General features: G+C 43.8%; 42 protein-coding genes and 1 tRNA gene (2 of these 43 cut by a window edge). 41 read left to right on the plus strand and 2 right to left on the minus strand.

Translation table 11 applies throughout. From position 1 onward, the window contains the following. The 29 genes from WMO28_RS10215 to WMO28_RS10355 all read left to right on the plus strand — a co-directional run. On the plus strand, positions 1-52 hold the final stretch of the coding sequence (locus tag WMO28_RS10215) for a stage II sporulation protein P (RefSeq protein WP_349056912.1). It extends 1,220 nt beyond the left edge of the window; 52 of the gene's 1,272 nt are visible here — the last part of the coding sequence; its start codon lies beyond the left edge, outside the window; its stop codon occupies positions 50-52. Positions 53-131: 79 nt separating this feature from the next. Next, complete coding sequence (lepA, locus tag WMO28_RS10220; protein WP_178645387.1) at positions 132-1,940, plus strand: translation elongation factor 4; 1,809 nt, start codon at positions 132-134, stop codon at positions 1,938-1,940. Positions 1,941-1,951: 11 nt separating this feature from the next. Then, positions 1,952-2,332: a hypothetical protein gene (locus WMO28_RS10225; protein WP_349056913.1), complete on the plus strand. Its 381-nt coding sequence runs from the start codon at positions 1,952-1,954 to the stop codon at positions 2,330-2,332. Further along, positions 2,322-3,458 (plus strand): radical SAM family heme chaperone HemW, encoded by a 1,137-nt coding sequence (hemW, locus tag WMO28_RS10230; RefSeq protein ID WP_349056914.1) that lies wholly within the window; start codon positions 2,322-2,324, stop codon positions 3,456-3,458. Before WMO28_RS10225 ends, hemW begins: the two co-directional genes overlap by 11 nt. 143 nt (positions 3,459-3,601) lie before the next feature. Further along, a complete protein-coding gene (gene uvrA / locus WMO28_RS10235; RefSeq protein ID WP_349056915.1) occupies positions 3,602-6,478 on the plus strand; it encodes an excinuclease ABC subunit UvrA in 2,877 nt (958 codons plus the stop codon). A gap of 243 nt (positions 6,479-6,721) precedes the next feature. Continuing rightward, positions 6,722-7,705, plus strand: coding sequence for a rod shape-determining protein MreB (locus WMO28_RS10240; RefSeq protein ID WP_178645394.1), 984 nt, complete (start codon positions 6,722-6,724; stop codon positions 7,703-7,705). Between the two features lie 119 nt (positions 7,706-7,824). Beyond that, positions 7,825-10,065 (plus strand): SF1B family DNA helicase RecD2, encoded by a 2,241-nt coding sequence (gene recD2, locus WMO28_RS10245; RefSeq protein ID WP_349056917.1) that lies wholly within the window; start codon positions 7,825-7,827, stop codon positions 10,063-10,065. Between the two features lie 32 nt (positions 10,066-10,097). Next, a complete protein-coding gene (locus WMO28_RS10250) occupies positions 10,098-10,805 on the plus strand; it encodes a double zinc ribbon domain-containing protein (protein WP_349056918.1) in 708 nt (235 codons plus the stop codon). 145 nt (positions 10,806-10,950) lie between these two features. Continuing rightward, positions 10,951-11,385: a hypothetical protein gene (locus WMO28_RS10255; RefSeq protein WP_178645391.1), complete on the plus strand. Its 435-nt coding sequence runs from the start codon at positions 10,951-10,953 to the stop codon at positions 11,383-11,385. Beyond that, positions 11,382-12,506 carry a hypothetical protein gene (locus WMO28_RS10260; protein ID WP_349056919.1) on the plus strand — a complete coding sequence of 375 codons (1,125 nt, stop codon included), beginning with the start codon at positions 11,382-11,384 and terminating at the stop codon, positions 12,504-12,506. Before WMO28_RS10255 ends, WMO28_RS10260 begins: the two co-directional genes overlap by 4 nt. 52 nt (positions 12,507-12,558) lie before the next feature. Beyond that, positions 12,559-13,443 carry a diadenylate cyclase CdaA gene (gene cdaA, locus WMO28_RS10265; RefSeq protein WP_178643437.1) on the plus strand — a complete coding sequence of 295 codons (885 nt, stop codon included), beginning with the start codon at positions 12,559-12,561 and terminating at the stop codon, positions 13,441-13,443. After that, the gene (locus WMO28_RS10270) at positions 13,424-14,728 is read left to right on the plus strand and encodes a CdaR family protein (RefSeq protein WP_178643439.1); all 1,305 of its coding nucleotides are present in this window, start codon (positions 13,424-13,426) and stop codon (positions 14,726-14,728) included. Before cdaA ends, WMO28_RS10270 begins: the two co-directional genes overlap by 20 nt. A gap of 32 nt (positions 14,729-14,760) precedes the next feature. Next, entirely contained in the window at positions 14,761-15,024 is a 264-nt protein-coding gene (locus tag WMO28_RS10275; protein WP_178643441.1) for an HPr family phosphocarrier protein, read from the plus strand. Between the two features lie 57 nt (positions 15,025-15,081). After that, on the plus strand, positions 15,082-17,910 hold the full coding sequence (locus WMO28_RS10280) for a L,D-transpeptidase family protein (RefSeq protein WP_349056920.1): 2,829 nt from the start codon (positions 15,082-15,084) through the stop codon (positions 17,908-17,910). A 162-nt stretch (positions 17,911-18,072) separates the two neighbouring features. Further along, complete coding sequence (locus tag WMO28_RS10285; RefSeq protein ID WP_178643445.1) at positions 18,073-19,608, plus strand: GH25 family lysozyme; 1,536 nt, start codon at positions 18,073-18,075, stop codon at positions 19,606-19,608. Next, the gene (locus WMO28_RS10290; RefSeq protein ID WP_349056921.1) at positions 19,605-21,713 is read left to right on the plus strand and encodes a pyridoxal-phosphate dependent enzyme; all 2,109 of its coding nucleotides are present in this window, start codon (positions 19,605-19,607) and stop codon (positions 21,711-21,713) included. Before WMO28_RS10285 ends, WMO28_RS10290 begins: the two co-directional genes overlap by 4 nt. Further along, positions 21,710-22,897: an ATP-grasp domain-containing protein gene (locus WMO28_RS10295; protein ID WP_349056923.1), complete on the plus strand. Its 1,188-nt coding sequence runs from the start codon at positions 21,710-21,712 to the stop codon at positions 22,895-22,897. The genes WMO28_RS10290 and WMO28_RS10295 overlap by 4 nt, the downstream gene beginning before the upstream one ends. 15 nt (positions 22,898-22,912) lie before the next feature. Beyond that, the gene (locus WMO28_RS10300; protein ID WP_178643451.1) at positions 22,913-23,299 is read left to right on the plus strand and encodes a DMT family transporter; all 387 of its coding nucleotides are present in this window, start codon (positions 22,913-22,915) and stop codon (positions 23,297-23,299) included. Beyond that, positions 23,296-23,640 (plus strand): SMR family transporter, encoded by a 345-nt coding sequence (locus WMO28_RS10305; protein ID WP_178643452.1) that lies wholly within the window; start codon positions 23,296-23,298, stop codon positions 23,638-23,640. The genes WMO28_RS10300 and WMO28_RS10305 overlap by 4 nt, the downstream gene beginning before the upstream one ends. Positions 23,641-23,671: 31 nt before the next feature. Beyond that, on the plus strand, positions 23,672-24,622 hold the full coding sequence (locus WMO28_RS10310; protein WP_349056924.1) for a glycosyltransferase family 2 protein: 951 nt from the start codon (positions 23,672-23,674) through the stop codon (positions 24,620-24,622). Next, the gene (rffA, locus tag WMO28_RS10315) at positions 24,615-25,745 is read left to right on the plus strand and encodes a dTDP-4-amino-4,6-dideoxygalactose transaminase (protein WP_178643456.1); all 1,131 of its coding nucleotides are present in this window, start codon (positions 24,615-24,617) and stop codon (positions 25,743-25,745) included. The genes WMO28_RS10310 and rffA overlap by 8 nt, the downstream gene beginning before the upstream one ends. Positions 25,746-25,771: 26 nt before the next feature. After that, complete coding sequence (locus tag WMO28_RS10320) at positions 25,772-27,076, plus strand: D-alanyl-D-alanine carboxypeptidase family protein (protein ID WP_349056925.1); 1,305 nt, start codon at positions 25,772-25,774, stop codon at positions 27,074-27,076. Between the two features lie 43 nt (positions 27,077-27,119). Further along, positions 27,120-27,674: a dTDP-4-dehydrorhamnose 3,5-epimerase gene (gene rfbC / locus WMO28_RS10325; protein WP_178643460.1), complete on the plus strand. Its 555-nt coding sequence runs from the start codon at positions 27,120-27,122 to the stop codon at positions 27,672-27,674. A 17-nt stretch (positions 27,675-27,691) separates the two neighbouring features. Next, positions 27,692-28,504 (plus strand): ABC transporter permease, encoded by an 813-nt coding sequence (locus WMO28_RS10330; protein ID WP_178643462.1) that lies wholly within the window; start codon positions 27,692-27,694, stop codon positions 28,502-28,504. Positions 28,505-28,527: 23 nt separating this feature from the next. Beyond that, complete coding sequence (locus tag WMO28_RS10335) at positions 28,528-29,793, plus strand: ABC transporter ATP-binding protein (RefSeq protein WP_349056926.1); 1,266 nt, start codon at positions 28,528-28,530, stop codon at positions 29,791-29,793. 2 nt (positions 29,794-29,795) lie between these two features. Continuing rightward, the gene (locus WMO28_RS10340) at positions 29,796-31,985 is read left to right on the plus strand and encodes a class I SAM-dependent methyltransferase (RefSeq protein WP_349056927.1); all 2,190 of its coding nucleotides are present in this window, start codon (positions 29,796-29,798) and stop codon (positions 31,983-31,985) included. A 26-nt stretch (positions 31,986-32,011) separates the two neighbouring features. Further along, positions 32,012-34,519, plus strand: a complete 2,508-nt coding sequence (locus WMO28_RS10345; RefSeq protein WP_349056928.1) for a glycosyltransferase family 2 protein — start codon at positions 32,012-32,014, stop codon at positions 34,517-34,519. 1 nt (position 34,520) lies between these two features. Further along, the gene (locus WMO28_RS10350) at positions 34,521-36,956 is read left to right on the plus strand and encodes a glycosyltransferase family 2 protein (protein ID WP_349056929.1); all 2,436 of its coding nucleotides are present in this window, start codon (positions 34,521-34,523) and stop codon (positions 36,954-36,956) included. Between the two features lies 1 nt (position 36,957). Continuing rightward, a complete protein-coding gene (locus WMO28_RS10355) occupies positions 36,958-39,438 on the plus strand; it encodes a YfhO family protein (protein ID WP_349056930.1) in 2,481 nt (826 codons plus the stop codon). Between the two features lie 97 nt (positions 39,439-39,535). Here WMO28_RS10355 and WMO28_RS10360 read toward each other — a convergent pair whose 3' ends face one another. Then, positions 39,536-40,780: a D-alanyl-D-alanine carboxypeptidase family protein gene (locus WMO28_RS10360; RefSeq protein WP_349056931.1), complete on the minus strand. Its 1,245-nt coding sequence runs from the start codon at positions 40,778-40,780 to the stop codon at positions 39,536-39,538. A gap of 161 nt (positions 40,781-40,941) precedes the next feature. Between WMO28_RS10360 and WMO28_RS10365 the strand changes: the two genes are divergently transcribed. The 9 genes from WMO28_RS10365 (at position 40,942) to WMO28_RS10405 (ending at position 52,311) form a co-directional block, all read left to right on the plus strand. Next, a complete protein-coding gene (locus WMO28_RS10365; RefSeq protein WP_349056932.1) occupies positions 40,942-42,801 on the plus strand; it encodes a glycosyltransferase in 1,860 nt (619 codons plus the stop codon). 4 nt (positions 42,802-42,805) lie between these two features. Further along, entirely contained in the window at positions 42,806-43,762 is a 957-nt protein-coding gene (locus WMO28_RS10370) for a glycosyltransferase family 2 protein (protein WP_349056933.1), read from the plus strand. A 108-nt stretch (positions 43,763-43,870) separates the two neighbouring features. Then, positions 43,871-45,274 (plus strand): undecaprenyl-phosphate glucose phosphotransferase, encoded by a 1,404-nt coding sequence (locus WMO28_RS10375; protein ID WP_349056934.1) that lies wholly within the window; start codon positions 43,871-43,873, stop codon positions 45,272-45,274. A gap of 18 nt (positions 45,275-45,292) precedes the next feature. Further along, positions 45,293-46,636: an LCP family protein gene (locus WMO28_RS10380; protein ID WP_349056935.1), complete on the plus strand. Its 1,344-nt coding sequence runs from the start codon at positions 45,293-45,295 to the stop codon at positions 46,634-46,636. 66 nt (positions 46,637-46,702) lie between these two features. Beyond that, positions 46,703-47,632: a glycosyltransferase family 2 protein gene (locus WMO28_RS10385; protein ID WP_349056936.1), complete on the plus strand. Its 930-nt coding sequence runs from the start codon at positions 46,703-46,705 to the stop codon at positions 47,630-47,632. A 126-nt stretch (positions 47,633-47,758) separates the two neighbouring features. Beyond that, complete coding sequence (locus WMO28_RS10390; protein ID WP_349056937.1) at positions 47,759-49,480, plus strand: S1C family serine protease; 1,722 nt, start codon at positions 47,759-47,761, stop codon at positions 49,478-49,480. Positions 49,481-49,671: 191 nt separating this feature from the next. After that, on the plus strand, positions 49,672-51,063 hold the full coding sequence (clpX, locus tag WMO28_RS10395; RefSeq protein ID WP_349056938.1) for an ATP-dependent Clp protease ATP-binding subunit ClpX: 1,392 nt from the start codon (positions 49,672-49,674) through the stop codon (positions 51,061-51,063). A 67-nt stretch (positions 51,064-51,130) separates the two neighbouring features. After that, positions 51,131-51,766, plus strand: a complete 636-nt coding sequence (locus tag WMO28_RS10400; RefSeq protein ID WP_349056939.1) for a zinc ribbon domain-containing protein — start codon at positions 51,131-51,133, stop codon at positions 51,764-51,766. A gap of 77 nt (positions 51,767-51,843) precedes the next feature. Then, on the plus strand, positions 51,844-52,311 hold the full coding sequence (locus WMO28_RS10405) for a signal peptidase II (protein WP_349056940.1): 468 nt from the start codon (positions 51,844-51,846) through the stop codon (positions 52,309-52,311). A 65-nt stretch (positions 52,312-52,376) separates the two neighbouring features. Here WMO28_RS10405 and WMO28_RS10410 read toward each other — a convergent pair. After that, positions 52,377-52,460: transfer RNA gene (locus WMO28_RS10410), tRNA-Leu, on the minus strand. A 238-nt stretch (positions 52,461-52,698) separates the two neighbouring features. On the opposite strand from WMO28_RS10410, the gene WMO28_RS10415 reads away from it, so the two are divergent. The 3 genes from WMO28_RS10415 to WMO28_RS10425 form a co-directional block, all read left to right on the plus strand. Further along, positions 52,699-53,775, plus strand: a complete 1,077-nt coding sequence (locus WMO28_RS10415) for a carbamoyl phosphate synthase small subunit (protein WP_118062010.1) — start codon at positions 52,699-52,701, stop codon at positions 53,773-53,775. Then, positions 53,775-56,990, plus strand: a complete 3,216-nt coding sequence (gene carB, locus WMO28_RS10420; RefSeq protein WP_349056941.1) for a carbamoyl-phosphate synthase large subunit — start codon at positions 53,775-53,777, stop codon at positions 56,988-56,990. Before WMO28_RS10415 ends, carB begins: the two co-directional genes overlap by 1 nt. Before the next feature lie 181 nt (positions 56,991-57,171). Beyond that, positions 57,172-57,671: the 5' portion of an undecaprenyl-diphosphate phosphatase gene (locus tag WMO28_RS10425; protein ID WP_349056942.1), read on the plus strand. 403 nt of this gene lie beyond the right edge of the window; only the first 500 of its 903 coding nucleotides appear in the window; its start codon is at positions 57,172-57,174; its stop codon lies beyond the right edge, outside the window.

Here is a 57,671-nt window from a genome sequence, read left to right on the forward strand (position 1 = left end):
TTTTGCAGATATCTTAAACAGAGTGCTGAAAGGCAGTGACAAAAACGGATAAAATATGATATGATAAAAAGAAGTATGGCAAAATATGCTTTTTTGCCTGCAACAAGAGAAACTTAAGGAGGATTTCCTGAATGATAGACCAGAGTAAAATTCGAAATTTTTGTATCATTGCACATATTGACCACGGAAAATCGACTCTTGCAGACCGTATCATCGAGATGACCGGGCTTCTCACAGAGAGGGAGATGCAGGCACAGGTTCTTGATAATATGGAGCTTGAGAGAGAGCGTGGAATTACCATCAAATCCCAGGCGGTTCGTATTGTATACAAGGCCAAGGATGGAAATGAGTATATTTTTAACCTGATCGATACTCCCGGACATGTAGATTTTAACTATGAGGTTTCCCGAAGTCTGGCAGCCTGTGACGGCGCGATCCTTGTTGTGGATGCTGCACAGGGTATAGAGGCACAGACCCTTGCCAATGTATATATGGCACTGGATCATGACCTGGATGTGGTTCCGGTCATTAACAAGATCGACCTTCCCAGTGCGGATCCGGAGCGTGTTATCAATGAGATCGAGGATGTGATCGGAATTGAGGCACAGGATGCACCGCAGATCTCTGCAAAGACCGGCTTAAATGTAGATCAGGTTCTGGAGCAGATCGTAAATAAGGTTCCGGCACCACAGGGCGATGTGGATGCACCGCTGAAAGCACTGATCTTTGACTCGGTTTATGATCCGTATAAGGGGGTTATCGTATTCTGCCGAATCAAGGACGGCCGTGTGAAAAAAGGTACAAAGATCCACATGATGGCGACCGGCTTTACCACCGAGGTCGTTGAGGTGGGATATTTTGGCGCAGGCCAGTTTATTCCATGTGATGAGCTGACAGCAGGTATGGTTGGATATATCACAGCCAGTATCAAAAATGTCCGTGATACCCGTGTAGGTGATACGGTAACAGATGCAGAGAATCCGTGTGCAGAGGCACTTCCCGGATATAAGAAGGTTAATCCAATGGTTTACTGCGGTCTTTATCCGGCAGATGGTGCCAAGTACGGTGATCTTCGTGATGCCCTGGAGAAGCTTCAGTTGAATGATGCGTCCCTTTACTATGAGCCGGAGACATCGGTTGCACTGGGCTTTGGTTTCCGCTGCGGTTTTCTAGGACTTCTTCATCTGGAGATCATCCAGGAGCGTCTGGAAAGAGAGTACAACCTTGATCTGGTAACGACTGCACCAAGTGTTATCTATAAAGTATACAAGACAAACGGCGAAGTGATCGAGCTGACGAACCCGACCAACCTTCCGGATCCGTCTGAGATCGAATATATGGAAGAGCCGATGGTTAAGGCTGAGATCATGGTGACAACAGAATTTATCGGTGCGATCATGGATCTCTGCCAGGAGAGACGTGGCCAGTACGAGGGCATGGAATATATGGAAGAAACACGTGCACTTCTGAAATACAGACTTCCGCTGAATGAGATCATCTACGATTTTTTTGACGCGCTGAAATCCCGTTCCAGAGGATATGCTTCCCTGGATTATGAGCTGGATGGCTATGAGAGAAGTGAGCTTGTGAAGCTGGATATTCTGGTAAATAAGGAAGAGGTGGATGCACTTTCCTTTATTGTACATGCAGATACAGCCTATGAGCGTGGCAGAAAAATGTGCGAGAAGCTGAAGGATGAAATTCCGAGACAGCTTTTTGAAATCCCGATCCAGGCAGCCATCGGAAGCAAGGTTATTGCAAGAGAGACGGTACGGGCTATGCGTAAGGATGTGCTTGCCAAGTGCTATGGTGGTGATATTTCCCGTAAGAAAAAGCTTCTTGAGAAACAGAAAGAGGGTAAGAAGCGTATGCGCCAGGTAGGTAACGTTGAGATCCCGCAGAAAGCTTTCATGAGTGTTCTGAAGCTGGATGACAAATAGGAGATGACTTTTTGGAAAAAAATATAAAAAGACTGTTTCTGGCAGCAGGACTTCTGGCTATATCAGGAGCTCTGCTCACCGGATGCGGTTCAAAGAAAAAAACAGATGCAGCGGACAGTGTGATCAAGATCAGCACGGCACCGGAGCCCACCGTTACACCAGATCCGAAGACGGTAGATCCGGACGCGGTGACAACGAATGGAAATCTGACCATGGTAAACGAGTATCTGGCTGAAAATGGCGGAAAGTCACTGGGCGCGGATGCCGTGACACCAACACCTGCAGGGGCATCGGATACTGCCGAGGCAGATTCCGGAAGTGATAATAGCGGTTCTGACGATACTGGGGCAGACAACAGCGATACAGGAGAGGGAGATACGGATGGAGAATAGGGCAAAAAAGCCTCTGGAGCTTTATATCCATATTCCTTTTTGCGTGAAAAAATGCGATTACTGTGATTTTCTCTCGGGTCCTGCGGGAAAAGAGCGGCAGATGGAATATTTTCGAGCACTGCAGCGTGAGATCTCTGCAGTGTCCGATTTTTCGGACAGAGAGATCACTACAGTTTTTATTGGCGGAGGAACTCCTTCCGTGCCGGATCCTGCTCTTGTGGGAGCAGTTCTGGATCAGATCAGAAATAAGTTTTTTATGGCCCCGGATGCTGAGATCACGATCGAAGCGAATCCGGGGACTTTATATAAAGAAAAGCTTCAGGAATACCTGGCACATGGGATCAACCGTCTGAGTCTGGGATTGCAGTCGCCGCAGAACCGGGAGTTGAAGCTTCTGGGACGTATTCATACGTGGGAGGATTTTCTGGAGAGTTTTTCTCTGGCAAGGGAAGCGGGATTTTCCAATATTAATATCGATCTGATGAGCGCGATCCCGGAACAGACTTATGAGGGCTGGATCCACAATCTCCGCACAGTGGCAGAGCTTTCGCCGGAGCATATCTCCGCTTACAGCCTGATTGTGGAAGAGGGAACTCCTTTCTGGGAAAAAGATCTGAAACTGCCGGACGAGGATACAGAGTACCGGATGTATGAGGATACGGCTGCTGTTCTGGGAGAATTCGGATTTCATCAGTATGAGATCTCTAACTATGCAAAAAAAGATCTGGAGTGCCGGCACAATAAGGGTTACTGGCAGAGAACTGATTATCTGGGGCTGGGACTTGGAGCTTCTTCACTTCTGGATCATGTGCGGTTTTCCAATACGGATCGCATGGAGGATTATATCAGAAACAGTGCTTTTCCGGAGAAGATTCGCTGCAATTTGGAGACACTTGGCGAGGCGGATGAGATGGCGGAATTTATGTTTCTGGGGCTTCGTATGGCGGAGGGCGTATCTTTTCAGGCGTTTGAGGAATATTTCGGGAAAAATATGGAAAGCATTTACGGGGATGTGCTGAAAAAACATCTTTCAATCGGCATGCTTGAGAAAAAAGACGGCAAAGTATTTCTGACGCGTAAGGGAATTCACGTGAGTAACGGAGTGATGGCGGATTTCCTGCTGTAAAAAATATGTCGAATTTTTCAACTTGACGAACGGATGTTCTGATTGTATACTGTAAAAAAGATAAGATATCTACGAAGTATGAGATAGAGAAGCATTATAATATACGCCTGAAATAGGGCAGATCACAGCGGGACATGTAGCATATGACCCGGATAGAGCAGGAGGCAGAAGTGTCAGCAGAGATTAAAGATAAGAAGCGTTTTATCAGAATACGTGGAGCGAATGAGAATAACCTTAAGAATCTCAGTGTGGATATTCCCAGAGATCAGTTTGTAGTCCTTACTGGGCTCAGTGGTTCCGGTAAGTCGTCCCTGGCTTTTGATACCATTTATGCAGAGGGACAGAGACGATATATGGAATCACTTTCTTCCTATGCGAGGCAGTTCCTGGGACAGATGGAGAAGCCGGATGTGGAGAGTATCGAGGGACTTCCGCCTGCCATCTCCATTGATCAGAAGTCGACCAACCGGAATCCACGTTCTACTGTGGGTACTGTAACAGAAATCTATGATTATTTCCGTCTGCTGTATGCACGGGTGGGCATACCACACTGTCCGAAGTGCGGGCGTGAGATCAGTAAGCAAACAGTAGACCAGATGGTAGACCAGATCATGACACTTCCGGAGCGTCAGAAGATTCAGCTTCTGGCACCGGTAGTCCGTGGCCGTAAGGGAACGCATGCCAAGCTTCTGGATCAGGCCAGAAGAAGTGGTTATGTGCGTGTGCAGATCGACGGGAACCTTTATGAGCTTTCTGAGGAGATCAAGCTGGATAAGAATATCAAGCATAATATTGAGATCGTGGTGGACCGTCTGATCGTGAAGCCGGGAATCGAGAAACGCCTTTCGGATTCGATCGAGACGGTTCTGGAGCTGGCGGACGGACTTCTTGTGGTGGATACCATGGACGGGAAGCTTCTGAACTTCAGCCAGAGCTTTTCCTGCCCGGACTGTGGTATCAGTATTGATGAGATCGAGCCGAGAAGTTTTTCATTTAATAATCCTTTTGGTGCCTGCCCGCAGTGCCTTGGTCTGGGATATAAGATGGAATTTGATGTAGATCTGATGATCCCGGATAAGAAATTGAGTATCAATGAAGGTGCGATCGCAGTTCTGGGATGGCAGTCCTGCACCACGCAGGGAAGCTTTTCCAGAGCGATCCTGGATGCACTGGCACGGGAATATGATTTTTCACTGGATACTCCTTTCTGCGAATATCCGAAGAAGATCCAGGATATTCTGCTCCATGGAACTGGCGGTCATTCAGTGAAGGTGTATTATAAGGGGCAGCGTGGAGAAGGTGTCTATGATGTGGCATTTCCGGGCCTGATCCGGAATGTGGAGCAGAGATACCGTGAAACTGGCTCTGAGACCATGAAGCAGGAGTATGAGAGCTTTATGCGGATCACGCCGTGTACCGCATGTAAGGGACAGCGACTGAAGAAGGAATCACTTGCTGTAACAGTGGCAGATAAGAATATTTATGAAGTAACGAACATGTCTGTGGAGAAGCTGCTTGCATTTCTGAAGGATATGAAGCTTTCTGCTCAGCAGGAGCTGATCGGTAAACAGATCCTCAAGGAGATCCGGGCGAGAGTCGGATTTCTGTCAGAAGTAGGGCTGGAATATCTTTCTCTTGGAAGAGCCACAGGAACGCTTTCCGGAGGAGAGGCACAGAGAATCCGTCTTGCCACACAGATCGGTTCCGGACTTGTGGGCGTTGCTTATATTCTGGATGAGCCGAGTATCGGACTTCATCAGAGAGATAATGACAAGCTTCTGGGAGCACTTATGCGGCTTCGTGATCTTGGAAACAGCCTGATCGTGGTAGAACATGATGAGGATACCATGTGTGCGGCAGACTGTGTGATCGATATCGGCCCGGGTGCAGGTGAGCATGGAGGTCAGCTGGTTGCCATGGGAACAGCTGAGGATCTGATGAAGAATGAGAATTCTGTTACAGGTGCTTATTTAAGCGGCAGACTTAAGATTCCGGTGCCTGAGGTACGTAAGGAGCCGACTGGATTTCTTCATATTAAAGGAGCTGCTGAGAATAACCTGAAGCATATAGATGTGGATATTCCGCTGGGCGTGATGACCTGTATCACCGGTGTCTCCGGCTCAGGCAAGAGTTCCCTGGTCAATGAGATCTTGTATAAGAGACTGGCAAGAGATCTGAACAGAGCCAGAGTGATCCCCGGAAAGCATGATGACATTCTGGGAATTGACCAGCTGGATAAGGTGATCAATATTGACCAGTCTCCGATCGGAAGAACTCCCCGTTCCAACCCGGCTACGTATACAGGGGTTTTTGACCAGATCCGTGATCTGTTTGCTGCCACAGCAGATGCCAAGGCTAAAGGCTATAAGAAAGGCCGTTTCAGTTTTAATGTGAAGGGCGGAAGATGTGAGGCCTGCAGCGGCGACGGAATCATCAAGATCGAGATGCATTTCCTGCCAGATGTGTATGTACCGTGTGAGGTATGTAAGGGTAAACGTTACAACAGAGAAACACTTGAGGTTAAATATAAGGACAAGAGCATTTATGATGTGCTGAATATGACTGTGGAGGAGGCACTGACTTTCTTTGAGAATGTTCCATCTATCCGAAGGAAGATCGAGACTCTGTACGATGTAGGACTTTCCTATATCCGTCTGGGACAGCCTTCCACAACGCTCTCCGGAGGAGAGGCACAGCGTATCAAGCTGGCCACAGAGCTCAGCAAGCGCAGCACAGGTAAGACGATCTATATCCTGGATGAGCCGACGACAGGACTGCATTTCGCAGATGTTCATAAGCTGATCGAGATTCTGCGGCGTCTGTCAGAAGGCGGCAATACAGTAGTAGTTATTGAACATAATCTGGATGTGATCAAGACTGCGGATTATATCATTGATATCGGTCCGGAAGGCGGTGACAGAGGCGGAACCGTGATCGCCAAGGGAACTCCGGAAGAAGTTGCAGACAGCCCTGTTTCCTACACCGGAAAATATGTCAAAAAATATCTCGAACAGAAATAACCCGCAAAAGTTCTTTTCAATTTCCGATGTTTTGTATATAATAGTTGAAGTATACAGAAAAGAATGTTGTTGTGAACGGAGTGAACCGTAACAACACAATAAGTTATAATATGCGCTGTGCAGTCTGTAACACTTCAGATATTATTTACCAGATATTTGCCGGAGCTTCTTATCACAAGGGCTGTGGTAGATTGTCTGGATTCATGGAGTGTATCAGAATCGCAGACGCAGGCAGGAGGATTTATGCCGGCAAAGGATATCGGAATTGATCTGGGAACCAGAAACAGTCTGGTTTTTTCCACAGGAAAGGGAATCGTTTTAAGGGAACCATCTGTGGTTGTTTATGATAAAGATACAGAGAAGATCAGAGCGATCGGAGAGGAGGCCAGACAGATGGCCAGCCATCTTACATCCAATATGGAAGTGATATGGCCAATCCGAAGAGGCGTGATCGTTGATTATAATGTAATGGAGAAGATGCTGAAGTATTTTATCGCGCAGGCGATGGGACGGCGGGCGTTCCGTAAGCCACGTGTCAGTATCAGTGTTCCAAGCGGAATTACAGAGATTGAGCGTAAAGCCATGGAAGAAGCGGCGTATCAGTCCGGAGCGAAGGAGGTTTTCCTTGTGGAAGAGCCGATCGCTGCTGCGATCGGTGCAGGTGTGGATATCACCAAGCCTTTTGGTAATCTTATTGTGGATATCGGTGCAGGAACTACAGATGTAGCTGTAATATCGGTAGGTGGTGTGGTCGTTTCAACTTCTGTGAAGGTGGCAGGCGATAATTTCAATCACGCAATCATGAATTATGTGAGAGAGAAACACAGTCTTTTTATAGGAGAGGATACTGCTGAGAATATTAAGATCAAGATCGGAACTGCCAGTGAGGAAGCAGATCTTCGGACAATGGAGGTCAAGGGAAGAAATATCATCACCGGACTTCCAAAGGTAGCAACGCTGACTTCTGAGGAGATTCGCACTGCGCTTCGTGAGACAACAGGACAGATCGTGGAGGCAGTACATGGAGTTCTTGAGAAGACTCCGCCTGAACTGGCGGCAGATATCATGGACAGAGGAATCGTTCTTACAGGTGGCGGTGCAATGCTTCACGGAATGGATACTTTGATCGAACAGAAGACAGGTGTAAGCACATTGACGGTTCAGGATGCGATGCTGGTAGTTGCTGCCGGAACTGGAAGATATGCGGAGATCATGTCAAGAATGTAAATTTCTACAAAGTCATAAGGTCTTTTTGGAGACTGCTTTTGGTAGCGGCAGAGCAGACCGGATGGACGATCAGATAAGGCGCTGCAGCAGGCAGTGCCTTTTATATTATGGAGAATAAGATGAGTGAAACAGTTACAGGATATATAGATCATGTGATCTTCCGAAATGAAGACAATGGTTATACAGTCATGGTCATCAAGGGCACAGAGGATGACAAGGAGCTGACCTGCGTGGGAACGTTTCCGGCACTTACCCAGGGGGCATCCATTGAAGCCACCGGAAACTATACAACACATCCGGTATATGGCAGGCAGTTTCAGATTTCTGCCTATACGGAAAAAATGCCGGAGGATGCGCTGGCTATGGAACGTTATCTTGGTTCCGGTGCAATCAAAGGAATCGGTGCAGCACTGGCTGCCAGGATCGTGCGGAGATTCGGGGATGATACCATGCGGATCGTTGAGGAAGAACCGGAACGTCTTGCAGAGATCAAGGGCATTAGTGAGAAGAAGGCATTGGAGATCGCAGAACAGATGACAGAAAAGGCGGACATGCGCCGTGCCATGATCTTTTTGCAGAAATATGGGATCTCGCTGAATCTGGGAGCGAAGATCTATCAGAAGTACGGACAGTCGGTATATGGGGTACTCCAAGAGAATCCCTACCGCCTGGCTGAGGATATCAGCGGAGTTGGTTTTAAGATCGCAGACGAGATTGCTTCCAGGATCGGAATCCATACAGATTCAGATTACAGAATAAGAAGTGGCATGTTGTATACTCTCTTACAGGCTTCCGGGGAGGGACATACTTATCTTCCCAAGGAGGAACTTTTTTCCCGGGCATCACAGCTTCTGGGAGTAGATCCTTCCTATATGGAGAAGCATCTTATGGATATGGTAGTAGACCGTAAGCTGGTCGCAAAAGAGACAGAAGCGGGAACTGTCGTTTATCCGACACGGTATTATTATCTGGAGCTGAACACAGCGAGAATGTTGTGTGAACTGAATATCCTCTGCCCGGAGGATGAGCAGATGATGAAGAAACGGATTGCCAGGATCGAGAAGGAAACAGGAACAGAGCTGGATGAGATGCAGCGTCAGGCTGTTGCGGCAGCTGCACAGCATGGACTCTTTGTTCTTACCGGAGGTCCCGGAACCGGAAAAACTACCACGATCAATGCAATTATCCGCTATTTTGAGGAAGAAGGAGCTGAACTTCGGCTGGCTGCGCCTACCGGGCGTGCAGCCAAACGAATGACAGAAGCCACAGGCTATGAAGCACAGACGATTCATCGGCTTCTGGAGCTGAACGGAATGCCGGAAGGTGAGCAGGAAGGAAGAGCAGTACATTTTGACCGCAATTCTGAGAATCCGCTGGAAGCAGATGTGATCATTATTGATGAAATGTCCATGGTAGATATCGCACTGATGCATTCCCTTCTTCTGGCAGTGACAGCAGGAACCAGACTGATCCTTGTGGGTGATGAGAATCAGCTTCCAAGTGTGGGACCGGGAAATGTGCTGCATGATATCATTCGAAGTGGTGCTTTTCCTGTGGTAGAGCTTACGAAGATCTTCCGTCAGGCATCGGAGAGTGACATTGTAGTAAACGCCCATAAGATCAACCGGGGAGAGCAGGTGACGATCAACAATAAAAGCCGGGATTTCTTTTTTCTGAAGCGCTATGATGCGGATATTATTATCCGTGTGGTGATCGCGCTGATCCAGGAGAAGCTGCCACGCTATGTAGACGCAAAGCCCTATGAGATCCAGGTACTTACTCCTATGCGAAAAGGTCTTCTCGGAGTAGAAAGGCTGAATCAGATTCTGCAGAGATATCTGAATCCGCCGGATGAGAAGAAGAAAGAAAAAGAAATTGGGCAGCGTCTTTTCCGCGAGGGCGATAAGGTGATGCAGGTGAAGAATAACTATCAGCTGGAGTGGGAGATCCTTGGCAGATACAAGATTCCTGTGGATAAGGGAGTTGGCGTATTTAACGGGGATACCGGTATTATGGTGGAGATCAATGAATTTGCCGAGACAGCTACAGTGGAATTCGAGGATGGCCGCCGTGCGGAATATTCGTTCAAGCAACTGGAGGAGCTGGAACTGGCCTATGCGGTGACCATACATAAGTCGCAGGGATCGGAATATCCGGCAGTTATTTTGCCGCTGCTGTCAGGACCGCGAATGCTGATGAACAGGAATCTCCTGTATACAGCGGTAACCAGGGCAAGGAAATGTGTCACAGTAGTGGGAAGTGAGAATACTTTTGCAGAGATGATCCGCAATGAAAAACAACAGAAGCGTTACAGTTCACTGGATCTGAGAATCCGGGAAATGGAGGAAGCAGAGGATTAAAAGGAGAGCGTTATCGGGGAGAAAGGATCTTTTTGAGAAAAACTGCTGATTTTTTGCTGGATATGCTTTATCCGAAGAAATGTCCCATGTGTCATGAAGTACTGAAAGATAAAAAACTTCTTATCTGTGAACGGTGTGCGGGCAGAATCCGTCCGATTTCCGGTGCCTTGTGCATGAAATGCGGAAAGCCGGTGAAAATGGAAGAAGAATATTGCCCAGTTTGCCGGAATGGTAACCGTTATTTTTCAGAGGGGAGAAGTATTTTTCCATATGGGGAATTATGGCGTCAGTCGTTAGTGAGATTCAAGTATTATGGCTGTCGTGAGTATGGTGATTTCTATGCAAAAGCCATGAGCGTTTACGGGCGGAAGTATCTGGAACGTTGGAAACCACAGCTGCTCGTGCCGGTACCGCTCCATCCTTCCAAGAAAAGAATGAGAGGTTTTAATCAGTCTGCATACCTGGCAGAGAAGCTGAGTGTATTTACCGGAACCCCCTGGGATGACAGTCTGGTGATTAAGATCCGCCGGACGCGCTCTCAGAAGAAACTAGATGCAGTTCAGCGTCGGAACAATCTGAGAAAGGCGTATCGCGTTAGCAGGAAGCTTTCAGATGTAACGGTCCTAGTGGTAGATGATGTATACACGACAGGGAGCACGATGGAAGCGATGGCTATGTGTCTTCTTGAGGCTGGAGCACGGGATGTTTACTTCCTTACAGTATGTGCAGGAAGGCTTTGAAAGCCCAAAAAATACTTTTCATAGGTAGTGATCTATGCTACAATAAATTTGATTGCAGTTAAATAGTATTGCTGCATGGAGAAGCGAAATGCGAATTATATATATCAGGATTTTTTCTGATAAGAAAGCTTATGAGGAGTAATTTATGGTAAATGAAGAAAAGGTGAAGGTTATGAACCGCCTGGCCATGTATGAGCATGGCGAAGGCAGGAAATATCTTCCGGTGAGCAGATTTTACCGGAGCGATTACATTGGTCTTGCGCTGATCAAGAATTTTTTTCTGGTGACGATCGGCTATATGCTGGGACTTGCCGGAGTGGCGGCATATTTCAGCGAATATCTGATGGATAATGTGAATAAGATCAATCTGGTTACTGTGGCAATCTACATCGTAGTCGGATATCTGATCATACTGATTGCCTATTCAATACTGACCTACATCCAGTATTCTGTAAAATACTCCCGTGCTAAGAAGAGCGTGCGGGAATATTATCAGGATCTTACCAGACTGGAAAAAATCTACGGACGGGAAGATAAGAGAATTCCGGTCCGGAGAAATGCAGGAGGAAATAAAAAATGACAGCTTTACTTGAAATCAAACAGAATATCAAAAAATTCTACGGACAATATGAAGTATATATACTGCCGGTTCTGAAATTTATTCTGGCATTTGTTTATTTTCTCTGGATCAACAGTAATATGGGATATATGAAGCAGCTGGATAATATTTTTGTTATCCTGATCCTGGCACTGGTATGTTCGATTCTTCCCACATCTGTGATGCTGTTTATCGGATTTGTGCTTATGATCGGACATTGTTATGCTGTAAGCATGGAAGTAGCCGGATTTATGTTGGTTCTGGTCCTGTTTATGATGATCCTGTTTCTGAGATTCAGCGGATCACAGAATCTTGCGATGATTCTGACACCGCTTTCTTTTGGATACAGTGTTCCGGCGCTTCTTCCAATCGGATCCGGTCTTTTAGGCAGTGCACTTTCTTCACTTCCGGCAGGATGTGGTGTAGTGATTTATTATTTTATCCGTTTTGTGCATACACAGTCTGCTGCATTAAGTGATCCGGATACAGAGATTGCGGCCAAAATTAAGCTGCTTTCTGACGGACTTGTACAGAACTGGGCAATGTGGATTACAGTGGTTGCGTTTGTTGCAGTTGTTCTTCTGGTGAACCTTCTGAGAACACGTTCTTTTGACTATGCATGGAGGATTGCAATTATCGCAGGTGGTGTGACTTATATTCTGGTCATCCTTGCCGGAGATTTCTGCTTTGATGTGACAGTGTCCATGGTTCCGATGATTATTTCTACAGTGATTTCAGTTCTCATTGGGTTTGTGATGGAATTTCTGGTATTTGGAGGAGACTACAGCAGAACAGAACGTCTGGAATATGAGGATGATGAGTATTATTACTATGTAAAGGCGGTACCGAAGGCTGTTGTTGCAACTTCTGAGAGAAGCATCAAGAAGATCAATGCAGAGCCTGTACGCGAAGAAAAAAAGAAAGAAGAATCTGTTCTTTCATACAACAGGAAGGACAAAAAGGAAAAACTTTCAGAACGGAAAGAACAAAAAACAGTACAGAAACCGGGGAAATTTTCAGAAAGCACAGTGATTGAAACACCGAAGGAGGTTGATGAGATCGACTTCGAGAAACAGCTTGAAGAGTCACTGAAAGATCTTTAAGTCATTGGTAAGATAGTTTCTTTTAAATGGATCGGGAAGAAAGGAGGAAGTTATGCAGAATATTCTTGCAATTCTTGGCGAATATATCGGAAAGATTACCTTGCCGGGAATTGGAGTGATAGATATTATTGAGATTGGACTGATTTCCTTTTTTGTATATCAGTTTATGGCTTGGATCAAATTTACTAGGGCGTACACACTGCTGAAAGGTATTCTGGTAGTGCTTGCTTTTATCCTGATCGCATATATATTTAAGATGAATACGATTCTGTGGATATTCCGGAATCTGGCCAATGTCCTGGTAATTGGTGTGATTGTAATCTTTCAGCCGGAGCTTCGACGGGCTCTGGAACAGCTCGGACAGAAGAAAATTGTTTCAACTATTATTCCGTTTGATACAGGCAGGGAAGTAAAAGAACGATTTAACGATAAGACAATCAATGAACTGGTCAAAGCCTGCTTTGATATGGGAGAGGTTAAGACGGGTGCACTGATCGTTATTGAAAAGGAGATACGTCTGGATGAGTATATCCGTACAGGTATCAATATTGATGGTATTCTTACCAGTCAGCTTCTGATTAATATTTTTGAGCATAATACACCCCTTCATGACGGTGCGGTAATCGTCAGAGGAAATCGGGTAGTAGCTGCAACTTGTTATCTGCCGCTTTCAGATAATATGGAACTGAGCAAGCAGTTGGGAACAAGGCACAGAGCAGGAGTAGGCATCAGTGAGACTACGGATTCCCTTACGATCATTGTTTCCGAGGAGACAGGGCAGGTTTCTGTTGCACAGGAAGGAACTCTTTCCAGGGGTCTCAACAGTAAGCAGTTAAGAGAAGTACTTGTTTCTGCCCAGAATAAGAAGGTGGTTGATAATAACAAACTGAGAAGTCTGCTGAAAGGGAGAGTGAAACATGAAGAAAAATCTGACTAAGAATATCCCTTTGAAGATTATGTCTGTTATAGTTGGTATTCTGGTCTGGCTGATCGTGGTAAATGTGGATAATCCTATTGTTACAAAAGGCTTCGTGATCACAGATGTGCAGATTATCAATGAAGCCTATGTTGACCAGCTTGGTCAGATGGTCATGCAGGATGACAGAGAAAATTCAGTACGTGTTTATATTACAGGTGAGCGAAAAACAGTCAATCGTCTCACCTCAAGTGATATTAAGGCAGTTGCGGATCTGCAGCAGGCGGAATCCATAGATACAGATCCTGTGATGATTCCGATTGTAGCTACGTGTCAGGGAATACTTCCGGAGAACATAAAAGTATCTCCACAGAATCTGAGTGTTCATCTGGAAAAAAAGGTCACTAAGGAATTTGCAATCAATGTAAGCAGCGGTGACAGCAAAGCTGCACAGGGAATGGAAATTGCTTCTCTTACAGCCAATCCGGAAAAAGTCCGGGTTACAGGACCGGAATCACTTGTTGGTAAAATAGACGGTGTGAGTGTAGATGTGAGTTCAAAGGTGGATGGAATTGCACAGGATACTACGATCACAGATGCTGAGATGACTATTACAGATAAGAATCAGGACACACTTTCATCTAATTCCATGAGTTATCTTAAATTTGATAATAACGGAAAGGTCAATGTTACAGCGAAACTCTGGAAGGTACGATCTGATATAAGAATCAGTGCCGGATATACAGGTGAGCCGGCGGAGGGTTACACAGTAGACAGTGTTACTACTGTTCCGGAGACTTTCAGTGTGGCCGGCAGTGAGGAAGCTCTCAATAATCTGAAACTTCAGGGAAATACAATTTATCTTGACAATGAAAACGTAGATATTTCCGGAAAGAGCAATGATGTTGAGAAGAAGATAAATTTGGCGGAGTTGCTTCCGGAAGGTCTGAAGCTGACATCAGGTTCAAGTGAGGATCTGTGGATAACAGTTAATATTTTGCCTGAGGGCAGCAAGATATACAGTTTCCCTACAGAAGATATTAAAGTAAAAAATCTGCCGGATGATCTGCAGATGGCTTTTGAAGTAGCGGATGTGGAATTGAAAGTGCAGGCTGAAGATGGTGATCTTTCAAAATTTAACCTGAAATCAGTGAGTGCATCACTTTCTATGGACGATTGGGAAGAAGGAAGCTATGAAGTACCGATTAAGGTTAATCTGCCGGACGGCTATAAGCTTCTGGAAAAAGCGACTGCTGAGATCAAAGTTTCAAAGGTTTCCAATGCGGATGCCGAAAACAGTCAATAGTAGATGAAGAACAGGTATAGGAGACAGCAGAAATGTTAAGTTGTAAAGTAACGGTCAGAAACCCGTCAGGGCTTCATCTCCGCCCCGCCGGACTTTTATGTGGTGAGGCGATTAAATATAAGTCTTCTGTAACATTTCAGTATGATGGAGGCACGGCAAATGCCAAGAGTGTACTAAGTGTTCTGGGAGCTTGTGTGAAAAGAGGGGATGATATCACTCTGATCTGTGACGGTGAGGATGAGCAGGAGGCCATAAATGCGCTTGCGGCTCTTATCGAGAGCGGATTGGGCGAATGATGCCGTGACTGATATATTAATAAACCACTATGGTGAGGAGAAGCAGGAGGGATTATTGTGAAGAGAAGAGTTGTGGCAATGCTACTCAGCCTTACATTATGTATGGGTGGCACACTGGAGGCAGGAGCGACAGCTTTAAGCACTCCGGATGTACAGGTAGCAGCTGAATCAGATCTGGGAGCAGATAGTTTCAGCGATGAAACGACAGAAAATGAACAGCAGTCTCAGATGGATGGGAACGATGTGGCTGAAGATGACACTGAGGTGACAGTTACACCGGAAATAACAGAAGCGCCAGAGGAACCAGAGCAACCGGAAATTACGGAGGCCCCGGAAGTAACAGAGACCCCTGAGAACACAGAGACACCGGAGATTACAGTTACCCCGGAAGTAACAGAAGCTCCGGAAGTACCGGAGGAACCGGAGACCACAGTTACCCCGGAAGTAACAGAGACCCCTGAGAACACAGAGACACCGGAAACAACGAAAATACCTGAAGCGACAAAAGCGCCACAGGTTACGGTAACACCGGCTGCTGATGCTGAGAAACTGAAGATTGCGTCTGATAAAAAGACAGTAGATAAAGGAAATGCAGATATTGCATCTGCGACAGGCGCATCTGTCGTAAATGGTGTTGTTGAAGCAAAGACCAGTGACTGGGTAAATGAGGGTGATGGTCTTTACAGACTTCGCAAAAAGAAAGTATCTGATGATATGGTACCGGAAGGAAAGACATCTGGAAATACTGCAGAATCAGAAGATGTGGATACTTTGTCAGAAGATACAGAACAGCAGGCTGTTGTAACAGAAGATTCCGAAAATACAACAGAAGAAGCAGGGGAAACTACGGATGATGTAGAAGAAATGACCCTGGATAACGGAGATGCAGTACCGGCAGAAGAGAGCGCTCCGGCTGAAGCAGCTGCAACAGCTGCAACTGTTGAAGACAGTTACTTTACGGCACAGGATGGACTCCTTAAGATTAAAACCAATGGACATACCGGATATTATCTTTTTAATGAAGACGGCTACCTGGTAACAGGAAGAATGAGCCGTGAGCCGGGAACAGCCGGATATACCGGAACACAGAAAGTAGAATGGTATTTCGTTGAGAAAAGTAAGGCAACTTTATATTCAGACAGTCAGGGAAAAGCGATTACACCGTGGACATCCAACCTGGGACAGCAGAAGAAGAAGTACTGGCTGTGGACAGGAACTATGTTCCGTTATTATAATGCAAATGGAAACTTTACCTCTGTGGCAGCACTGAAGATTTCCGGTAAGCTTCAGAAGATTGGCAGTGATTATTATACACTGGATGGAAATGGCAAACCGTATACCGGAATTAAGAAACTTAAAGCAGGTTCTGAAACATTTGAGTACTATTTCCAGCCAGCCCAGAGTAAGGAAGATATTCCAGGAAAACTCTTCTACAGTGGCTGGATGTATTACAAAAACAGTAAAGGACAGAAACGTTTTATTTACTGCAGCCCCAAGTCATCTACAATTGGCCAGGTTATGAAGCACGGGGTTTATGTATCCAAGGTAATGTCAAAAACCAATACATTTATGCTTAATGCGAATGGTTATGTGCTTAAGAATACTATGGCCAAGGCACAGAATAATGCTTATTATATTACAGATTCCAAGGGACATATTATTAAAGAAAAACTTGTGAAATATAAAGGATACAGGTATTATTTCGGAAGTGCAGGAAGAAGAGCCACATGGAAGAATCTCTGGCACAGCTGCCCGGGAGCATCCGGACACTACTACTATTTCGGAAGTGTAGCGGGAAGAGTTGTTGAGAAAAAAGGCTGGCAGAGGGTTGTAAACGGCAAGGGACAGTTTTACGGATGGTTTTATTTTAACAATAGCGGTAATAACTATAAAAATCAGATGATTACCGTTGGCAGCTCAAAGAAGAGCTATTATTTCACAAAAACAGGTAAACTGGCCAGCGGCATTACAAAGATCAATAATAAATATTACTTTTTTGCAACATCCAATTCCAATAGTCACAGAGGATGGCTGTACAAAAATACACTGATTCGTTATAAAAACAATTGGTACTATGCAAACAAGGCAGGTATTCTGAGAAAAAATGGCTGGCAGAAAGTCGGAAAATACTGGTATTATCTGAGTAACTATAAAGTTGTGACCAACAAGTCCATAAAGCATGGCAAAGTCAGCGGACGTCTGGACAGCCAGGGACGTTTCTCAACAGGATGGGTAGTTGTCAGTGACTATAATAATAAAGTAAGATATATTGATCCGGACAGTGGTGATAAATATCTGACAAGTACAAGTCGATGGATTGATGGTAAGCTGTATTATTTTGACAGAAATGGATATCGTCGCAATGATGTAAGTTCTATTTATGGCGGACCATATTATCTTGAAGTTGACAAGACGAATGGTGTTATGACAGTATACACAGACTACAGCAAAAAAATTCCGGTTAAGACAATTCGTGTTTCCGTCGGACTTTCCGGTACACCTACATGGGATGGTACATACGGACTTAGTCGTAGCCTGAGATGGCAGCCTTTAATGGGACCATCCTGGGGACAGTATGGAACTCATGTTGATGGCTGTGGACAGGGAGGAATTTTTATCCATTCTGTAGCAGGTGGAACACGGAGCGTTTATAACCTTCCGGCCGGGGAATATATGAAGCTTGGAAATCCGGCATCTCATGGATGTATTCGTGTTTGTGTTGCAGATGCAAAATGGGTATATGAAAGATGCGATGGTTCAACAATTCATATCTACAGCAGCGGCAAATACAGCAATAATGAAGCCTTTAAGGGTCCATTAGGCCGTAAGCCAATTACACCATTGCGTGGATCACAGAATTTTGACCCAACAGATCCGGCAGTATAATATTTTTGGGCAGTAGCATAAAGTAAAAGGCAGACCGGTGTCCGGCTATATGATAGCTGGCACCGGCCTTTTTCTGTATATATGGCTTTACTTTCTATTTGCCGGTCTGTATAATGAAAAATATGAAAAAATAGACAAAAATTTACAGGGAAGGAATACGAAATGAGAGATTGGAAGAAGTGGCTTGCTGCTGGTTGCATGGCAGTATTGCTGGGGATTGGAACAATAGGGACTACAGCGATGGCGATGGGAGGCGGCGGAGTAGACCGAAGTGAGGCTGTTGCACAGGAAGAAAAAGTTCCTCTTGGAAAGGCAACACAGAGTTCCAGCTCCAGAGCGTGGAAAAAGATCAATGGGATTTGCTATAACGGAAGCGGACAGAAGCTGGAAGGAGCTATCACACGTGGAATTGATGTTTCGGAATGGCAGGATACCATTAACTGGGCTAAAGTGAAAAAGTCAAATATAGATTTTGCTTTTATACGTATTTCATATGGCCTGAACAGGATCGATGAAAAATATGATTATAATATGAAACAGGCAGAAAAAGCAGGAGTACCGGCCGGAACATATGTGTATAGTCTTGCAACGACGACACAGCAGGCTCTGAAAGAGGCGCAGCTTGCAATCAGAAAAATGGATGGCTATAAGGTTTCCTATCCGGTTGTTTATGATATTGAATATAGCAGAATGCGCAGTTTATCTTCTTCACAGATTGCGAATCTGGCCAAGGCTTTTTGTAATGAAGTTAAAAAGGCCGGATACTATCCAATGATTTATTGTAATACAGACTGGTATGATAATAAGATTGACTGGAGCAAGCTTACAGGCTATGATGTATGGCTTGCACGCTATGGCGACAGAATTATGGCACCGTCTATGAAAAACTATAAATATACAATATGGCAGTCTACAGATGGAGATGGCGGCGGATATCTGAATTCTACCAAGGGGCTTGTTGCGGGAATTCCAAGCTATTCTACTGTAGATGTTGATTTCGGATATGTGGATTATACAAAGATTATTACACCAAGATGGTCAGCGGTTAGTACTTATAAGGCATCGACAAAACCGGATACTGCTAATAGAAGAATTGGATGGTTTACAGAAAACGGAAAAAAATTCTATTATCTTAATGGTTCAAAGAAGACAGGCTGGGTGGAAGTAAACGGAAAAAAATATTATGTTCATAAAACTCAGGGCATGTATAAAAATAAGCTGATTACAGACTCAAAAAAAATAGTTCGATATGTGGATAAAAACGGAGTTCTTGTCAAGAATAAATGGATTACCGTAAATGGTAAAAAATATTATTTTGACAAAAATGGACATGCATTAAAAGGCATGAAAAAAGTTGGTGGCAATTATTACTACTTCCACACTGAAAAAGCCTACATGATGAAAAATACCAAATACAAAAACAGCAATGGTGATGTGTATTATTTTGAAAATAATGGAACCATGGCTAAAAGCGTATTCTATACATGGAAGGAAAACGGTAAAAGTAATACATATTATTTCACGGGAAATGGAAAAATGCACAGATCCTGGCTGACAAGAAATGGAAAAACATGTTGTTTTGACAAGACTACAGGAATTATGTATAAAAATTGTACAGTTAAAATGAATGGAAGAACTTATACTTTTGATAAAGACGGAAGATATGTGCGACCAACACAGAAAAAGGATGAAAAATGAAAAAAATCGTAATCATCGGTGCGAATGATTTTCAGAGGCCGTTGATCCGCAAAGCAAAAAACATGGGTTATGAAACCCATGTTTTTGCCTGGCGGGAAGGTGCAACAGGTGCCGCGGATGCAGACAGATTTTATGAAATCAGCATCACGGAAAAAGAGAAAATCTTAAGTATCTGTCAGAAAATTCAGCCAGATGCAGTGACAACGATCGGATCAGATCTTGCTAATATCACAGTACAATACCTGGCAGAAAGACTGGGACTTCCGGGAAACAGTCATGAATGTATCATTAATTCGACCAATAAGTTTGCCATGCGAAATGCATTTCAGAAAGCGGGACTTCAAGTTCCGTTTTTTACAGCTGTGGGAAAAGATGAGAAGGTGATACCGCCTTCCTATCCGGTGATTGTAAAGCCAACAGACCGTTCCGGAAGCCGTGCAATCACAAAAGTGGAATCATCGGAAGAACTGGAAACAGCTATTCAGCAGGCAATCGCTCAGTCTTTTGAAAAAAAGGCCATTGTGGAAGAATATATAAGTGGGGCAGAGTACAGTGTGGAAACCATCAGCTATCAGGGAGAGCACACACTTCTTGCTATCACAAAAAAATATACCACAGGAGAGCCGCATTATATAGAAGTGGGACACCTGGAACCTGCCCCCCTTTCCGGCGAGCTTCAGGATAAGGTAAAAGAAACCGTATTTGCGGCACTGACTGCTTTAAAGGTTGAGAATGGAGCCGGACACAGCGAGCTTAGGATCGATGAAAACGGAAATGTCCGGATCATTGAGATCGGTTCCCGTATGGGAGGCGACTGTATCGGGTCGGATCTGGTGCCGCTTTCAACAGAGCAGGATTTTGTGGGAATGGTAGTGGATGTGGCAACTGGAAATCCGCCCCAAATAAAGCAGAACGCAGAGCAGCATGTGTCAGCGGTGCATTTTATTATGAACCGACAGGATCTTGAAAAATTTCACTGGATAGAGGCCAATTATCCGGAGACTGTCCGTAAGACGGTTCTGGAAGGCGATGTAGAACATTGTCAGATCACAGACAGCGGAAGCAGACCGGGATTTTATATCCTTCAGACAGAAACAATGGAGGAGATGAATCATATCCTGCACAGAGGACCACTGGAAAATCCGATCCAGCTGTTTGAGACACCGGTGCAGAAGCTGCGTATCCATGATGGGCGAAATACTTTTTATATGAAGAGAGATGACCTGTTGCCATTCTCTTTTGGTGGAAACAAGGTGCGTTTTGCCCGCAAGTATGTGGAAAACATGCAGGCGGAAGGCTATGACAGCATGGTGATCTATGGGAATTATCATTCCAATTTATGTCGGATCCTGGCAAGTCTCTGCAACGAGCTTTCCATTCCGTGCTACATGGTCCACAATACAGAGGATGTTAAAGAGACGAAGGAAACCGGAAACAGCCGGATTATCCGCAGAATGAATGTTCACGAAATTCCCTGTGAAAAGAAGAATATTGCAGCAGCCGTACGAAAAGCAATGGCAGAGCTTACGGAAAAAGGCTTCCGCCCGTATTATATTTATGGAAATGAGTACGGACAGGGAAATGAATGGCCGCCGATGAAGGCCTATGAGGAAGCCTACGAGGAGATCTTATCCTGGGAAAAAGCTTCCGGTACAAACCTGGACTACATTTTTCTGGCGTCAAGCACCAATGCAACGCAGTCAGGACTGATGGCAGGAAAGCTCCAGAACAAAGAGGACTGTAAGATCGTGGGAATTTCCGTTTCCAGAAATGCGAGCCGCGGAAAAGAAGTAATAGAGAACAACCTGCGTGAGTATGCAGAACGTTTTTCCATGGATTTTCCGGAGGACTGGGAAAAGGAGATCGAATTTACGGATTCCTATATGGAAGGCGGATACGGAGCCTGGTCAGAGCCTGTAGCTACGATGATCAGGAAAGTTTATGAGACCGATGGTGTGTATCTGGACATGACCTACACGGGAAAGGCTTTTTATGGCATGATGAAATATCTTCAGGAAAAAAATATCCAGGGAAAAAATATTCTTTTTCTGCACACAGGTGGTCTGCCGTTATTTTTTGATTTTCTGGAGGATGAACGGGCATGAAAAAACTGATGATCCTGGGGGCAAGTTATTCACAGCTTCCACTTTATAAAATGGCGAAAAAACTTGGAGTTTCAACCGTTGCTGTGAGCACACCGGGAGACTGGCCGTGTTTTGCGATCGCAGATGAATACTCTTACACGGATATTTCCGATCCGGAAGCTGTACTGAAAGCAGCCCGGGAGCATAACATTGACGGAATCACAACCTGCTGTCTGGACGCAGGGATACGCTCCATAGGATATGTATGTGAGCATATGGGACTTAAGGGCTTATCCGAACAGGCCGGTTTTCTCTGCAGTGACAAGTATTATATGAAGGAAGCCTTTGTAAAAGGCGGTGTGCGGTGTGCGAAGCATATCCGTATCCAGAGCCGGGAAGAACTTGAGAGCGCATTGGACCAGCTGGAATTTCCGGTGATCTTAAAGGCTGTGGATCTGATGGGAAGCAGAGGGCTTTTCCGCTGCGAGAACCGCGAGGAGGCACTTTCTCACTATCAGGATACCATGGATGCCACGGGAAAAGATTACTGTTTGGTTGAGAAATTTATCCAGGGGCAGATGCTGGGCTGTGAAGCCATGATCTCGAACGGTAAGCTTCTGTTTTGCCTGCCGAACAATATCGAGAATTATCAGAGCCATGTTCCCACACCAATCGGCCATTCCGTGCCGTACCGGAAGCAGGATACGCTGGGAGCAGAAGTGGAACATCAGCTGAAGCTTGCGATTCAGGCACTTGGAATGGACAACTGCCCGATCAACTGTGACCTGATGGAGAAAGATGGAAAAATCTATGTGATCGAGATCACCGGACGCGCAGGAGGAACCTGTCTGCCTGAGACAACGGGTATTTACTATGGAATCGACTATTATGAAGCAATCGTGCGGCTGGCCCTAGATATGGAAGCTGAGGCTCTTTTTGAAAAAAGCTCTCCACGCACAGCCAATCTTTCCCATATCCTGACCTCAGACAGGACAGGAATCCTGAAACAGATCCATAATGACAACGAAATAACAGAAAATATCGTGGATCTTTCGTTTAATGTGGAGCCAGGAGAGGAGATCCGGAAGTACGAAAACGGTCGTGACCGTATCGGCCAGGTGATCCTTAAGGGGAAAAATCTGGATGATTGCCAGCAGAATCTGGCAAAGGTTTTGTCGAAAATAAACATTGAATTTATATCATGATTGTGAGAGAATAACATGAGTAACCATGGAAATATAAAAAAAGGTCTTTTTCTGCTGCTGCACATCAGTCTTCTGTGCAGCTCACTGAGCGGTGTCTGCTCAAAAATGGCATCCAGATATACGGACAATATTTTTTCATTACAGTTCATCTTCTGGTTCGGACTGGTATTTGTGATTATGTTCGGCTATGCCATTATCTGGCAGCAGATCTTAAAGAGGATGCCTCTGACTGTGGCCTATGCCAACAAGCCGGTCACACTGATCTGGGGAATCATCTGGGGAAAGCTGATCTTTGATGAGCGGATCACCTGGAACATGCTTCTGGGAGCCTGCATTATTTTTGCGGGGATCTATCTGGTAACAGGCAGTGACGGAGAAGAAAACGGAGGGGAGCGCGTATGAGTACACTGACAGGAGCCATATGTCTGCTTCTTGTTTCTGTGTTTATTTCTTCGGTATCCCAGATACTTTTGAAGAAAGCAGCAGACAGAACATATGAGAATCATCTCAGGGAATACTTAAATCCACTGGTCATTTTTTCATACGGAATGTTTTTCTGTTCTGTGATACTGACCATGCTGGCTCTGAAGAAGGTTCCGCTTTCCATGCAGCCGATCCTGGAATCAACAGGATATATTTTTGTGGCTGTGATGGGATATATTTTTCTGAAGGAAAGACTGAACAGAAGAAAAATGGCAGGAATCGCACTGATCCTTGTGGGAATCATTATTTTTTCCCTGTAGGCGGAGCGCCCTGTTTTAAGGAGAAAGAGAAATGCTGGTATCAATCGTTATACCATGTTACAATTCTGAGCATACCATTGGCGAGGTAGTAGAGCTTGCCATTGAGGAATTTAAGAAACTTGATAACTATGAATGTGAATTTGTGCTGGTCAATGATTATTCCAGGGATGGAACCTGGAAGGCCATAGAAGCACTTGCTGATAAACATTCCAATGTAAAAGGTATTAATCTCGCCAAGAATTTCGGTCAGCATAACGCGATCATGGCGGCAATGTCCCAGGCAGAGGGTGAACTGATCGTGGGTATGGATGACGACATGCAGAATCATCCGTCACAGATCCCGCAGTTTCTGGCTAAGATGGAAGAGGGATACGATATCGTATTCGGAGTATTTAAAGAGCGAAAATTTTCTGTGATGAAGAATATTACGGGAGCCATAAGCCGGTATCTTCTGTGGCATCTTCTGGACCGTCCGAAGGATATCCAGATGAGCAGCTTCTGGTGCTGCCGCAAATATGTGCGCGATGAGGTTGTGAAATACGACGGCTATAATATTTTTCTGCAGGTATTGTTTTTCCGTACTACGCACAATATCGCCAATATCGAGGTGGAGCATTTTGCAAGAGAGGTGGGAACTTCCAATTATAATTTCAGGAAAGGGCTGAAGCTTTTTATGTCCTGCCTGAATTTTACTGTGATTCCACTACGGGCAGCTACTATTTTTGGAACGGTATTTTCCGCTGCGGGCTTTATCGGAGCGATCATTGTTCTGATCCGGAAACTGCTTGACCCGGCAATTGCGATTGGATGGTCATCTCTGATGTGCGCTATGCTGGTATTTTTTGGCATCTGTTTTCTGATGCTGGGAATCATCGGAGAATATATCGGTAAGCTGATCCTGAATATCAACCGGACACCGCAGTATGTTGTACGGGATACCAGAAATATCGAAACGAAAGATAAAGAGGTAACATATGATTGATTTTAACAGACCCGCATTTGTGGGGAAGGAGCTTTCGTATATAGAGGATGCCATACACAGAGGAATGCTCTGTGGAGATGGCGAATATACAAAAAAGTGTTCTCGCTGGATGGAGGAACGTTTTCATGTCGGACATGTAATGCTTACAACTTCGTGTACCCATGCGTTGGAGATGGCTGCGTTTCTGACGGACATTCAGCCGGGCGACGAAGTGATTATGCCATCCTATACATTTGTATCCACTGCGGATGCCTTTGTACTGCGAGGAGCAAAGATCGTATTTGTGGATATCCGTCCGGATACCATGAATATCGATGAGAAACTGATCGAACAGGCAATCACAGACAGGACAAAGGTGATCGTGCCGGTTCATTATGCAGGTGTTGCCTGTGAGATGGACACGATCATGGATATTGCCAGAAAGCATAATCTGAAGGTAGTGGAGGACGCTGCCCAGGGGGTGGATGCTTATTATAAGGGACGTGCCCTTGGAACCATCGGGGATTTCGGATGCTACAGCTTTCACGAGACGAAGAATTATACCATGGGAGAAGGCGGTGCGGTACTTTTTAACGACGATGCCTATCAGGAAAAAGCAGAGATCCTCCGGGAAAAAGGCACAGACCGCAGCAAGTTTTTCCGGGGACAGGTGGATAAATACCGCTGGATGGACTATGGTTCATCCTATCTTCCAAGTGAGCTGAACGCAGCGTATCTCTATGCACAGCTGGAGGAGCACCAGAAAATAAGTGACAAGCGGATGGAGATCTATAATTTCTATAACCGTAACCTTGCGTTCCTGGCAGAGGAAGGTAAGATCGAGCAGCCTTATGTTCCGGAAGAATGTGAACATAATGCACATATGTACTATATAAAGGTACATGATATGGATGTAAGGACAAGACTGATCAGGTATCTTCGCCAGAAAGAGATTGGCTGTGTATTTCATTATGTACCGCTTCACTCTGCACCGGCCGGTAAAAAATTCGGAAGATTTTCCGGAGAGGATGTTTATACCACAAAAGAAAGCGAGCGGCTGATGCGTCTTCCTATGTTTTACAATCTGGATATGGAGGATGCAAAAAAAGTTGTGGATGCGATCGTTTCCTTTGATGACTTCTGATAAAGGGAGAAGGGGAAGAGAGTATTATGAAAAGAATACAGAAAATATTTACATTTTTTACAGCTTTGACAATAACGCTGCTGTTGCCGGTACAGGCTTTTGCGGCTGTAGATCTTAATGCAAAGTATGAGGTCAGTACCAATAAGATCGCAGGATGGCCACAGGCAGCAGATATTGCCAGTGACACAGGCGTCCTCATGGATGCAGACACAGGAACTGTGCTTTTTGACAAGGGTGCAGATCAGCAGCGATATCCTGCCAGTATTACAAAAATCATGACACTTCTGGTAGCAGTGGAAAATTCTTCTATGGACGATCAGGTGACTTTTACTGAGACAGGTGTGCGTAATGTAACCGCGGATTCCAGCAACATTAATTCGAAGGTAGGAGAAGTGATGACCATGCAGGACTGCCTGCATGCACTGATTATAAAATCTGCCAATGATGTGGCGGCACAGATTGCTGAACATGTTGGTGGAACGGAGCAGAATTTTATTGATATGATGAATCAGCGTGCTGCCGAGATCGGCTGCACGAATACGCATTTTGTCAATTCCAGCGGACTTCCGGATGAGAATCATTATTCTTCTGCAAGGGATATGGCTCTGATCTTCAGAGAGGGGTTGAAAAACCAGGATTTCCGTACAGTGATCGGTGATATAGATTATACGATTGCGCCTACGAATATGACAGCTGAAAAACGTACGATGCATACGCATCATCCAATGCTTGCGCCGGAGAGTAATATCTATTATCAGGGAAGTATCGGTGGCAAAACCGGATTTACCAATCTGGCAGCGCATACACTGATTACAGCTGTCACGCAGAATGATACAACATATATCGCAGTTGTTATGCATGGAATGGAGCTTTCCACCTGTTGTATGGATTCAAAAGCACTTTTTGATTATGGATTTCAGAATTTCACGAAAACTGCAGTAAATGGTGGAAATGTGATCCTGCCCAAAGGAATGGACATAAATTCACTTACTACGAAGTCCGAGAATGTTAATGGAGAAACGGAAATCGCATATTATGTAGGTGATCATCAGGTAGGAAGCGGGATAGAACCACAGGCGACAGCTACGCCCACACCGGAACCGACAGAGGATGCACAGGTGGCAGAAGAGACAGACACTCCGGAAACATCAGAAGCTTCTTCTGATTCGGACAACGGGAGCACACAGAACAGCAAGGAAGAAAACAGCTCCCCAAAAGGGATTCCGACTATGCGAAAAATTCTTCTTATGATCATGGCAGGAATGATCCTTGTGTTGATTGGTCTTTTGACGGCTCTTGGAAGAAAAGAGAGAAAACACAGAAGAAAATAATATATTATTACCTCACAGTTTATAAGAAAAGGAGAATAAAAAAATGGGAAAAATCAAAGTTACACAGTGTGGAGATATTGAGGGACTTAAGGTTGTAGAGCCAACTGTATTTGGTGATGCAAGAGGATATTTTATGGAAACCTATAATTACAATGATTTCAGGGAAGCGGGAATTGATGTGGAGTTTGTACAGGATAATCAGTCCAGCTCTCACAAAGGTGTTCTTCGTGGCCTTCATTTCCAGATCAACTTTCCACAGGACAAGCTTGTACGTGTGGTAAGCGGAGAAGTATTTGATGTTGCAGTTGATCTTCGCGAAGGCTCCAAAACTTATGGAAAATGGTTTGGCGTTGTTCTGTCTGCTGAGAATAAAAAACAGTTCTTTATCCCGAAGGGATTCGCACATGGTTTCCTGGTACTTTCCGAGCATGCAGAGTTTGTTTACAAATGCTCTGATTTCTATCATCCAAATGATGAGGGTGGTCTGATCTGGAATGACCCGGACATCGGAGTAGAGTGGCCGATTCCGGAGGGAATGGAATTAAGCTTTTCTGACAAAGATACAAAATGGGGAAGCTTTAAGGAGTACCGTAAATAATTAGGAGAGAAAGAGATTTGAAAACGATTTTTTCTTTGCCAACAGACATTTATAAAAACAGAAGGCTGATCTTTAAGCTGGCTAAAAATGATTTCAAAACGAGATATGCGGGTTCCTATCTGGGCATCATCTGGGCTTTTATTCAGCCGGTAGTTACGATTCTTGTGTATTGGTTTGTTTTTTCAGTGGGATTTCGTTCCGGTACCGGAAATCTTGGAGTGCCCTTTGTTCTGTATCTGGTAGCAGGTATTGTGCCGTGGTTTTTCTTTCAGGATGCACTGAATGGAGGAACTAATTCCATGCTGGAATATAATTATCTGGTAAAAAAAGTGGTATTTAATATCAGTGTGCTTCCTGTAGTGAAGATTATTTCCGCATTTTTTGTGCATGCATTTTTTGTGCTGTTTACGATTGTTCTGTATGCGGCTTACGGGAAGTTTCCGGATGTGTATTATTTTCAGCTGATTTATTACAGCTTCTGTGTGTTTGTTCTTGTCCTGGGTTTAAGCTATGCAACAAGTGCTGTTGTTGTGTTTTTCAGGGATCTGACACAGATTATTAATATTGCACTGCAGGTTGGAATCTGGCTTACACCGATCATGTGGATCGCAGAAGAGTCTCTTCAGGGGCATGAGATACTTCAGAAGGTTCTGAAACTGAATCCTTTATATTATGTGGTTTCCGGATACAGAGATACCTTTATTATGAAATCCTGGTTTTTTGAGCATACAGGATGGACTGCATATTTCTGGGGATTTACGATTGTGTGCTTCCTGTTTGGCGGCTGGGTATTTAAGCGTCTGCGCATTCATTTTGCAGATGTACTGTAGAGAATGTGGAGGAAAGAAAAAACGTGGAAAATAAAAATGCAATTCAGGTGAATCATCTCACCAAGATGTACAAGCTCTATGACAAGCCTTCTGACAGGTTGAAGGATGCGCTTGGACTTACGAAAAAAAAACTCTATCGTGAGCATTATGCACTTCATGATGTTAATTTTGACATTCATGAGGGAGAATGTGTGGGAATTATCGGAACCAATGGTTCTGGTAAATCCACGATTTTGAAGATCATTACCGGCGTGCTGACTCCTACAGAGGGAGAAGTGAAGGTCAACGGACGTATCTCTGCTCTGCTGGAGTTGGGGGCCGGATTTAATATGGAATACTCCGGTCTTGAAAATGTGTATCTTAATGGAACCATGATCGGATTTTCAAAGGAAGAAATTGATGCCAGACTTGATGATATCCTGGAATTTGCAGATATTGGAGATTTTATTCACCAGCCTGTAAAAACATATTCCAGTGGTATGTTCGTGCGTCTGGCTTTTGCAGTTGCGATCAATATTGATCCGGAGATTCTTGTAGTTGATGAAGCACTGTCTGTAGGAGACGTATTTTTTCAGTCAAAATGCTATCACAAATTTGAGGAATTTAAGAAACAGGGCAAAACAATTCTGTTTGTAAGCCATGATCTGAGCAGTGTTTCCAAATACTGTGACCGTGTTATTCTGCTAAATAAAGGAAGAAAGCTGGATGAGGGTTCTCCGAAGCAGATGGTGGATCTTTATAAACAGCTTCTTGTAGGGCAGAATCCGGTGAAGCAGCAGGAAGAAAATGCAGAAAAATCCTCTGATGACAGAAAAAAGGGGAATTTTCAGTCCAATCCCAATATGCTGGAATACGGAAACCGAATGGCTGAGATCACAGATTTTGATGTGCTTGACGATAAAGGGATGCGCTCCAATACCATTGAGAAGGGCAGCAGTTTTAAAATCCGTATGAAAGTACGCTTCAATGAAACAATTCAGGAACCTATTATGGCCTACACCTTTAAGAATATCAAGGGAACTGAAATTACAGGAACCAATACTATGTTTGAAAAGATACATGTTGAAAGGTCCGATAAGAATGACGTATGTACAGTAACCTTTACACAGGAGATGAATCTTCAGGGAGGAGAATATCTGCTTTCCTTTGGATGCACGGGCTATAAAGACGGAGACTTTACTGTGTTTCACAGACTGTATGATGCATGTAATATTACAGTAGTTTCCGCAAAAAACACCGTGGGCTTTTTTGATATGAATTCCAGAGTAGAAATACAGTGCGAGGATTAAATATGGGAGAAAAAATTGGAAAGGTATTTCTGGATACCACTTATTATCCGGGAGAGGATTTATACAGCGATGGGGCTATTGAGGATGAAATGCTCTCTATTGCCCAGAACTATATGCCAGAAGAGTTTAATCGTGTGATTGCCGAAAGGGAAAGCTGGCCGATTCTGTATCATTTTTCTCATATCCGGGAGAACATTTTAAGCTGGGTTCCGTTTAAAGGTGATGAGAAGGTTCTGGAAGTTGGTGCAGGTTGTGGTGCAGTTACCGGTGCACTCTGCCGGAAAGCAGGTGAAGTAACAAGTATCGATCTTTCCATGAAAAGAAGCCGTATCAACGCATACAGACACAGAGACCAGGAAAATCTTAAGATTCTTGTGGGAAATTTCCAGGAAATAGAGAAAAATCTTACAGAGAAATACGATTACATTACGCTGATCGGTGTATTTGAGTATGGAGAAGCCTACATTCAGAGTGATGATCCTTATGTGGATTTTCTGAAAATTATTTCCAGACATCTGAAACCGGACGGAAAGATCATTCTTGCCATTGAGAACCGTCTGGGGCTGAAGTACTGGGCAGGCTGTACAGAGGATCACTTTGGTACATTGTTTGAGGGGCTGGAAGGATATCCCAGAACAAAGGGGGTCAAAACCTTTACCAGAAAGGAATTTGAGCAGATACTGAAAGAAGCTGGCAATCTTAAGGCGTCCTGGTATTATCCGTTTCCGGACTATAAATTTCCAATGACTGTATATTCCGAGGAATATCTTCCAAAAAAAGGAGAACTGAACCGGACAGAATATAATTTCGACCGTTTCCGTCTGCAGCTGTTCCAGGAATCGCCGGTTTATGATACACTTCTTGATAATGATCTGTATCCGGAATTTGCCAATTCTTTTCTTCTTATGATCGGCAGAGAGAAGCCGGATGTGGAGACGATATTTACCAAGTTTTCCAATGAAAGAGACAGGGATTTTGCCATCCGGACAGAAATCGTTTCCGGAAATAATGAGCGTATTGTAAAAAAAGTTCCGGAGACAAAGGAAGCTGGGAAACATGTATGCAATCTGGATAGAATCTATCAGGAGCTGGGAAGACTTTATGAACAGGCCGGGATCTGTGTAAACCGTTGTCAGGTAAAGAAGGACACAGCAGAGTTTGAATATCTTACAGGAATCACGCTGGAAGAAAAACTGGATACACTTCTTAAAAACGGAAAAGAAGATGAGGCAGAAGAATTACTTTTTTCTTATATTGAGAAAATCAGAGAGATTCATGAAAAGGAAATATTTCATAAGACGGCAGAGTTTGTGGAGGTGTTTGGAGATGCAAAACTGCCGGAAAATCTGAAAAGTGCGCCGTTTTCCAATATTGATTTTGTTCCGTCTAATGTAATCCTGGATAGAGAGGAAACCACGGTGATTGATTATGAATGGACGTTCTTTTTCCCGATTCCTTCGAATTTTCTGGTGTATCGCATGATTCATTATTATCTGGAAAGTGATGGAAAAAGAGAAGGTCTGAAGGGGCGTGAGTTTTACCGGAAAGCAGGACTTACAGAAAATGAATGCCGCATTTATCAAAATATGGAAAAGAATTTCCAGAAATACATGCTGGGAAATCATAATTCGATGCTGAGCCTCTACCCAAAAATTTCTCCGGGTAAGGCAGATGCAGTACAGTTCTATGAGGAAAAAAAGTTCGAAGAAGCTCAGATGTTGCAGGTTTTCTGGGATACAGGCAGCGATTTTACAGAAGAAAATTCCAAAAAATATCCTGTAAAAAACAAAAGAATCAGTGCAGGGATATCTTTTCCGGAACATACGCGGAGATTACGCCTCGATCCGGGCGAACTGAGAACGGGCATTCATATAAACAGGATGAACTGGGAAGATGGTACTCCCGCAAAATTTTATACAAATGGCAGCAGCATTGGCGGAGAGGTATATTATTTCGGCGGAGGGGATCCTCAGTTTGTTATTGCTGAAATTCCTGCAGGCTCCGGGAAACTGGAGATTCAGTTGGAATTTGTAAGTGAAAGAGAAGCAGGTCAGAAATTCTGGGAAAAATATAAAAAGAGAGAGCAAAAGCTTTTTCAGTCAGCAGAAGAGATGGAGAAAAGAGAGAAAAAAGAAGAGCTTATGAGAAAAAGTATATTATGGCGGGCATACTGTAAACTCAAAAAAATATAAAGCTGAATCACAAGAGGGCTGTGACCATGACAAAAATATTCAGAAAATTGGAAAATCAGAAATATGACAGTATGAATTCTCATACCCTGATCCTGACAGGATGGGTTGGCGATACCCAAAAAGGAAGAGGGACTTTTGTTTTAACAGGAGATGGAAAAGAACTTTTTCAACTGGAACCGGAATATGTTTCCAGACCAGATGTATCAAAAAATCTGAGCAGATTCGGTGAAATAAAAGCAGCAGGATTTATTCTGAAAATACCGGAAATTCTGAATCTGGCAAAACAGTATAAAAAGATCGGACTGTTTCTGAAAATGGGAGACAGTAAGGTTGTTCTTTGGAATGCAGATGCTGATAAATTAAAAAATTTCTGCATGGAAAGTCTTCTGGAATATTGCATTGACCGGGCACAGATCATGGAAAATAATGAACTTCTGGTTGAAGGCTGGGTTCTGGATGAGACGAATAATGCAGAAGTTGCAGTTGAGGATCAGGCCGGACGACCTCTGAAATGTACAGTCACAAGAGGTCGGAGACCTGACGTGGAAGATAATAAGGGAATCCGGATACAGGGAGACTCTGAAATAGGCTTTACTGTCAGAGCAGATCTGAATAAATTATCAGTCAGGAATATTTTTATCTGTTTCAGTGGCAGAACAGTGTTAAAAAAATATAAGGTCAATATTTCTGATCTGAGAAAAAAAGATTCCGTTATATATCAGAGAATGAAGCTTCTGAGACTGCGTAACGGAAGAAAAAATCTGTCTTACATCAGGAAAAACGGACTGAAAAACTTTATCCGTTATATTGGGACATATCAGCCGGAAAGACTTTCTCAGAACTATGAAATATGGCTGAAGACTCATTCAGCTGACAAAAAAGAACTGAAAAAACAGAGAGAAACAGTATTTTCCGAAATGCCTCTGATCAGTATTGTGATTCCCATGTATAATACCCCACAGGAATATCTGAAAGAACTGCTGGATTCCGTTAGTGTCCAGTCATATGAAAACTGGCAGCTCTGTCTTGCTGACGGAAGCGAAGATGATGCAATCAAAGATTTTCTTGAGAAAAAATACAGAGAAGAAAAACGGATCGTATACAGAAAACTCAAAGAAAACAAAGGAATTTCAGAGAATACAAATGCGGCAATAGAAATGGCTTCCGGTGAATATATTATGCTTTGTGATCATGATGATATACTTGCTCCGGATGCGCTGTTTCATATCGCGAAAGCTTTCACCGAAAAAAATGCAGATGTCGTTTATACGGACGAAGATAAAATCAGTATGGATGGAAAACATTATTTTGAGCCAAATTTCAAGCCGGATTTCAATCTGTTCCGTCTTCGGGAAAATAACTATATCTGCCATATTTTTGCTTTTAAAAAGAGCTTACTGGAACAGGTTGGAGCTTTTCGAAAAGAATATGACGGGGCGCAGGATTTTGATCTGATTCTCAGATGCTGTGAGCAGGCAGAAAAGATCGTGCATATACCAAGGGTTCTGTATCACTGGAGGAGCCACATGAATTCTACAGCTGCAAATCCGGAAAGCAAAAGATATGCTTTTGAAGCAGGAAAAAAGGCGATCGAAGATCATTATCACAGAATGGGAATCCGGGCAGAAGTAGAAATGACAAGACATCCGGGATGGTACCGAAGCAGGATAGCGATTGCCGGCGAACCTTTAATTTCCATTATTATTCCGAACAAAGATCATATTGATGATCTTGATCTGTGTATAAGTTCCATTGAAGAAAAATCCACATGGAAGAATTACGAGATCCTTGTAGTTGAAAACAACAGTGAAGATAAAAAAACTTTTGCATATTATGAAGAACTTCAGCGAAGATATGAGAATGTAAGGGTAATTACCTGGAAAAAAGAATTTAATTATTCAGCTATCAACAATTTCGCGGTGAGAGAATCCCAGGGAGAATATCTGTTGTTTTTAAATAATGATGTGGAGATTATCACACCGTCCTGGATGGAAGAAATGCTTCAGATCTGTCAGCAGCAGGGCGTGGGAATTGTGGGCGCGAAGCTGTATTATCCGGATGATACGATTCAGCATGCAGGGGTTGTGATCGGACTTGGAGGAATTGCAGGTCATGTTATGTGTAAAGCTCCGGCACAGGAAATCGGATATATGGGACGTCTGATCAGTGTGCAGGAGATCAGTGCTGTTACAGCAGCATGTATGATGGTAAAAACTTCTGTATTCCGAAGAACCGGCGGATTTGATGAAAAGCTTAAAGTGGCATTTAATGATATTGATCTGTGCATGCAGGTGCGAAGTATGGGCGAAAAGATCGTGTTTACCCCCTATGCTGAACTGTATCATTATGAGTCAAAATCCAGAGGGATGGAAGACACTCCCGAGAAGATAGCACGTTTCAACAGGGAAGTAAACTGTTTCAAGGATAAATGGAAAAAAGAACTTCTGGCAGGAGATCCCTATTACAGTCCGAATCTGACTCTGAAAGCAGGAGACTGTTCCCTGCAAAAAATGGAAGAAAGAAATGAGGAGTAACATGTCCGAAAAAATACTTGGAGTTCAAAGCGAAAGATTTCATCTTCTGGACAGAAAACAGTATATTGTGCAGGGATATTTAAAGGAAGCTGACGGATTGCATGCTTATCTGGATGATAAAAAACTGCCGATAACTGTGACATGTTCAGAAAAAGAATATGAGGAAGAGAAAAAGATTTCCCAAATTACAGCGGTTGTTTTGATACCCGATGATATATCAGATTTTCGGAAGCTGGTGATTTATACAGAAGCAAATGGGAAAAAAAATGTATGGTTTTCCATTTCCGTAAAAGCACTGGAGAAGAAGAGAGACAAACCTCAGGTATACTTTGAAGAAGAAAAAATTCAACAGGGAAATGTCCGGCTGAAAGGCTGGACGATTGCGGACCGTCCGGTAATGATCCGGGTTTACGATGAAAAAAAGAAACCCGTAAATGCGGAAATAAAAAGAACAGACAGAATCGATGTTACTCAGCTTTACAGCGAAGTGGAAAATCCGGGAGAAACCGGATTTTATATGGAGCTTGCAGGAATGACAGGAAACTGCCTGTATGTGCTGTTTCAGGCCGGAAACAAAAAATCCGTTAAAAAGATTTCATTAAAGAAATCCAGAATTATAGCTTCAAAAATAGAAAAATATGCGGAAAAAGGATATTATTACTGGAAAAACCAGGGAAACAGGGCGCTTATGAGAAAACTGGTGTCCAAACTAAAAAGGACAGCAGCAGAAGATATGTCTTATCAGAAATGGCGCAGATATCATATGCCGGATAAAAGAGAACTGGAACAGCAGAGAAAAACGAAATTCTCATATAATCCAAAGATATCAATTGTTGTTCCACTGTATAAAACACCGGAGAAGTATTTAAGAAAACTGGTAGATTCCGTGCAGAAACAGACGTATGAAAACTGGGAGCTGTGTCTGTCAGACGGAAGCGGGAGTGATTCTCCGATAAAGAGTCTGTTGCAGGAACTGTCGGCAGGGAATAAAAGAATCCGGATTGTTTCCCATGAACATGCATTACAGATATCAGAAAATACCAACAGTGCCATTGAAATAGCTACAGGAGATTTTATCGCATTTGCTGACCATGATGATGAATTGGCGCCTCATGCTTTGTTTGAGTGTGTGAAAATTTTGAATGAAAGACCGGAAACAAAAATTCTGTATTCAGATGAAGATAAAATGTCCATGGATGGACGCAGATTTTTTGAACCAAACTTTAAATCAGATTTCAATCCACAGTTACTCTGCACAGTGAATTATATCTGTCATCTTTTCGTAGCTTCCAGCGAAGTAATCCGTCAGGTCGGTATGTTACGCCGGGAATTTGACGGCGCACAGGATTATGATTTTATATTCAGGTGTACGGAGAGGGTAAAGGAAGAAGAAATTGTTCATATTCCGAAAATTCTCTATCACTGGAGATGCCATATGGATTCGACGGCAGAGAATCCGGAGAGCAAGAGATATGCTTTTGAAGCCGGAAAACGTGCAATAGAATCACATTATCAGAGAGTGGGAATAAAGGCAGATGTGGAGCTGACAGAGCATCCGGGATGGTACAGAAGCCGGGTGGCTGTTACAGGCGAACCGTTGATTTCGATAATCATTCCAAATAAAGATCATATACAGGATCTTGAATTATGTATTTCATCTATTGAAGAGAAATCCACCTGGAAGAATTATGAGATCATTATTGCTGAGAATAACAGCGAAAAAGCTGAAACATTTGCTTATTACGAAGAACTTTCCCGTAAATACCCAAATGTCAGAGTCCTCACATGGGAAAAAGAATTCAATTATGCAGCTATTAATAACTTTGCAGTAAAACATGCAGAGGGAGAGTATGTACTGTTTCTGAATAATGATGTGGAGATCATTACAGATTCCTGGATGGAAGAAATGCTTCAGCTTTGTCAGCAGAAGGGAATCGGAATTGTAGGTGCGAAGCTGTATTACCCAGATGATACGATTCAGCATGCTGGCGTTGTAATCGGGCTTGGAGGAATTGCAGGCCATGTTATGTGCAGGGCACCAAGGTATGATATCGGCTATATGGGCCGGATGATCAGTGTACAGGATATCAGTGCAGTTACAGGAGCATGCATGATGGTAAAAACTTCTGCATTTATAGAGGCGGGAGGTTTTGATGAAAAATTCAAGGTTGCATTTAATGACATTGATCTTTGCATGAAAATACGAAATAACGGTGATAAGGTAGTATTTACTCCTTATGCTGAACTGTACCACTATGAGTCAAAATCCAGAGGAATGGAAGATACACCTGAAAAGATCGCACGTTTTAATAAAGAAATTGCCCTGTTTGAAAAAAAATGGCCGGATATATTGAAAAAAGGAGATCCTTACTATAATCCGAATCTTACATTAAAAAGCCAGTTCTGCTATCTTAAGCAGATACAGGAGGGCAGATGAAATGAAATTCATAACAAAAGAATCCAGAACAAGGCTACTGCTTCTGGCAGCTTTATTTTTCAGCTGCCTTTTTATTTTCCGACAGTATATTTTCGGTGATATGGTAATGGTTTTTGATGATGTCGGTGGTGACACCTGGCAGCAGTACACAATGTATTATGCAGATATTGTCAATCACATTCGAACGGGAACTTTTTCGCTGTGGGATTTTAATAACGGAATCGGTATAAATCTGTTTGCTTTTCTGCAGGCAGATCCGTTTATGATACTGATTTGTCTGATCGGTGTGGTGACAGGACCTGCACATATGCTGTATTATCTGGTTATACTGCAGATGATGAAAATTTTGCTGGCCGGCTGGGTGTTTTACTGGTTTATTTCTGAGTTTGCTTACAGCAGACAGGCAAAATTTGTTGCGTCATTTGCCTATGGTCTGAATGGGTTTCTGCTTGTATGGGGGCAGCATTACCAGTTTGGAATGGCAGTAATCTATCTTCCTCTGATTCTTCTTTTTGAAGAAAAGTTTATCCGGGGAGAAAAAGGCAGAGCTTTTTTTCCTGTAGCTGTATTTCTGAGCGGAATCTACAGTGTCTATTTCACTTATATGACACTGATCTGTGCGGGATTTTATCTGATATTCAGATTATTAATGGAAGCAGAGAATTTCAGAAGCGGAATTAAGAAATTTTTCTGCGGATGCGGGCAGATAATCCTTGGAATCGGGATGAGTCTTGGGATTTTTCTGCCTATGGCGGAAACGCTTATGAATTCATCCAGAGTGGAGCCCTCTTTTAACGGAATTGCTGATTTTCTGAAAAAATGTTTTCTTCCATATAAAAATATCATGTATTATAAATCGTTTGTGATGCGCTCGTTTTCTACAAATCTTCAGAATCTGCAGACGCTGGGAGATTCCCGGTATGAGGGCTATGCGAACTATTATGAGGCACCGGTATTATTCTGTTCAACGCTGGCTGTGATTTTTCTGCTTCAGTTTTTGCTCGTATTCTGGAAAAGTGATGAAAAGAAAAGAGTAAAACGGACAGTCTACGGGGCTGTTGCAATGGTTGCAGTAATTACAGCGTTTCCGCTTGGAGGAATTGTATTTAATTCGTTTACAATGCCACCGACGAATCGTTACACATATCTTCTGATTGTTTTTGAACTTGTGATATTTGCATGGATGTGGGATCATCTTCAGACAGGAGGAAAAATCAGTATTACCGGCCTGATTATTACTGAAGTGCTGATGCTCTATGCCTACAAAAGAGGATATGAAGTAAGTGTTTTTCATGAATACAGAGAAAATGCAGTGATTCTTGCAGTAACCGGAAGCTTTATGACACTTGGCATTCTGGTTCTTGATTTATGCCGGAAACGTGCGGTACGTAATGTAGTAACCGGATGTCTGATCTGTGTGCTGGCTGTGAATGTGGTTTCAGAGGCCGGAATTACATATACAGACAGGATCTGTCTGAAAAAAACGGATACATCTGCAGAGCAGGCTGCGGAGCAGACAAAAAAATTTGAAGAAGAATTAAAATCTGAAGATTCTGAAACAAAGGCGGCAGCAGTTTTTGACAGACCTCAGAATTATTATGGAGAACTGTACAGTCAGGAAGTGCAGGATGCCCTGGCTTATCTGAGAGAGAATGATCCGGAATTTTACAGAGTAGAAAAAAACTATTCATCAGGAACGGTTTCCATGGATTCTCTGGCACAGAATTATCGGGGAATCAGTACATATAATTCGGTTATGAATGGAAATGTAAAAGAATTTGTAAATACCTGTTATCCGGAATTCTGCTATCTGGACCGCAATCGTTATACATTCTGGCAGATTGCGGACGATAATGTATTTGGATCTTTTATGGGCGTCCGTTATCTTCTTTCAAAAGATGGAAAACTTGATGACAGTAAATATGAGTTTATAAAGCAATTCGGTTCGGTGTATCTCTACCGGAATAAACAGGAAGGTAATACGGCATGGTTTTATGAGAATGCCATTTCAGAGAAAAGTCTGAAGAAGCTTTGCCGGAAAGAAGTAAGAGAAAAAAACAGAGAGATACTTCTTAAGAACGTTATAGCTGTAGAAGACGGGAAAGATATTTCCGATGTAAGCCAGTTGCCGGAGATATCAGAAGAACAGCAGAATTCCAGCGTTACATTGAAAATACCGGAAAAAGATTCTTATGTGACCGGAAATGTGACGGCAGGAACAGATGGATATGTTTTATGTATGATACCTTATGAAAAAGGATGGGAGATCACTGTTGATGGCAAAGAAACAGAAGCAGTGAAAGGAGATATTGGTTTCCTTGCATTTAAAGTGGACAAGGGTGAACATCAGATAGAGCTTACCTATCATGTTCCGGGGTTAAGATCCGGCATGCTGGCAGGAGGAGTGTGCTGGTTTGTATATCTGGGAATTCTGATATTTAATAATAAAAGAAGAAAAAAGAAATTGATTTTCAAAAGGTAAAAAAATTGTGAAATAAAAAGAGAACAGCTTCAGAGATGGAATTCGAATCTCAGAAAGCATGTTCTCTTTTTATATGAAAAAGGGCGTTATTTTAATGTCAGGATTTAATGATCCGGATCATTTTCCACAGAAGAAATACAAGAATAAGAAGACCTGCGCCACCGATCAGGAAATAGGGGACAGAAGAGGCAGACTGTGAAAAAGCTTTGGCTTCTTCCATGTTTTCATCATTTTCCTGAGCATCTGAAGCGGAGGTATCGGAGGTGTCCTCAATTACAGCAGTACCTACCTGCGTACCGCCAAAAGTATAAGTACGATTGATCTGCCCGTCAGATACACTGTCTTCTGTGGCAAGATCAGCAGCAGTTGCACCGGAAGGAACCATTACCTGACCACCGGAAAGAATGTGGAAATCTTCCTGGTTCAGATCCAGAAGCTGGAAATTGTTGAATCCGTAATCCAGAAGAGAAACGGCTTCAGTGGCAGTCTGTCCGGTCGCACCATTCATAACAACGCAGATCAGAGTTGTATTGTTGCGCTCAGCTGCTGTCACAAGAACACTTCCGGAAGCTGTGGTAGTACTTTCGCGACCACCGATACAGCCACTGTAATAAGAAGCAGAAGTTGTATTTGTCATGGGGAAGCTGCTGGTAAGATTGCGGGCTCCACCGGAAACGTTGGTAGCAGGAATCGTATAGGAGGTTGCGCCTGCAATGGTGCGAAAACCGTCGGTATTGATAGCAGCCTTCATGATCAGAGCCAGATCATGCGCTGTAGTGTGCTGATTATCGTCAGGAAGGCCGGTTGGATTGGTAAATACCGTGTTGGTGCATCCGAGTTCCTGGGCACGGGCGTTCATTTTTTCTACAAAAGCATCTACAGAACCACTGATCTGTTCAGCAATCTGGAGCGCGATGTCATTGGCAGAGGCCAGCATAATAGCATAAAGACATTGCTCCATGGTAAAAACTTCGCCCAGCTGTGATGAAATGTGGGCACCGCCATCTGTAACACCGGATACACCGGTTTCTGTCATAGTGACCTGATCGGTGAGCTGGCTGCTCTCAAGAGCCAGAAGGCAGGTCATGATCTTGACAGCACCGGCAGGAGAAAGTGCCTGGTCCATATCTTTTGCATAGAGAAAAGTATTGGAAGTATCTTCCATGACCGCAGCAGATGCAGATGTAATCTCGGGTCCCTGTGGCCAGCCACTGATAGAATTCGTGGTAATGCCGGAAGTGACGGCAGTGGTTTCTTCTGCAGCGTACACCGGTGTCTGGAATATCATAGAAGTCGAGATTCCAAATGCCAGAACGGCTGCAGTTAATCTTGATTTTTTCATGATCGTGGTACTCCTGTTTTTTTATGTAAAATTGAAGTTAAAGTGAATAGTAATAAATGACATATTTATTCACAGTATAGCACATTTTCGCTCTTCCTTGCAAAAAAAATGCTACAATGTTAAAATACATCTATCAAAATTGAGTAATACGGAGAAAATATATGAGTAAAGATGATTCCACAGGGAAAATTCAATGGGACAGGCTTTTAAAAAAACTTTCACCATACACAGTACAGAAAGGGCTGAGATATCTGAAACATTATGGACTGAGGGAATTCTGGATCCGTCTTCACGAGCGGTTTGAACCGGAAGAAGTTCCTTACGGACCATGGTATGAGGCATATCGGCCAACTGATGAAATTCTGGAGAAGCAGCGCCGGGAAAAATTTAAAGACGGCCCTCTGATCAGTATAGTAGTTCCTGCTTATCTGACGCCAGAACGCTTTCTGAGACAGATGCTGGATTCGCTTCTTGCCCAGACATATGCAAACTGGGAGCTGTGCCTGGCAAATGGAAGTCCGGAAGATCCGGATATGCAGACTGTGCTTAAGGCCTATTCGGAGATGGACAGACGTATCCGGTATCAGGATCTCGAGGAGAATCTGGGAATTGCAGAGAACACGAATGCAGCTTTTGCTATGGCAAAGGGTGAATTTGTGGGGCTTCTGGATCATGATGACCTTCTTGCACCAAATGCACTTTATGAGGTGGCAATGGCCCTGGAACAGCATCCGCAGGCAGATGTGATCTATACAGACGAAGATAAAGTAACAACCGATCTTTCGGAGTATTTTCAGCCACATCTGAAGCCGGATTTTAATCTGGATCTGCTGAGATCCAACAATTATATCTGTCATTTTCTGGTTGTGAGACGTTGCATTGTTGAAAAAACAGGCGGATTCCGCAGAGAATTCGACGGAGCACAGGATTATGATTTTATTTTCCGTTGTGTGGAGCAGGCGCGAGAAATTGTGCATGTGCCGGAAATTCTGTATCACTGGCGTACACATAAATCATCCACTGCCGACAATCCGGCGAGCAAGATGTATGCATTTGAGGCCGGTAAACGTGCGATAGAAGGAAATCTTGGAAGGACAGGAACGAAGGGAACAGTGGAACACACGCCGGATTTCGGATTTTATCGTGTGAAATATCCGGTGCAGGGAGAACCACTGGTGTCAATCATCATTCCCAACCGGGAAGAAAAGGATACTCTGAAAGAATGTGTGGAATCCATCTTTGAAAAGACTTCCTATAAAAATTATGAGATCATTATCGTGGAAAATAACAGCAGCTCTGATGAGATATTCAATTATTACAGACAGCTTTCCAAAGAGCCGAAGGTTCATCTGGTCCGCTGGAAAAAAGAATTTAATTATTCTGCGATCAATAATTTCGGTGTTCGAAATGCAAAAGGAGAATATCTTCTTTTTCTGAATAATGATGTAAAGATCATTGACGCAGATTGGCTTACAGAAATGCTCGGCGTATGTCAGCGCAGGGAAGTGGGAGCTGTCGGTGCAAAACTGCTCTACCCGGACAATACCATACAGCATGCCGGCTGTGTGGTAGGGATAGGCGGAATTGCAGGCAATATGTTTGTGAACATGCCGGCTGAGCGAACCGGTTATCTTCATAAGGCATCGCTCCTTCAGGATATGAGTTGTGTGACTGCAGCCTGTATGATGATGAAGAAATCTGTTTTTGAAGAAGCAGGCGGATTCACGGAGGAGCTAGCAGTGGCCTTTAATGATGTGGATCTTTGTCTGAAAGTGAGAAGTCATGATCATCTGATCGTTTATGATCCGTATGTGAGACTGTACCATTATGAATCCAAGTCAAGAGGTACAGAAGACAGTGAGGAAAAGGTACGCCGTTTTCAAAAAGAAATCGAGTATATGCGCTGTCATTGGATGGATATCCTGAAAAAAGGAGATCCTTACTATAATAAGAATCTTTCTCTTACAAAATGGAATTATTCTCTGAAACCACTTCCGGGAATGGGAAAGAAGAAGGGATGAATGAATGCAGGTAGTATCAGTAGTTATACCCAACTTTAATGGTATGGCATATCTGGACGGTGTTCTTTCCAGCCTGGAAAGACAGACAATCGATAATTTTGAAGTAATATTAGTAGATAATGGTTCTACAGATGGAAGCTGTGCTTTTGTGGCAGCGGAATATCCCTGGGTGCATATGATACAGCTTCCGGAAAATTACGGTTTCAGCAGAGCTGTCAACGAAGGAATCCGTGTATCAAGATCTCCGTATGTACTTCTTTTAAATAATGATACAGAGGTGAAATGCGATTTTCTTGAGGAAATGGTAGCTGCACTTCGCAGACACAAAAAAGCTTTTTCGTGTCAGGCAAAAATGATCCAGTTTCATGATCGGGACAGGATGGATGATGCGGGAAATTATTACTGTGCACTTGGCTGGGCCTTTGCCAGAGGGAAGGGAAAAGATATTGATCGCTATGAAAAAGAGCAGAAGATTTTTTCCACCTGTGCAGGTGCGGCGATCTACCGCAAGAAAGTGCTTGAGCGGATAGGAGAATTTGACGAGGAACATTTTGCATATCTGGAGGATCTGGATATCGGATACCGTGCCCGAATTCAGGGATACGAAAACTGGTATGCCCCGAAAGCAAAGGTCTATCATGTTGGCAGCGGAACGAGTGGTTCCAGATATAATCAGTTTAAAATACGTTATTCTTCAAGAAATAATATTTATCTGATCTACAAGAACATGCCGTTTCTCCAGATTGTATTAAATATGCCGTTTTTTATCGTGGGATTTGGGGCAAAGATTCTGTTTTTCGCATCAAAAGGCTTCGGACGGGAATACCTGGCCGGCATTAAAAACGGCTTCCAGATCAGCCGTAAAAACAAAAAAGTAAAGTTTTCCATGCAGAATCTGCCACGTTATATCAAAGTGCAGTTTGAACTTTGGATCAACATTTTTAAACGTTTTGTCGGTTAAAATACCATATTTTCATAGAAATTTTATATTTCAGAAAGAAGATTTTGTTGCTTTTGAGTTTCATCTATTATAAGATAAAGGCAATGAACTTAAATGAGGTGGCGGAAATTGATTAAAGATAACCAGAAAAATTTCAGTCGTCTCCATATGCTGATCGATGTATTTGTGGTTGCAGTTTCTTATGCATTGGCATGGCTGATCCGTTTTCAGGGACTTTTTGAACATTCTGCGGTACAGTCCAAGACCGTTCAGGAATATATGTTTATGCTGATATTCATTATTCCGGGTTATCTGCTTTTGTATCAGGCCTTTGACCTTTATACACCGATGCGGATGCAGGGGCGCCGTCTCGTACTAGCCGGAGTTATAAAGGCAAACGCGTTAGGGCTCCTTATCATCATGTTCGCACTTTATAATTTTAAAGAACTGGATTATTCCCGTCTTACACTGGTTTCATTTTGTTTCATAAATATTGTCCTTGAATGGAGTGTACGCATGTTTGTGTTTTATATTCTCAGGGACATGCGACGAAAAGGAATGAATCAGAAACAGATATTGCTGGTAGGTTACAGTCGTGCGGCAGAAGAATATGTGGACAGGATCCTGCAGAATCCGCAATGGGGATATGTGATCAGGGGAATACTGGATGATAATGTACCGGCAGGTACAACATATAAAGGAATAAAGGTAATTGGAAGAATTGCCAATCTTATGATTATTCTTCCATCCAGCCGGCTGGATGAAATAGCCATTACCCTGGGATTAAATGAGTATTATCGTCTGGAAGAGATTGTGGCACTCTGCGAAAAATCGGGAGTGCATACGAAATTTATTCCGGATTATAATAATATTATTCCGACCAAACCGTATACAGAAGATATTCTCGGGCTTCCGGTGATCAATATCCGGTATGTGCCGCTGAGCAACACGTTTAATGCACTGATAAAGAGAATGATGGACATTGTAGGAGCAGCTGTTGCTATCGTTGTTTCCTCGCCGGTAATGCTGGTTTTGTGCATTCTGATCAAATTAACCTCACCAGGACCTTTGATCTACAAACAGGAACGTGTCGGACTTCATAACCAGACTTTTCGAATGTATAAATTTCGTTCCATGGAGATTCAGAAAGAATCCGAAGAAAAAAAAGCATGGACAGTCAAAAACGATCCCAGAGTTACCGGAATCGGAAAATTTATGCGGCATACCAGTCTGGACGAGCTTCCACAGCTCTTTAATATTCTGAAAGGTGAAATGAGTCTTGTGGGGCCGAGACCGGAGCGACCATTTTTTGTAGAAAAGTTTCGGGAGGAAATACCACGATATATGGTTAAACATCAGGTACGTCCGGGTCTTACCGGATGGGCGCAGGTGAATGGCTATCGTGGGGATACTTCTATAAGAAAGCGGATAGAATGTGATCTTTACTATATTGAAAACTGGTCAGTAAGTTTTGATATAAAAATCATGTTTCTTACCATATTCAAGGGATTTATCAACAAGAATGCATATTAAAAAGGGGAAAAATAAGAAATGTCAAAACCTCGGAAAAAAAGAAAAAAGCTTCTGTTCGTCCTGGAAATTATAGTTTTGCTTCTGTTTATCGGAGGACTTTTTGTTTACGGACAGATATCAGCGAAACTGGACAAGATAGATATTCAGGAAACAGATCTTTCGGATCAGGATATTGTAACGAATGATCAGGCACCGCAGATGACAGGCTATACAACATATGCACTGTTTGGACTGGATCACAGAAACAAAAATGAAAAACTGAACACAGAAAACAGTGATACGATTATCATTGCAAGCATCAATAATGATACGAAATCAATCAAGCTGGTATCTATATACAGAGACACCCTGCTTAATGTAAAAGATGACACGTATTCAAAGGCCAATGCGGCGTATGCACTGGGAGGCCCTGCACAGGCGGTCTCCATGCTGAATACAAATCTTGACCTGAATATTACGGATTATGTAGCAATTGATTTTGATGCGCTGGTAACAGTTGTAGACTGCCTTGGCGGACTGGATATTCCTCTTTCTTATGCAGAGATGGTTCATATGAATAATTATTGTGTGGAAACGTCGGAGGAAACAGGAAAGAGTTATACGCCGATAGAACTTCCGGATCCGAAACCGGATGATATTGAAGCAACTCTGGGAACCTATCATCTGAATGGTGTGCAGGCAACTTCCTACTGCCGTATCCGCTATACAGCAAGCCTTGATATGGGCCGTACAGAGAGACAGAGACGGGTGATTCAGATGATTGTGGACAAGGCAAAAAAGGCAGGCCTTTCAACAATCTTTGATATTATGGATCAGGTATTTCCGATGATAAAAACAACAGTATCAAAGACCGAGATTCTGAAACTGCTTCCGACTATGATCGGTTATAATATTGAGAACACGACAGGATTTCCTGAAGATTATAATTTTGCTACGGTTAAGGGAAGCGTAATTGTTCCGACAACTCTGGAATCCAATGTTTTGAAATTACATCAGTTTCTGTATGGAGCGACGAATTATACACCAACCCAGGAAGTGATGAATAAGAGTGAACAGATCATATCTATTGCCGGAGGCGGAGATGTACAGACAGACACTCAGGACGGAACGGAGACATCTGAAAATAATTCTTATGTATATAATGCGGATGACAGTGAAGATATGGATTATTCGGCAGAAAATAATGTAGATAATACAGACTATTCAACTGAGAATAATGTGGATGATACGGACTATTCTGTTGAAAATAATACAGATGATACGGATTATTCCGGAGATGATTATAATTCCGGCAGTGATGATTCGGAATATGACAGTGACTATACAGCAGATTATGATGATAATTTTTCAGATGATGAATAAAATATTAATCAGTCAGCAGAAAGGACCATCCGATAATGGGTGGTCCTTTCTGAACAGGAGAAAAATATGAGAACAGTAAAAACAGATGTGATCATTCCGTCATATCATCCGGGAGAAGAGTTCGGCCGACTTCTGGAGAGACTCAACGCGCAGAAATATCCTATTAATAAGATTATCATTATGAATACGGAGGAGAAATTCTGGAAAAAAGAGTGGGAAAATAAATATCCTCTGGTAGAAGTGCATCATCTTTCAAAAGAAGAATTCGATCATGGTGCGACCAGAAGGAAAGGGGCAGAGCTTTCCGATGCGAAAATCCTTGTGTTTATGACGCAGGATGCTCTTCCGGCTGACAGGAATCTGATAGGAAATTTGGTGTCTGCGCTACAGAATAATGAAAATGCAGGAGCGGCTTATGCACGTCAGCTTCCAAAGGAAGACTGCCGTTTTCTGGAGAAATATACTCGTTCTTTCAATTATCCGGAAAAATCCTGTGTGAAAACGGAAAAGGACGTAGAAACAAGAGGAATCAAAACTTATTTCTGCTCCAATGTATGTGCAGCTTATGATCACAGTGTTTATGAGAAAGTAGGAGGTTTTCCGGAGAAGGCTATTTTTAATGAAGATATGATCTATGCAGGATGGATGGCGAAAAAAGGTTATGCGATTGTCTATGCGGCAGACGCAAGGGTGTATCATTCCCATAATTATACCTGCATGCAGCAGTTTCACAGGAATTTTGACCTTGGTGTTTCACAGGCAGAGCATCCGGAGGTTTTTGAAGGTGTTCCATCCGAAGGCGAAGGTATCCGCCTGGTAAAAAAAAGCATGGCTTATCTGGTGCGTACAGGTCATATCTGGATGATTCCCGGACTGTTTTTTCAGAGTGCTGCCAAATATGCGGGCTATTTTCTGGGGAAGAGATATAGGAAGCTCCCGGAAAATCTGATTCTTGCCTGCACCATGAGTCCGTATTACTGGAAAAAAAGACAGTAATGTAAGCGGAAGCATCATATCACGGTTTTTTAAAGGATAAAACACAGTTTAAACACAATTCCCTGTTAAACTGTGTTTTATAAAGCAGATGGCAGACGAAAAAATAAAGAAGGGAGCACCAGAGATATGAGTGAGGAAAACAGATGGGGACAGGATCCTGACAGTGAAAACGGAACTGTGCCGACAGAAAACAATGCTCTGAATACTTATGGGAATACAGATGCTGACAGTACAGCGGAGACTGCCGCAGAAAATATAGATGCTGCACAGAAAACAGAAAGTGTTACACCGAATTTTACGATGGAAAAACCGCAGACACATCCGTATTCAGCAGGTCGCAAACTTCAGGAAGAACAGAATCGCAGCGAAGAGCGTATGGCTGGCAGTGCCGGAACATCCGAAAATCAGAGGAATAACAATACAGAAACACCGAAATATGCACATTATCAGGTGCATCAGCCACAGGCAGGAAATTATGCGGGCGGAAGTATTCCTCCGAAGAAGCCTGGAAAGCCGAAAAAAACGCATGGAAACGGAAATGGTGGTTTTGGAAAGAAAGCAGCCACAGCAGTTGCTCTTGCAGTGATCTTCGGTCTGGTAGCGGGCGTTGCTTTTCAGGGAGTCAATATTGCGGCAGATAAATACAGAGGCAGCGACAGCAGTAACACACAGATTGGAAAAACAGAGACACTTACAGATACACAGAACAGTACAGACAGTTCCACAGATTCTGATGTAAAGAATATCGTGGCAGAGAGTGGAACAGTGGCAGGGGTGGCACAGGCAACCATGTCTTCTATCGTTGCCATTACCTCTGTCAGTGTGCAGGAGATCCCAAGCTTTTTTGGATACGGAACACGCCAGTACCAGAGTGCAGGCAGCGGATCCGGAATCATTGTGGGAGAGAATGATGATGAGCTTCTGATTGCAACCAATAACCATGTTGTATCCGGAGCTACTACTTTGACAGTATGCTTTGCGGGAAGTGATGTGGTCGGAGCAGAGGAAGAGACACAGGCTATGGCCAGCGGAGAGAGCTCCACAGACAGTTCTTCTGATGTAGATGTAGATAATGCTGTTTCCGCGAAGATCAAGGGTACGGATGAGGAGAACGATCTGGCAGTTGTAGCTGTAGAGAAATCCGATATTCCGGAGGAAACCATGAATGAGATCAAGATCGCACAGCTTGGAAGCTCTGATGATCTGGTCGTTGGTGAACAGGTAGTGGCTATCGGTAATGCACTTGGCTATGGACAGTCTGTTACATCCGGCTGGGTAAGTGCCCTGAATCGAAGCATCAGCACAGACGAAGGTGAGACAAGCGGACTGATTCAGACCGATGCGGCTATCAATCCTGGAAACAGCGGTGGTGCACTTCTGAACATGAATGGTGAGGTTATCGGAATCAACGCAGCCAAATATGCAGACAGCCAGGTAGAGGGAATGGGATATGCGATCCCGATCTCCAAGGCAGAGCCAATTCTGGAGGAGCTGATGCAGCGTCAGACACGTGACAAGGTAGAGGATTCCTCAAAGGTGGGATATCTGGGTGTCAAGGCGGCTGATCTCACATCAGAGGCGATCCAGATGTACAACATGCCAGCCGGTGCATTCCTTACAAAGGTTACAGAAGGCGGTGCAGCTGACAAGGCCGGAATCAAAAAAGGCGATATCATCGTGAAGCTGGACGGCCAGAAGGTAAGCGGTAAGGATGATCTTGTGAGCAAGCTTCAGTACTATGAGTCAGGTGAGACTATTGATGTGGATATTGCCAGAGCCAACAGCGGAGAGTATAAGGAACAGACGGTAAAAGTTACTCTTGGAAGCAAACCGGCTTCGGAAAACTGATGAGAAATATAAATACAGGAATATTACGGGGAGCTGCATTTAAGGTGTGGCTCCCTGTTGCGTTTATAAAAAGTTAATTTGATACGTCTGGATTATGTGGTATAATAATCAGTATGACACAATGGCGAAGAAGCCTGTGTGTGAAGGACAAAGATCCGAAACCTTGGATAAGAATCAGAAAGGGAAACATTATGGCAGATCAGTTTGATAACAACAAGGACAATGACCAGGAACAGAAATATGAGAAATTCTGCTTTTTATGCCGCAGGCCGGAGAGCCAGGCAGGGAAGATGATTGATCTTCCTAATAATATACATATCTGTGCGGATTGTATGCAGAAGAGTTTTGATACCATGAATACGCAGATGAGCAACGGAAACATGAATTACTCAGACCTTTTTAATATGCCGAATGTAAGCATGATCGACCTGAGCAGTATCCAGAATCCGGGAGGACAGGCGAAGAAGATCAAGAAAAAATCTGAGACACCGAAGCCGGTGATCAATCTTAAGGATATTCCGGCACCACATAAGATCAAGGCCACACTGGATGAATATGTGATCGGTCAGGAATATGCCAAGAAGGTTATGTCTGTAGCTGTATATAATCATTATAAGAGAGTTGCTACAGACACTATGGATGATATTGAAATCGAGAAATCCAATATGCTGATGATCGGACCTACAGGATGCGGTAAGACATATCTGGTAAAAATGCTCGCCAAGCTGTTGCAGGTGCCGCTTGCCATTGCAGATGCAACTTCTCTTACCGAAGCCGGCTATATCGGCGATGATATCGAGAGCGTGGTATCCAAGCTTCTTGCAGCAGCAGACAATGATGTGGAGAAAGCAGAGCATGGAATCATCTTCATCGACGAGATCGACAAGATCGCCAAGAAGAAGAATACCAATCAGAGAGACGTAAGCGGTGAGGCGGTCCAGCAGGGACTTCTGAAGCTCCTTGAGGGAAGTGAAGTCGAGGTTCCGGTAGGTGCGACAAGCAAGAATGCCATGGTGCCGATGGTAACGGTCAATACAAGAAATATTCTTTTTATCTGCGGAGGAGCTTTCCCGGATCTTGAGAATATCATTAAAGAAAGACTGAACAAGCAGGCATCTATCGGATTTTACGCAGATCTGAAGGATAAATATGACAATGATCCACATGTTCTGGAGAAGGTTACAGTGGATGATCTCCGTGCATTCGGAATGATTCCGGAGTTTATCGGACGTCTTCCGATTATCTTTACACTGAACGGACTGACAGAGGATATGCTGGTGAAGATTCTTAAGGAGCCTAAGAATGCGATTCTGAAACAGTACCAGAAGCTTCTGGCTCTTGATGAGGTGAAGTTGGAATTTGAGGACGGTGCACTGCATGCCATTGCACGCAAGGCGATGGAACGCCATACAGGAGCCAGAGCACTCCGGGCTATTTTGGAGGAGTATATGCTGGATATTATGTATGAGATCCCGAAGGATGACAACATCGGCGAGGTAGTGATCACAGAGGGATATATCGAGGGCAGCGGCGGTCCGAAGATCCTCATGAGAGGACAGGAACTTCCGGCTCTGGAGGGATAAAAACAGGCGAACTACAGACATGTCTGCAGGAGCAGACAGCATTTATAATAGAAGGAGAGTGACAGATATGGCAAAAGGTTTTTGGGATGATCTGGGAAACACACTGACACGTAAGGCGAAGGGATTCAGCACCAAGGCTGAAAATCTCTATGAGATTCAGAAGATCCGCAACAAGCTCTCCGCGCAGGAGCGCATGACAGAGAAACTGATGCTGGACATTGGAAAAATGATCTACACCCGCTATGAGCATGGCGAGGCTGTTGACGGTGAGCTGGGTGCGATCTGCGAGGAGATCAGCCAGCATATGCTGGAGGCTGACCATTACCGGGATGCCATTGCTGCAAGCAAAGGAGAGAAGTTCTGCCCGGCCTGCCATAAGGCTGTGATGAGAGAAGCAAGCTTTTGCCCGTACTGCGGAGCAGCATGCCCGACTCCGGAGATCGAGGAGAAGGCAGCAGATGTGATCGAGCAGGCTGATGAGGAGCTTAAGGACGCAGCAGAGGCTGAGGTTGCAGAGGATACAGCAGCAGACGAAGAGGCGATTGCAGCAGAAGTTGAGAATGCGGAGACCGAGCCGGTTGAGGCAGAAGCAGAAACAGCTGAAGAAAATATTTCAGCAGAAGAGGAAGTTGGCGAGCCAGACGCGGCAGCAGATACAGAACCAGCGGATGCAGAAGCAGTTTCCGACGAAAAAACAGAATAAAAGTAAAAAATAAAAACAGGGCTTCCCGTACAAAGGGGAGCCTGTTCTGCTTCACTCAAAGACAGGAGGAAAAAGGTATGATCTGGAACTTACTGACAGCAGGGATCTGCGGACTTGACTATTATGTAAAAGAAAAAGTAAATACAAAGATTTCCCCGGGAACCAGAAAGGAAATCGCTGGTGGAAAGCTGCTCCTTCGAAACTGCCATAATGATGCAATGATCTTCGGCACACTGAAGGGACAGGATAAAGATATCATAAGAGATGCCTCTACCATGGTTCTTGGAGGTGTGATCTGGGAATACTTTCGAAATCTGCATAATGATGACTCACGTACGGTCAGACTTGGACTTTCCATGGCGTTGGGCGGAGGACTGAATAATTACATGGAACGCCGCAAAAAGGGATATGTCACAGATTATGTCAGCCTGAATGTGGGAGATAAGAGAATACGGAAGATCGTATTTAATATCTCGGATCTCTTTATATTTGCGGGAGCTGCCATTTGGGGATACAGTATGATTTTTTCGAAAAAAACGAAATAAAAAAAACAGAAGCACCGGTTGAATGTGCTTCTGTTTTTTTTGATTTTGGATAAAATAAAAAAGAATGCAGGAAATGGGACTTGAACCCACACGATCTTGCGACCACAGGCACCTGAAGCCTGCGCGTCTGCCAATTCCGCCATTCCTGCATTTTTTCAACCGATTTACTTCGCTTTGTTTAGCTCCGTTCGTCGACTGCTCACTTATAATAACCCAGGAATGAAAGATTGTCAATAGAAAAATTCAAAAAAATTGAAAAAATTCAAAAAAAATATTTTGAGTTAGTTTTAAACATTTTTTTGGCGTATGGTGTTGAAAAATGACGCTTCCTGTGATACAATCTTGAAGATTTAGGATAAAATAAGAGAACAAAGAAAGGGAGATTGTATGAAAGCATTTCTGATATTGGAAGATGGCCATGTATTTACAGGAACCAGCATTGGTTCTGCAAGGGAAGTCATCAGTGAAATTGTCTTTAATACTTCCATGACCGGTTATCTGGAAGTAATGACAGATCCTTCTTACGCAGGACAGGCGGTATGTATGACATACCCGTTAATTGGAAACTATGGAATCTGTTATGATGACCAGGAATCAAGGAAGCCGTGGATTGACGGATTTATTGTACGCGAATTATCACGAGTTCCCAGCAACTTCAGAAGCGTGGACACGATCCAGCATTTTCTGAGCAAGAACGATATTCCGGGAATCGCAGGAATCGACACCAGAGCACTGACTAAGATCCTTCGTGAGAAGGGAACGATGAACGGAATGATCACCGTTGACGAGAACTATGATCTGGATACAATCATCCCCAGATTAAAAGCATATACAACAGGTAAAGTGGTAGAGAAGGTTTCCTGCCGCGAGAAAGAAGTGCTTAAGGGGAACGGCCCGAAGGTTGCCCTTCTTGATCTGGGCGCGAAGAGAAATATCGCACGCTCACTGAATGAGAGAGGATGCCAGGTTACGATCTATCCGGCACTGACACCGGCAGAGGAGATCCTTGGAGACAATCCGGACGGCATCATGCTTAGTAACGGCCCTGGAGATCCGAAGGAATGTACTTCTATCATTAAAGAGATCAAGAAGCTTTATGATTCCGATGTGCCGATCTTCGCTATCTGCCTTGGACATCAGCTTATGGCACTTGCAACAGGCGGAGATACCCATAAGATGAAATATGGTCACAGAGGTGGTAACCACCCGGTTAAAGACCTGGAAACAGGAAGAGTTTATATTTCCTCTCAGAACCATGGATATGTGGTAGATGCAGAGGGACTTGAAGAGAAGAACATCGCACATCCTGCATTTGTAAACGTCAACGACGGAACAAACGAGGGTATGGCATACAATGGAAAGAACATCTTTACTGTACAGTTCCATCCGGAAGCATGCCCGGGACCACAGGATTCCAGTTACCTTTTTGACAGATTCATGAAGATGATGGGAGGAGAGAAATAATGCCAAGGAATAAGGACATAAAAAAAGTACTTGTAATCGGCTCAGGTCCGATCATAATCGGCCAGGCAGCAGAGTTTGACTATGCAGGAACCCAGGCATGCCGCTCCCTGAAGGAAGAGGGCATGGAGGTTGTACTTTTAAACTCCAATCCTGCCACCATCATGACTGATAAAGACATCGCAGACAGAGTTTATATCGAGCCTCTGACTGTTGAGGTTGTAGAACAGCTGATTCTTAAGGAGAAACCGGACAGTGTTCTTCCTACACTGGGCGGCCAGGCAGGCCTGAACCTTGCCATGGAGCTTGAGGAGAAAGGCTTCCTGAAAGAGCATAACGTACGTCTGATCGGTACCACAGCAGCTACTATCCGTAAGGCTGAGGACCGTCAGGAATTTAAGGATACCATGGAGAAGATCGGTGAGCCGGTCGCAGCTTCCAAGGTCGTTACAACTGTAGAGGATGGTGTTGAGTTTACACAGACTATCGGATATCCGGTCGTTCTTCGCCCTGCATATACACTTGGCGGAAGCGGCGGCGGTATCGCACACAACGAGCCGGAGCTTCGTGAGATCCTTGAAAATGGTCTCCGTCTTTCCCGTGTAGGTGAGGTTCTTGTAGAGCGCTGCATCGCCGGATGGAAAGAAATCGAGTACGAGGTAATGCGAGACAGCGCAGGTAACTGCATCACAGTCTGCAACATGGAGAATATTGACCCGGTTGGTGTCCATACAGGTGACTCCATCGTAGTTGCTCCGTCCCAGACACTGGGAGATAAAGAGTATCAGATGCTTCGTACATCTGCCCTCAACATTATCACAGAGCTTGGTATCACAGGTGGATGTAACGTACAGTACGCACTTCATCCGGAGAGCTTTGAGTACTGTGTAATTGAGGTAAATCCTCGTGTAAGCCGTTCTTCCGCACTTGCAAGTAAGGCTACCGGTTATCCGATCGCCAAGGTTGCAGCCAAGATCGCACTGGGCTATACACTGGATGAGATTCCGAATGCCATCACAGGCAAGACTTATGCAAGCTTTGAGCCGATGCTGGACTACTGTGTAGTTAAGATCCCGCGTCTGCCATTCGATAAATTTATCACAGCGAAACGTACACTGACAACACAGATGAAGGCTACCGGAGAGGTTATGAGTATCTGCCATAACTTTGAGGGCGCTCTTATGAAAGCAATCCGTTCCCTGGAGCAGCATGTAGACAGCCTGATGTCTTATGACTTCTCACATCTTTCTGATGAGGAACTGATGGATGAGCTGAACATCGTGGATGACCGCCGTATCTGGAAGATCGCTGAGGCACTGAGAAGAAATATTTCCCAGGAGAAGCTGCACGATATCACTAAGATCGATATCTGGTTTATCGACAAACTGGCGATCCTCGTTGAGATGGAGCAGGCTCTGAAGACTCAGAAGCTGGATAAAGACCTTCTTCTTGAGGCGAAACGTATGGAGTTTCCGGACTACATCATCGCAGATCTCACAGGCAAGACAGAAGCTGAGATCAAAGAGCTTCGCAAAGAGTACGGCATCCGTGCAGCATATAAGATGGTAGATACCTGTGCAGCAGAGTTTGCGGCAGCGACACCATATTACTATTCTGTTTACGGCGATGACCAGACAGAGAATGAGGCCATTGAGACAAAAGATAAGAAAAAGATCCTCGTACTTGGTTCCGGCCCGATCCGTATCGGTCAGGGTATCGAGTTCGACTTCTGCTCGGTACACTGTACATGGGCATTTGCGAAAGAGGGGTACGAGACGATCATCATCAACAACAACCCGGAGACAGTAAGTACAGACTTTGATATTGCGGATAAACTGTATTTCGAGCCACTGACACCGGAAGATGTTGAGAACGTTGTAAATATTGAGAAACCGGACGGAGCAGTTGTTCAGTTCGGTGGACAGACAGCTATCAAGCTTACAGAAGCACTGATCAAGATGGGCGTTAAGATCCTGGGAACATCTGCAGAGAACGTAGATGCTGCAGAGGACAGAGAGCTCTTTGATGCCATTCTTGAGAAATGCCAGATCCCGAGACCGAAGGGACACACCGTATTCACAGCAGAAGAAGCGAAAAAAGCAGCCAACGAGCTGGGATATCCGGTACTTGTACGCCCGTCCTACGTACTTGGAGGACAGGGAATGCGTATCGCAGTTAGTGATGAGGATGTGGAAGAGTATATCGGAATCATCAACCAGATTGCACAGGAGCATCCGATCCTTGTTGATAAGTACCTGATGGGTAAAGAAATCGAGGTCGATGCAGTATGCGACGGTGAAGATATCCTGATCCCTGGAATCATGGAGCACATCGAGCGTGCTGGTATCCACTCCGGAGACAGTATTTCCGTATATCCGGCACAGACCATCAGCAAAAAAGCAAAAGAAACTATTGCTGAATATACACGCCGTCTTGCACAGGCACTTCATGTAATCGGTATGATCAATATCCAGTTCATCGTTGTAGGAGAGGATGTATATGTAATCGAGGTTAACCCACGTTCCAGCCGTACAGTTCCGTACATCAGCAAGGTAACAGGAATCCCGATCGTTCCACTTGCAACAAGAGTAATCCTTGGTCACAAGATCAAAGAGCTTGGATATACACCTGGACTTCAGAAAGAAGCAGAGTATTTTGCGATCAAGATGCCGGTATTCTCTTTCGAGAAGATCCGTGGCGCAGATATCAGCCTTGGACCTGAGATGAAATCCACAGGTGAGTGCCTTGGTATTGCGAAGACCTTCAACGAGGCTCTTTACAAGGCGTTTATCGGAGCAGGAATCCGTCTTCCGAAGCACAAACAGATGATCATCACTGTAAAGGATGAGGATAAAGAGGATATCATCCCGATCGCAAGAAGATTTGAAGCCCAGGGATATCGTATCTTTGCTACAAGAGGTACTGCAAATGTACTTACAGAGAACGGTATCAAGGTTACACGTACCAATAAGCTGGAGCAGCCATCTCCGAACCTGATGGATCTGATTCTTGGTCACAAGATTGATGTTGTCATCGATACACCGCCACAGGGTGTTGAACATCAGAAGGATGGCTTCGTGATCCGTCGTAATGCGATCGAGACAGGTGTTAACGTACTGACCAGTCTTGATACAGCAGAGGCACTTGTTACCAGTCTTGAGAATACAGACCTGAACAATCTGACTCTGGTAGATATCGCTACGATCGATAACCGCTAAGAAATCAGAATGTTAAATAAAATCTAAACTTTTGTGAAAAGAAGATTTCAAAGTTTACGAATTACGAAATATGTACTATACTGGTAAGGACAGGGTCGATGTTTATTCACCGACCAGGTCCTTATCTTATTTTGGGCACATAACAGATAAAAAGATGTGTGTTACATGGAAAGGAGATCAAATGAGCATTATAGAATTACTGAAGGTTATCCTTCTTGGTATTGTGGAGGGAATCACAGAGTGGCTGCCAATCAGCAGTACCGGACATATGATTCTGGTAGATGAGTTTATCAAACTGAATGTTTCGGATGTATTTATGGAGTTTTTCCTGGTGGTGATCCAGCTTGGTGCGATCCTGGCGGTTGTTGTTCTGTACTGGAACAAGTTATGGCCTTTTTACATAAGACCGATCCCGAAGAGAACAAGAATTGCTCTTCGCAAGAAATCCGGAGTATCCAGAGCAGTACTTACCTTTGTTGAGAGATACTGTGACAAGGAAAAATGGATTTTGTGGTTTAAGATCCTGGTAGCATGTCTGCCGACGATCATTATTGCGCTTCCGTTTAATGATATTATCGAAGCGAAATTTTACAACTATGTTGTAGTAGCGATTATGCTGATCGTTTATGGTGTGCTTTTTATTATCATCGAGAATTACAACAAGAGACGCAGACCAACTTG

The sequence above is a fragment of the Blautia aquisgranensis genome, from assembly GCF_040096615.1.
GTDB lineage: Bacteria > Bacillota > Clostridia > Lachnospirales > Lachnospiraceae > Blautia_A > Blautia_A aquisgranensis.

What these genes read in the sequence shown, in the direction of transcription:
- WMO28_RS10290 (WP_349056921.1), top strand. Translation starts at nt 19,605, where the DNA reads ATGAAAAAAATCGTAATCATCGGTGCGAATGATTTTCAGAGGCCGTTG.
- cdaA (WP_178643437.1), top strand. Translation starts at nt 12,559, where the DNA reads ATGCAGAATATTCTTGCAATTCTTGGCGAATATATCGGAAAGATTACC.
- WMO28_RS10370 (WP_349056933.1), top strand. Translation starts at nt 42,806, where the DNA reads ATGCAGGTAGTATCAGTAGTTATACCCAACTTTAATGGTATGGCATAT.
- WMO28_RS10240 (WP_178645394.1), top strand. Translation starts at nt 6,722, where the DNA reads ATGCCGGCAAAGGATATCGGAATTGATCTGGGAACCAGAAACAGTCTG.
- uvrA (WP_349056915.1), top strand. Translation starts at nt 3,602, where the DNA reads ATGACCCGGATAGAGCAGGAGGCAGAAGTGTCAGCAGAGATTAAAGAT.
- rffA (WP_178643456.1), top strand. Translation starts at nt 24,615, where the DNA reads ATGATTGATTTTAACAGACCCGCATTTGTGGGGAAGGAGCTTTCGTAT.
- recD2 (WP_349056917.1), top strand. Translation starts at nt 7,825, where the DNA reads ATGAGTGAAACAGTTACAGGATATATAGATCATGTGATCTTCCGAAAT.
- rfbC (WP_178643460.1), top strand. Translation starts at nt 27,120, where the DNA reads ATGGGAAAAATCAAAGTTACACAGTGTGGAGATATTGAGGGACTTAAG.
- WMO28_RS10400 (WP_349056939.1), top strand. Translation starts at nt 51,131, where the DNA reads ATGGCAAAAGGTTTTTGGGATGATCTGGGAAACACACTGACACGTAAG.
- WMO28_RS10345 (WP_349056928.1), top strand. Translation starts at nt 32,012, where the DNA reads ATGACAAAAATATTCAGAAAATTGGAAAATCAGAAATATGACAGTATG.
- WMO28_RS10320 (WP_349056925.1), top strand. Translation starts at nt 25,772, where the DNA reads ATGAAAAGAATACAGAAAATATTTACATTTTTTACAGCTTTGACAATA.
- WMO28_RS10260 (WP_349056919.1), top strand. Translation starts at nt 11,382, where the DNA reads ATGACAGCTTTACTTGAAATCAAACAGAATATCAAAAAATTCTACGGA.
- WMO28_RS10390 (WP_349056937.1), top strand. Translation starts at nt 47,759, where the DNA reads ATGAGTGAGGAAAACAGATGGGGACAGGATCCTGACAGTGAAAACGGA.
- WMO28_RS10380 (WP_349056935.1), top strand. Translation starts at nt 45,293, where the DNA reads ATGTCAAAACCTCGGAAAAAAAGAAAAAAGCTTCTGTTCGTCCTGGAA.
- WMO28_RS10270 (WP_178643439.1), top strand. Translation starts at nt 13,424, where the DNA reads ATGAAGAAAAATCTGACTAAGAATATCCCTTTGAAGATTATGTCTGTT.
- WMO28_RS10350 (WP_349056929.1), top strand. Translation starts at nt 34,521, where the DNA reads ATGTCCGAAAAAATACTTGGAGTTCAAAGCGAAAGATTTCATCTTCTG.
- carB (WP_349056941.1), top strand. Translation starts at nt 53,775, where the DNA reads ATGCCAAGGAATAAGGACATAAAAAAAGTACTTGTAATCGGCTCAGGT.
- WMO28_RS10405 (WP_349056940.1), top strand. Translation starts at nt 51,844, where the DNA reads ATGATCTGGAACTTACTGACAGCAGGGATCTGCGGACTTGACTATTAT.
- lepA (WP_178645387.1), top strand. Translation starts at nt 132, where the DNA reads ATGATAGACCAGAGTAAAATTCGAAATTTTTGTATCATTGCACATATT.
- WMO28_RS10385 (WP_349056936.1), top strand. Translation starts at nt 46,703, where the DNA reads ATGAGAACAGTAAAAACAGATGTGATCATTCCGTCATATCATCCGGGA.
- WMO28_RS10340 (WP_349056927.1), top strand. Translation starts at nt 29,796, where the DNA reads ATGGGAGAAAAAATTGGAAAGGTATTTCTGGATACCACTTATTATCCG.
- WMO28_RS10255 (WP_178645391.1), top strand. Translation starts at nt 10,951, where the DNA reads ATGGTAAATGAAGAAAAGGTGAAGGTTATGAACCGCCTGGCCATGTAT.
- WMO28_RS10365 (WP_349056932.1), top strand. Translation starts at nt 40,942, where the DNA reads ATGAGTAAAGATGATTCCACAGGGAAAATTCAATGGGACAGGCTTTTA.
- hemW (WP_349056914.1), top strand. Translation starts at nt 2,322, where the DNA reads ATGGAGAATAGGGCAAAAAAGCCTCTGGAGCTTTATATCCATATTCCT.
- WMO28_RS10275 (WP_178643441.1), top strand. Translation starts at nt 14,761, where the DNA reads ATGTTAAGTTGTAAAGTAACGGTCAGAAACCCGTCAGGGCTTCATCTC.
- WMO28_RS10415 (WP_118062010.1), top strand. Translation starts at nt 52,699, where the DNA reads ATGAAAGCATTTCTGATATTGGAAGATGGCCATGTATTTACAGGAACC.
- WMO28_RS10285 (WP_178643445.1), top strand. Translation starts at nt 18,073, where the DNA reads ATGAGAGATTGGAAGAAGTGGCTTGCTGCTGGTTGCATGGCAGTATTG.
- WMO28_RS10355 (WP_349056930.1), top strand. Translation starts at nt 36,958, where the DNA reads ATGAAATTCATAACAAAAGAATCCAGAACAAGGCTACTGCTTCTGGCA.
- WMO28_RS10360 (WP_349056931.1), bottom strand. Translation starts at nt 40,780, where the DNA reads ATGAAAAAATCAAGATTAACTGCAGCCGTTCTGGCATTTGGAATCTCG.
- WMO28_RS10310 (WP_349056924.1), top strand. Translation starts at nt 23,672, where the DNA reads ATGCTGGTATCAATCGTTATACCATGTTACAATTCTGAGCATACCATT.
- WMO28_RS10295 (WP_349056923.1), top strand. Translation starts at nt 21,710, where the DNA reads ATGAAAAAACTGATGATCCTGGGGGCAAGTTATTCACAGCTTCCACTT.
- WMO28_RS10300 (WP_178643451.1), top strand. Translation starts at nt 22,913, where the DNA reads ATGAGTAACCATGGAAATATAAAAAAAGGTCTTTTTCTGCTGCTGCAC.
- clpX (WP_349056938.1), top strand. Translation starts at nt 49,672, where the DNA reads ATGGCAGATCAGTTTGATAACAACAAGGACAATGACCAGGAACAGAAA.
- WMO28_RS10305 (WP_178643452.1), top strand. Translation starts at nt 23,296, where the DNA reads ATGAGTACACTGACAGGAGCCATATGTCTGCTTCTTGTTTCTGTGTTT.